43 protein-coding genes (2 of these 43 only partly in view) are annotated in these 57,671 nt (G+C 44.5%); 25 read left to right on the top strand and 18 right to left on the bottom strand.

What is annotated here, in order from left to right; all coding sequences use genetic code 11:
• Positions 1-294, bottom strand: partial view of a TfoX/Sxy family DNA transformation protein gene (locus QMA41_RS11200; RefSeq protein WP_281629667.1) — the 5' portion only. It extends 282 nt beyond the left edge of the window; only the first 294 of its 576 coding nucleotides appear in the window; the start codon lies at positions 292-294; its stop codon lies beyond the left edge, outside the window.
• 365 nt (positions 295-659) lie between these two features.
• On the opposite strand from QMA41_RS11200, the gene QMA41_RS11205 reads away from it, so the two are divergent.
• The 5 genes from QMA41_RS11205 to QMA41_RS11225 all read left to right on the top strand — a co-directional run bounded on the left by QMA41_RS11205 (position 660) and on the right by QMA41_RS11225 (position 21,448).
• Complete coding sequence (locus tag QMA41_RS11205; RefSeq protein ID WP_281629668.1) at positions 660-2,396, top strand: EAL domain-containing protein; 1,737 nt, start codon at positions 660-662, stop codon at positions 2,394-2,396.
• A gap of 236 nt (positions 2,397-2,632) precedes the next feature.
• Positions 2,633-14,548, top strand: coding sequence for an Ig-like domain-containing protein (locus QMA41_RS11210; protein ID WP_281629669.1), 11,916 nt, complete (start codon positions 2,633-2,635; stop codon positions 14,546-14,548).
• Positions 14,549-14,631: 83 nt separating this feature from the next.
• Complete coding sequence (locus QMA41_RS11215) at positions 14,632-15,216, top strand: outer membrane beta-barrel protein (RefSeq protein ID WP_281629670.1); 585 nt, start codon at positions 14,632-14,634, stop codon at positions 15,214-15,216.
• Positions 15,217-15,447: 231 nt separating this feature from the next.
• The gene (locus QMA41_RS11220; RefSeq protein ID WP_281629671.1) at positions 15,448-20,229 is read left to right on the top strand and encodes a DUF1592 domain-containing protein; all 4,782 of its coding nucleotides are present in this window, start codon (positions 15,448-15,450) and stop codon (positions 20,227-20,229) included.
• Positions 20,230-20,233: 4 nt separating this feature from the next.
• A complete protein-coding gene (locus QMA41_RS11225; RefSeq protein ID WP_281629672.1) occupies positions 20,234-21,448 on the top strand; it encodes a DUF1552 domain-containing protein in 1,215 nt (404 codons plus the stop codon).
• A 58-nt stretch (positions 21,449-21,506) separates the two neighbouring features.
• On the opposite strand, the gene QMA41_RS11230 is transcribed toward QMA41_RS11225, so the two are convergent.
• Positions 21,507-22,661 carry a hypothetical protein gene (locus QMA41_RS11230; protein ID WP_281629673.1) on the bottom strand — a complete coding sequence of 385 codons (1,155 nt, stop codon included), beginning with the start codon at positions 22,659-22,661 and terminating at the stop codon, positions 21,507-21,509.
• A gap of 385 nt (positions 22,662-23,046) precedes the next feature.
• Here QMA41_RS11230 and QMA41_RS11235 point away from each other — a divergent pair, with 385 nt between their 5' ends.
• Both QMA41_RS11235 and QMA41_RS11240 read left to right on the top strand, forming a co-directional pair.
• A complete protein-coding gene (locus QMA41_RS11235; protein ID WP_281629674.1) occupies positions 23,047-23,979 on the top strand; it encodes an AraC family transcriptional regulator in 933 nt (310 codons plus the stop codon).
• 140 nt (positions 23,980-24,119) lie between these two features.
• Positions 24,120-26,234 carry a TonB-dependent siderophore receptor gene (locus tag QMA41_RS11240; protein WP_281629675.1) on the top strand — a complete coding sequence of 705 codons (2,115 nt, stop codon included), beginning with the start codon at positions 24,120-24,122 and terminating at the stop codon, positions 26,232-26,234.
• Positions 26,235-26,294: 60 nt separating this feature from the next.
• Here the strand turns inward: QMA41_RS11240 and QMA41_RS11245 are convergent, their stop codons facing one another.
• Positions 26,295-27,965, bottom strand: coding sequence for a S8 family serine peptidase (locus QMA41_RS11245; RefSeq protein WP_281629676.1), 1,671 nt, complete (start codon positions 27,963-27,965; stop codon positions 26,295-26,297).
• 836 nt (positions 27,966-28,801) lie between these two features.
• Between QMA41_RS11245 and QMA41_RS11250 the strand changes: the two genes are divergently transcribed.
• Positions 28,802-30,232, top strand: a complete 1,431-nt coding sequence (locus QMA41_RS11250; protein ID WP_281629677.1) for an EAL domain-containing protein — start codon at positions 28,802-28,804, stop codon at positions 30,230-30,232.
• Between the two features lie 68 nt (positions 30,233-30,300).
• Positions 30,301-32,250 (top strand): methyl-accepting chemotaxis protein, encoded by a 1,950-nt coding sequence (locus tag QMA41_RS11255; protein WP_281629678.1) that lies wholly within the window; start codon positions 30,301-30,303, stop codon positions 32,248-32,250.
• Between the two features lie 81 nt (positions 32,251-32,331).
• On the opposite strand, the gene QMA41_RS11260 is transcribed toward QMA41_RS11255, so the two are convergent.
• From QMA41_RS11260 to QMA41_RS11270, 3 genes are all read right to left on the bottom strand, one after another.
• On the bottom strand, positions 32,332-32,547 hold the full coding sequence (locus QMA41_RS11260; protein WP_281629679.1) for a hypothetical protein: 216 nt from the start codon (positions 32,545-32,547) through the stop codon (positions 32,332-32,334).
• 40 nt (positions 32,548-32,587) lie between these two features.
• A complete protein-coding gene (locus QMA41_RS11265) occupies positions 32,588-33,916 on the bottom strand; it encodes a hypothetical protein (protein WP_281629680.1) in 1,329 nt (442 codons plus the stop codon).
• A 170-nt stretch (positions 33,917-34,086) separates the two neighbouring features.
• On the bottom strand, positions 34,087-35,391 hold the full coding sequence (locus tag QMA41_RS11270) for a dicarboxylate/amino acid:cation symporter (RefSeq protein ID WP_281629681.1): 1,305 nt from the start codon (positions 35,389-35,391) through the stop codon (positions 34,087-34,089).
• 580 nt (positions 35,392-35,971) lie between these two features.
• On the opposite strand from QMA41_RS11270, the gene QMA41_RS11275 reads away from it, so the two are divergent.
• The 13 genes from QMA41_RS11275 to QMA41_RS11335 all read left to right on the top strand — a co-directional run bounded on the left by QMA41_RS11275 (position 35,972) and on the right by QMA41_RS11335 (position 44,939).
• Positions 35,972-37,183, top strand: coding sequence for an AraC family transcriptional regulator (locus QMA41_RS11275; RefSeq protein WP_281629682.1), 1,212 nt, complete (start codon positions 35,972-35,974; stop codon positions 37,181-37,183).
• Positions 37,184-37,284: 101 nt separating this feature from the next.
• On the top strand, positions 37,285-37,485 hold the full coding sequence (locus QMA41_RS11280) for a RebB family R body protein (RefSeq protein ID WP_006960107.1): 201 nt from the start codon (positions 37,285-37,287) through the stop codon (positions 37,483-37,485).
• Positions 37,486-37,537: 52 nt separating this feature from the next.
• Entirely contained in the window at positions 37,538-37,804 is a 267-nt protein-coding gene (locus tag QMA41_RS11285; RefSeq protein ID WP_006960108.1) for a RebB family R body protein, read from the top strand.
• 23 nt (positions 37,805-37,827) lie between these two features.
• A complete protein-coding gene (locus QMA41_RS11290; RefSeq protein WP_006960109.1) occupies positions 37,828-38,088 on the top strand; it encodes a RebB family R body protein in 261 nt (86 codons plus the stop codon).
• Positions 38,089-38,141: 53 nt separating this feature from the next.
• A complete protein-coding gene (locus QMA41_RS11295; RefSeq protein WP_006960110.1) occupies positions 38,142-38,405 on the top strand; it encodes a RebB family R body protein in 264 nt (87 codons plus the stop codon).
• Positions 38,406-38,464: 59 nt separating this feature from the next.
• On the top strand, positions 38,465-38,758 hold the full coding sequence (locus QMA41_RS11300) for a RebB family R body protein (RefSeq protein WP_006960111.1): 294 nt from the start codon (positions 38,465-38,467) through the stop codon (positions 38,756-38,758).
• A gap of 86 nt (positions 38,759-38,844) precedes the next feature.
• Positions 38,845-39,270 (top strand): RebB family R body protein, encoded by a 426-nt coding sequence (locus QMA41_RS11305; protein WP_281629683.1) that lies wholly within the window; start codon positions 38,845-38,847, stop codon positions 39,268-39,270.
• Positions 39,260-39,523, top strand: a complete 264-nt coding sequence (locus tag QMA41_RS11310) for a hypothetical protein (RefSeq protein ID WP_040122256.1) — start codon at positions 39,260-39,262, stop codon at positions 39,521-39,523. The genes QMA41_RS11305 and QMA41_RS11310 overlap by 11 nt, the downstream gene beginning before the upstream one ends.
• 11 nt (positions 39,524-39,534) lie before the next feature.
• On the top strand, positions 39,535-39,807 hold the full coding sequence (locus QMA41_RS11315) for a RebB family R body protein (RefSeq protein ID WP_019277222.1): 273 nt from the start codon (positions 39,535-39,537) through the stop codon (positions 39,805-39,807).
• A gap of 94 nt (positions 39,808-39,901) precedes the next feature.
• Complete coding sequence (locus tag QMA41_RS11320) at positions 39,902-40,093, top strand: RebB family R body protein (protein ID WP_045974328.1); 192 nt, start codon at positions 39,902-39,904, stop codon at positions 40,091-40,093.
• 13 nt (positions 40,094-40,106) lie between these two features.
• The gene (locus QMA41_RS11325) at positions 40,107-40,373 is read left to right on the top strand and encodes a hypothetical protein (protein WP_006960116.1); all 267 of its coding nucleotides are present in this window, start codon (positions 40,107-40,109) and stop codon (positions 40,371-40,373) included.
• A 161-nt stretch (positions 40,374-40,534) separates the two neighbouring features.
• Positions 40,535-44,056, top strand: coding sequence for a toxin VasX (locus tag QMA41_RS11330; protein ID WP_281629684.1), 3,522 nt, complete (start codon positions 40,535-40,537; stop codon positions 44,054-44,056).
• Positions 44,057-44,060: 4 nt separating this feature from the next.
• The gene (locus QMA41_RS11335) at positions 44,061-44,939 is read left to right on the top strand and encodes a hypothetical protein (protein WP_281629685.1); all 879 of its coding nucleotides are present in this window, start codon (positions 44,061-44,063) and stop codon (positions 44,937-44,939) included.
• 277 nt (positions 44,940-45,216) lie between these two features.
• Here QMA41_RS11335 and QMA41_RS11340 read toward each other — a convergent pair whose 3' ends face one another.
• The 3 genes from QMA41_RS11340 to QMA41_RS11350 all read right to left on the bottom strand — a co-directional run bounded on the left by QMA41_RS11340 (position 45,217) and on the right by QMA41_RS11350 (position 47,667).
• Positions 45,217-45,771, bottom strand: coding sequence for a hypothetical protein (locus tag QMA41_RS11340; RefSeq protein WP_281629686.1), 555 nt, complete (start codon positions 45,769-45,771; stop codon positions 45,217-45,219).
• A 197-nt stretch (positions 45,772-45,968) separates the two neighbouring features.
• Positions 45,969-47,501 (bottom strand): hypothetical protein, encoded by a 1,533-nt coding sequence (locus QMA41_RS11345; protein ID WP_229629425.1) that lies wholly within the window; start codon positions 47,499-47,501, stop codon positions 45,969-45,971.
• A 10-nt stretch (positions 47,502-47,511) separates the two neighbouring features.
• A complete protein-coding gene (locus tag QMA41_RS11350; protein ID WP_172853652.1) occupies positions 47,512-47,667 on the bottom strand; it encodes a hypothetical protein in 156 nt (51 codons plus the stop codon).
• A gap of 393 nt (positions 47,668-48,060) precedes the next feature.
• Here QMA41_RS11350 and QMA41_RS11355 point away from each other — a divergent pair, with 393 nt between their 5' ends.
• Together QMA41_RS11355 and QMA41_RS11360 are read left to right on the top strand one after the other, a co-directional pair.
• Positions 48,061-50,043: a hypothetical protein gene (locus QMA41_RS11355; RefSeq protein WP_281629687.1), complete on the top strand. Its 1,983-nt coding sequence runs from the start codon at positions 48,061-48,063 to the stop codon at positions 50,041-50,043.
• A 186-nt stretch (positions 50,044-50,229) separates the two neighbouring features.
• Positions 50,230-51,144 (top strand): SDR family NAD(P)-dependent oxidoreductase, encoded by a 915-nt coding sequence (locus QMA41_RS11360; protein ID WP_281629688.1) that lies wholly within the window; start codon positions 50,230-50,232, stop codon positions 51,142-51,144.
• 36 nt (positions 51,145-51,180) lie between these two features.
• On the opposite strand, the gene QMA41_RS11365 is transcribed toward QMA41_RS11360, so the two are convergent.
• The 6 genes from QMA41_RS11365 to QMA41_RS11390 all read right to left on the bottom strand — a co-directional run bounded on the left by QMA41_RS11365 (position 51,181) and on the right by QMA41_RS11390 (position 55,118).
• On the bottom strand, positions 51,181-51,774 hold the full coding sequence (locus QMA41_RS11365) for a hypothetical protein (protein ID WP_038157170.1): 594 nt from the start codon (positions 51,772-51,774) through the stop codon (positions 51,181-51,183).
• 102 nt (positions 51,775-51,876) lie between these two features.
• Entirely contained in the window at positions 51,877-52,728 is an 852-nt protein-coding gene (locus QMA41_RS11370; protein ID WP_038157172.1) for a hypothetical protein, read from the bottom strand.
• 21 nt (positions 52,729-52,749) lie between these two features.
• Entirely contained in the window at positions 52,750-53,457 is a 708-nt protein-coding gene (locus QMA41_RS11375) for a hypothetical protein (RefSeq protein ID WP_045987409.1), read from the bottom strand.
• Positions 53,458-53,541: 84 nt separating this feature from the next.
• A complete protein-coding gene (locus QMA41_RS11380) occupies positions 53,542-54,327 on the bottom strand; it encodes a hypothetical protein (RefSeq protein WP_281629689.1) in 786 nt (261 codons plus the stop codon).
• A 48-nt stretch (positions 54,328-54,375) separates the two neighbouring features.
• Positions 54,376-54,675: a hypothetical protein gene (locus tag QMA41_RS11385; protein WP_064486938.1), complete on the bottom strand. Its 300-nt coding sequence runs from the start codon at positions 54,673-54,675 to the stop codon at positions 54,376-54,378.
• A 20-nt stretch (positions 54,676-54,695) separates the two neighbouring features.
• On the bottom strand, positions 54,696-55,118 hold the full coding sequence (locus QMA41_RS11390; protein WP_281629690.1) for a hypothetical protein: 423 nt from the start codon (positions 55,116-55,118) through the stop codon (positions 54,696-54,698).
• 152 nt (positions 55,119-55,270) lie between these two features.
• Between QMA41_RS11390 and QMA41_RS11395 the strand changes: the two genes are divergently transcribed.
• On the top strand, positions 55,271-55,582 hold the full coding sequence (locus tag QMA41_RS11395) for a hypothetical protein (RefSeq protein WP_281629691.1): 312 nt from the start codon (positions 55,271-55,273) through the stop codon (positions 55,580-55,582).
• On the opposite strand, the gene QMA41_RS11400 is transcribed toward QMA41_RS11395, so the two are convergent.
• The 3 genes from QMA41_RS11400 to QMA41_RS11410 form a co-directional block, all read right to left on the bottom strand.
• A complete protein-coding gene (locus QMA41_RS11400; protein ID WP_019277209.1) occupies positions 55,494-56,456 on the bottom strand; it encodes a hypothetical protein in 963 nt (320 codons plus the stop codon). The two genes, QMA41_RS11395 and QMA41_RS11400, sit on opposite strands and share 89 nt — an antisense overlap.
• A 16-nt stretch (positions 56,457-56,472) precedes the next feature.
• Positions 56,473-57,249: a lamin tail domain-containing protein gene (locus QMA41_RS11405; RefSeq protein ID WP_019277208.1), complete on the bottom strand. Its 777-nt coding sequence runs from the start codon at positions 57,247-57,249 to the stop codon at positions 56,473-56,475.
• Between the two features lie 104 nt (positions 57,250-57,353).
• Positions 57,354-57,671: the end of a hypothetical protein gene (locus QMA41_RS11410; RefSeq protein ID WP_281629692.1), read on the bottom strand. 1,761 nt of this gene lie beyond the right edge of the window; 318 of the gene's 2,079 nt are visible here — the last part of the coding sequence; the start codon falls outside the window, past its right edge; the stop codon is at positions 57,354-57,356.

Below are 57,671 nucleotides of genomic sequence, written 5' to 3' on the forward strand. Positions count from 1 at the left end.
GCGTTTTGCCGCATTAATGGAACGTTCCGCATGTTCAAGTAGTCGTTTCTCTTCTCGCTCATATTCAGAGATGAAGTAGTTTGTTTTTACAAGGTGCCCTCGTTTTCGATAGCAGTAACGATTTTTACTGATTGGCTTAGCACCAAAGTCGGGTGAAGAACGAAAGTAAATTCGATTCTTATAATGTAAGGCGAATATAACACCATCACAGAATATGCCAAACGTACCAAACATTGATTTAATCGTAATGGTTCCCAAACTGCTAAAAAATAGTTGTGTATCTTTAATATTCATATCAAGTTAGTGTTTTTGTTTATCACACCATAAGCCTAGACATCTTGATAACTATAAATGAGATAATCCTTTATATTTTTGGATATAAGGTTTATTTAGTTGCATACAGATATGGTTGAATTGCGATGTCTATATTTGAATTATCAATAACCTAACTAAGCATGTCTTTCTTATCCCTCTGATTAAGTTTACTAATGATTTTTCAATGTAATTATTATCCGATTTAAGTTATTGAAAATTAAAGGTAATCCTATATTAATATGAATTATCCTTAAATATGTTCAACTCAATGTACTTGATATGTTAAGTATTTCTTAGTGTTTGCTGTATCAAAAAATATAAATAATAATTAAAGGAAAGTAGCCATGGATACTAGGCTAAAACTAAGACATGACACTAGAGTCACGTTAATAATAGGAAATGGAATTCTTAAAGTTTCACTAAATGAGGAAGTGATAAAGTCGACAAACCTATCCAACATTGAAGATAGGATCTTGCATATTCTTATTCAGAGAAGTAATGGGTCTAATCCGGTATCGAATCGAGAGCTTGATAAAATATGTAGAGAAGATTATAAGCTAAATATACAATTCAACACCATAAAAAATAATCTGGCTTCTTTAAGAAAAAAAATAAGAGAACTCTTATCAACCCCCCAGAATATTGAATTATCTACATGCACTTTAGTTGATAATAGACATGGTAAAGGCTACTTAATATCAGACTACTGGATACTTGAACGAGATGAAGAGATCATAAACTTTTGTGATGAAAAAGATATTGAAGGAATTTCAGATCTTTATCTAAGCCTTATAAAAACGTCAATATATAAAAGTAAAAAATTGGTATTTATTTTAAGTGGATTATCGATATCGTTGGTAATGTCTCTAGCTTTTATACAAATATCTTATGTAATAGGTAATTATGAATTTTATAGCTCTAATACAACAACGATCACGCGCGATATATTAAGAACTAATAACGTATGTTTTAAAGATAATGAAGTAAGAAAAATATTATCGACGTCTATTAGCGTTGATCATATGATTTTAAATGATAAAATTGATGGTATAATCTGTCGATTGTCAAAGCTAGGTACAGAAAGGCTTGCACTAAGCAATCGTGACTTAGGTATCGAAGGTATTCAGTCAGATTATATTGTAGCCCAGAGGGATGTTGCTGATTATCAAATTACCTATTTTTATGAAAGAGATAGGATCAGTAATAGATATCAAAGGTTTAACTTAATCCCGTCAATTGTGGGTTTCAATTTTCACTATGACGAAACGCCTATCGTTTCATCTGGAAGTTCAGGGATAAATATATTTGACTGGAGGAATGGGCACTTAACAATGCAATTTTCTCTTAATGTATATAATGTTTTACTAACTTCATTTCTAATCTCTATTTTTTACATTTTTACCTTTAAGTATAAGAATATTAGAGGTTTTTTTATTGTTATCTATGCCCTTACTGGCTTAAAGTTGAAATTTGAATCGGTCTATAATAAGTCAACAAATACTCATGTTGAGTACACTGAGATTCTGTCTAATTTTAATAAATTTGACGCAAATATCGTAATTAAAAACATGAAAAAGATAGGTTTTCTTCCTCGTTACACCAAATATTTGATGCAATGTGTTCCTGTCAATGGCTGTTACTCAATCAATATTTGTCCGAGTATGCTTATGGGGAAAGAGGGAGAGTCTTTTATTCATTATATGTCTGGTTTACTCAATAAAAATCAAATAATTATTGAGATTACAGAAAATTCAAAGATCTCATTTTGTGATGGATTGAAGCATCGTATTGAACAACTCCGTGAATTGGGTTTCAAGATAGCAATCGATGACTTTGGAGTGGGGAACAACAACCTTGAGCTGCTCAAAGACCTAACAATTGATTATGTGAAAATAGATAAGAAGTTTATTCTTAATATACTTGAATCCAAAAATGACAAGCAATACTTCTACCATATAGTACGGCTACTCTCTTCGGCGACAGATGCTAAGATCATTGCAGAAGGTGTTGAAACACAAGCCCATAGTAACCTTTTGACTGACAATGATGTCTACCTGCAGCAAGGGTACTACTTTACTTAGATTAGATAATTTAAGAGCTAGTGGTGGCCTCTCAACTTGAGAGGCCTTTTCGTTATCTATCATTACTTATTTTTAAATTAAATTTCTCTTGGTTTTTTATTTTTAACATTTATGGATTTGGCTCATTTGAAGGCGATAATCCTAAAAAAACGTGAGCTATCTGTAATTGATATATGATTAATGACCTTGGGGCATAAAAATATCTGGTACTAAATAAAATAAATACAGGTATGTCTATGCTCCCAGATGTTTCTTTATTCCAGAAGCTCAAGGTTCTTTGGGTTTCACTACTTGGAGTTATTTTGGCTGGTTGTTGGTCAGATAGCTCTCCACTTAACAACAGTGGAGGGGGCTCCGATGATGCTCAAACCACCGATAACTATGTTTCCGCAATTCAAATCTATCATGAGAACCGCCCAATTCCTGAAGGTGTGGTAAAGAACTATCAAGCGAAAGCATTCAATTCCCAAGCTCAATTACTAGATATTACGGAAGATGTTCAATGGACATCTTCTGACACTAGTGTTCTCAGAAGTCTGGGAGGCGGTGCGTTTATCGCCGTGTCAGAAGGTGAAGCTACAGTTTCAGTCTCCTACACCAATGGAGAGCCTGCACTGCGAAGCATGAGCAAACCGATGGTTAATGTCGATGAATCAGAGCAACGAGATTTATCAACTGACAATGTGACTAGCACCACCGCGCCTATTATTGTTTCGAAGGCTAAGATTGTTGATTTGAGTATTGAGCAACTTGAATATTCTTTGGGATTGGGTGTGACGCAACAGGTCAATGTATTTGCATTGTTTGATGATGGTTCAACCCACAATATTACTTCTCAAGCCGATATCAGGGCAGATAACCCTGACCTAGTGCAGCTAGCTGGAAGTAAAGTGACAGCAGTTCAAAGTGGTGATACACCACTGCACGCTTCTTTCATGGGTAAGTCGGATGTCGCTAATGTCAATGTTAAGTCTTCTTCTCTAGTGAACATTCAAGTGACGCCAGCGATTACAAACGTCATTGCGGGTGACGCTGTCCAATTTTCTGTAAAGAGTATGTATTCCGATAACTCAACCAATGACATCTATGAAGGTATTCAATGGTTCGTTAACGGAGTCCAGCAACATGGCATCAGCCAAGGTGTGATTAACTTCGATACGGAAGGTTCATACAAAGTCTCTGCCAAGTATCAGGGTAAGGAGACCAATGAATCTGTTGTTGAAGTACTTAAACACAGTAATCAATTTGAATTGGTCGGTGATGAGGAAGAGTTTGTTGTCGGCGTCAGCGTTCCATTTCGCTTCTTTGTTGATGGCGAGGATGGTACAAAAGTGAATGTCACTGCAGATACCGAATGGGTGACATCTGATTCAAAAATGGCTGTTGTTAGCAGCGATGGTGAATTTGTGCCTATCCAAGCCGGAGAGGTCATTCTTTATGGTTTTTGGAACAATGTGATTGAACGCCAGGTGATAGAAATACTGCCGCTGTCGCTAGAAAATATTGTTAGCTTGGAAATCGGTGTTGATAGCGCTGAATTGATGGTATCAGAGGAGAAAAACCTAACGGTCTTAGCGTTGACACAGCATGGTGTTAAAGTCGATGTCACGGACGATGTGAAGTGGTTTGTCGACAGTACTGATATTGCGACGATCGTTGATGGCTCTATGCTCCGTGGTAAGCAGGTTGGCCACACTACTGTGAATGCAATGTTAGGCAGTATTGAATCTAACTCTGTATCCGTGACGGTTTCTCAATCTACTGCTGTAACACGTGTTGATGTTATTCCCGAGCAGGTCGATCTTAATGTTGGTCAGCCGTATTCTTACGTGGCGAAAGCGCGTTACTCCGATGGCACGTCAAAAGACGTAACCGATCTGGCAGACTGGTCTACCTCCAACCCTTCTATTGTTTCCATTAGCGACAATGCAACAGCTTATGCACTTAAATCGGGTCAAACTTCGGTGGTCGCTCGATACCAAAACCTAACAAGTAATGCGAGTCAAGTTGATGTTTCTCATCGAGAGGTTAAATCTGTTTTCCTAACCTTGGATTTGCGCAAGGTAAATGTTGGTAGTGATATCTCCCCTTATGTCGAAGTGCTATATCAAGATGGTTATCGTCGTAATGTGTCCAACGAGACAGTGATCACCAGCAGTGATCCATCCGTTCTTAAAGTGTTAAGCACAGGGCAATTGGAAGCACTATCTTCCGGTGAGGCTGTTATTACCGCTCAATACCAAGGACAAAAAAGTGAGCCGATTACGGTACAAGTACTTAATGGTACCTTAAGCCTGATTCAGGTGAGTTCTTCCACCGCGTCTATTCCAGAGGGCATGAAAGGTCAGTTACATGCCAACGCGATTTTCAGTAATGGCTTGGTGAATAACGTAACAGCAAAAGTGCAGTGGGTGAGTGAAGACTCTTCAATCTTGTTTGTGGACCAAAATGGTGGATTCACGGCTAAAAGCAAGGGAGAGGCACATGTCTATGCCCGCTTTGAAGGAATGGCAAGCGAGAAAGTAAAAATCTCAGTTAACGATGGCACCCTTCAAGCTATCCAGATTACAGATTATCCGTCGGATATCATGGTTTCTGATATCGGCCAGTTCCGGGCTCAAGGATTATTCAGTAATGGTGAGTCGTTAGATATTACTGATCAGGTAGTGTGGGCTGCTGCCGATTCAATATTGGCATTTGGTGATGACGGTGTTGCTTATGCCGCTCAATCGGGTCAAACCAATGTAAAAGCAATGCTAAGCAGCGTAGAAAGTGCAGCGGTATATGTAAAAACAGTACCGTATAAAGTCAACAGCGTATCTTTGGACGTATCTAGCTCTGACGTTTATCTAGGCGTTAGTGAAATGGCACGTGTGATCATGGATACACCAATTGGTCAGTTGGATGCTGACGTTTCGGATATTACTTGGGAAGTGGGTAATGAAAGCATTTTATATGTCACAGCCAAAGGCGACTTAGTCGGTGTCAAAGAAGGTACAACGACAGTTAAAGCTTCAGTTGATGGGGTTCAAAGTACTGAATACAGTATTAATGTGAAGCCTGCGCAGGTTGAGTCTATTGAAGTAAGTCCTGAATTGGCCCACATAGCGAAAGGAACTCAGCAAAGCTATACCGTCATCGCGAGCTATTTTGATGGCAGACGCGAAGCAGTCACAGACGGAGTTAGCTGGATTGTTCACGATTCGTCTGTGGCACAAGCATCAGGTTTAACTGCCATTGCTGTGAACTCTGGCCAAACGACGCTACAGCTAAACTTTGCAGGGAAAAGTGCTACGACGGCTCTTGTTGTGACAGATGCAGAGCTGATTGATGTTTCTGTTGCGACGACAGCCAGCCAGCTTCCTTTAGGTGGGACAGGAGAGTTAACGGCATTAGGTTTGTTCAGTGATGGCAGTCGTCAAGACATGACAAACTATGTTAACTGGAACAGCACCACCAGCGATGTTCTCGCGATTGAAGTTGGAGGGCTATTTACCGCTCAGCAAGCAGGATCAACAGTGGTTTCTGCTCAGTATGACGGTGTTACTTCAACCAATGAAATCTCGTTCTTAGTCTCTGATAAACAAGTTAAATCGCTCACTTTGTCTGTGGGTGAAGACTCTTTACCGTTGGGATTAGCAACGCTTTCAAAGGTGATAGCAAGGTATACCGATGACTCTGAGTTTGATGTGACGGATTTAGTGACTTGGGAAACCGTTTCTGGGGCTGAAGGCGTGGTTCGCACTTCAAGTAATGGAGAAATCCTTGCGCAAGCAGTCGGTGAGGTTGAGGTTCGTGCTAAGTATGCGGGGTCAGTCTCGAATACCGTTGATATCGCGGTTAATGACGCGCAACTGGTTTCCATTGTTTCTGACCAGAGTGTGCTGACTTTGGCTCGTGGAACGACCAGTGCGGTGACGCTTTATGGTCACTATACCGATGGCGTGCGAGAGATTCCGGCGACATTCCCTGTTTGGCGAACAGATTCAGAAGCGATTGCCGCTGTAAATCTCGGCATGGTTGAAGGTCGAACAATTGGTAACACCAACCTTATTGCAAGCTTCCAAGGAAAAAACTTAACGCTCCCTGTTGTGGTGACGTCAGCGGACTTGATTGAATTGAGAGCTGTGGTTAATGGTGTTGAACAACAGTCATTAACGTTAGCTAAAGGGTTCTCGCAAGCTATTGAAGCCGTGGGCTATTTCAGCGATGGCAGCCAGCAAAATCTTTCGTCTGTCGTATATTGGGTCAGTGACGAGACAAACGTTGCTGAAGTGACAGGACTAGGTCTGGTGCAGGCCAAAAATGGTGGCGAAGCTGAGCTGCATGCTGTTTACAATCAAATTACGTCGAACCCTCTGACTATTGAAGTACTGCCTGCTGATATTGTGGGATTAGAGATAACGCCTAGTTCGCAACAGCTTGCAAAGGGGACGGAGGGACATGTAACCGCTTGGGCAACCCTTTCCGATGGAAAGGTCATTGATGCAACGTCTCAGGTTCACTGGCGAGCAGAGGATCCGCAAATGGTGACCTTCCATCAAGGACGTATTGAAGCGCACTTAGAAGGGAATACCGACCTGATTGCGACATTGTCAGGAGAGGAAGCACGCTCCGATCTGTATGTGACCAATCCTAACTTGGACGCATTGACATTCAATGCGACTGAATCAAATCTTGCTGTAGGGCAACAGTCAGAGTTGTCAGTGTATGCTAGTTACAGTGATGGCACTTACCAAGACGTAACGCGCTCAGTAAACTGGACGTTGTCTGGTGATGTCTCTGCAATAGCTATTAATGGTGATGGTGTGCTGAGTGCGGTTTCTCAGGGGATTGCACAAGTTGAAGCAGAGTTGGATGGAGTGACAGCGAATGAAAAAGACTTCACCATTACTGATAAGCAAGTAGAAAGTGTTTATCTAAATCAAGCCGATCAAGTGCTGCCAGCGGGACTGACTACAGAGTTAAAAGCGGTGGTTCGATACACTGATGGCAGCGAACGCGCATTGGCCGATGGAGAAGCGTTGTGGGTAGTTGGTAGTACAAATGTTGTCTCTGTTTCGGGCAATGTGTTACGTGCTAATACGGTAGGTACTAGCAGTCTGTCTTTCAATTACCAGAGTAAATCCAGTAATGAAATCAACGTTGAGGTGGTTCAAGAGGATCTGCAGCGCTTAACCTTCCATACCTCTCAGATCATGTTAGCAAAAGGGACAACAGAAGCCGTTGAGGTGACAGGGCATTATACCAATGGTAGCCGTAATGTAACCGATGATGTGCAGTGGCAATCCAATGACCCATCTGTATTCACTGTATCTGTGACCGGTGAGGTTACTGCACAAGCTCAAGGGCAAGGCCAACTGATTGCTAGCTTGAATGGCCAGAGTGCAAATCTTCCTGTTGCGGTTTCCGATGCTGATTTACAAACATTGAAGATCAAAGTGAATCACCAAGACGCCACTGCTATCGAGAGACCTGTTGGCTTAGAGCAAACATTAAGTGTGATTGGTTATTTCTCTGATGGTTCTGAGCAAAACCTGACATCACTGGTTATGTGGAACTCAAGTAATGCTGCAGTAGTACAAGTCAGTGATCAAGGGGTAGTGACAGGCCTGCAAGCTGGAGAAGAGCAAGTGAGTGCGCACTGGGGAGGAATAAGCAGCTCTGACCTAAACTATAAAGTCGCCGATGCCATACTCCAGAGCTTAACTGTCACGCCAGTGAACAGTTTACTTGCCAAAGGAACGAGCCAATTGCTAGAGGCCTGGGGGCTATACTCAGATGGTAAATCTTACCTGATGAGCACTGGTATTGACTGGTCTGTTACTCAGCCTGATGTGGTGGCTGTTGATATTAGCGGTCTCGTTCAAGCGAAAGAAGAAGGCACCAGCCAAGTAGTGGCTCGCCAAAATTCAGTTGAAGGTCAAGCTGCTGTCTCAGTTTCAAACGCAGCGTTAGAGCGCTTAACGCTAACCGTATCTGAGAGTGGCCTTGCATTGGGTCAAGAGAGCCAGCTAACCACTATTGCTACATTCACTGATGGCAGAAATGTTGATGTGACCAAGCAAGTTCAGTGGAACACATCTGGTGATGTACAAGCGATATCTATTGATCAGCTAGGTTCAGTATCGAGCTTAGCGGAGGGCCAGGTGTCAATCAGTGCGGTGTACCTTGGACAGGTATCCAACGTCGCTGGCATTCAAGTTTCAGCTAAGGTCGTTCAGTCGCTCTACCTTAGTCATGGTGATCATATATTGCCAGTTGGCGCTCAGCTCAGCTTGGATCCAACCGTTAGGTACAGCGATGATAGCGAGCGTGTGCTAGGTGCTCAGGAAGTTACCTGGGTATACGATAGTCAGTTTGTTGATATCGGTGCAAATACACTAACAGCAACAGCTACCGGAGCGACGACGGTTTCATTTGAGTTCGATGCTCAAACAAGTAACAGTCTGCAAATTGGTGTCGACCCTGCTCAATTGTTGTCGCTCAGTTTTGATAGTGCTCAGGTTGTGCTACCTAAAGGAACTGCTCAACAGTTGGAGGTTACCGGACACTTTACTAATGGCAGCCGAGAGGTGACAGGTTCTGTTGCATGGTCAGGAACTAATCCATCAGCGTTTACGATAAGCAATACAGGTTTACTGTCGGCACAAGCTGAAGGTACCGGTAACATAACCGTCTCTATGAACGGTAAACAAGCACTATTGCCGGTAGCGGTGACGGATGCCGATCTATTGCGTATTTCAATGCACCAAGGTAACACTGAAGTTCAAGATGTTTCCTTAGTTAAAGGGTTAACAACTTCCCTTCAGGCAATGGGGCACTATAGCGATGGCACTCAGCTAGATTTATCAAGCTTGGTAGTTTGGCAAACCGATAATGTGAATGTTGCGGATGTTGACCAGAGTGGAGGGACGCAAGCGTTAGCTCAAGGCACAGCCACGATTTCTGCGTATTTCGATTCTCAGGTCTCCAATGTGAGCGTTAATGTAATAGCGGAGGAACTCAGTCGCATTTCTGTTACGCCTGCCATTGGTCAGTTCGCGAAGGGCACATCGCAGCAGTATCAAGCTTGGGCGACGATGACGGATGGAAGTTCACAGCTTCTTACTACAGGTGTGAATTGGTCTCTTACAGAGCCTCTACTTGCGGATGTGGACAGTGATGGTTTAGTTACTGGGCTTTCTCAAGGTGCAGGTTTTGTTGTAGCGACAGTCGATACACCTATGGGTGCACTGACGGGTTCAGCGGCGATTTCCGTTACGGATGCAACGCTTGATAGCCTTGACCTTGCTATTAACTCTCGTTTGATAGCGTTAGGCGAGAAGGCTCAACTTGATGTCATTGCTAATTTCAGTGACGGTACAACCCAGAATGTGACAAATAGTGTTCAATGGAACCTTAGTGGCGACACTCAGGCTGTTCATGTGAATGGCCTAGGTAAAGTGTCAAGCCTTAGCGAAGGTGATGTGGTTATCAGTGCGTCACTAAATACTATCGGCTCAAACCAAGAAGCATTACGTGTGGATGTGAAAACAGTGGATTTAGTGTACCTGAAACAGGGTGACACCAGTCTTCCGCTTGGAACATCTCAATTGCTTGAGCCTGTAGTGCGTTATACGGATGGCAGTGAAAGATCATTATCTGCCAACGAGTTAGTATGGGTTAATGAGGATGATCAGGTTATTCGCTTTACCGATAACCAGTATTCAGCATTGTCAGTGGGCGATAGCCGAGTGTCCTTTACCTACCAAGGTAAGAGTAGTTCGACCATTCTAGTGACGGTCGAGGACGAAGAGTTGCAAGGGCTGTCATTCTCTCATAATCAAGTGGTGTTGGCGAAAGGGACCTCATTACCGGTTGTCGTCACGGGTCACTTCACTACAGGAAGCCGAGAAGTAACGGATCAGGTCACTTGGTCAAGTGATGAACCCGGAATATTTAATGTAGCGACGCCAGGCTTGGTTGAAGGGTTTACTAAAGGTAATGGCACGCTTTCTGTCACTCTGCTGGCTCAAACGGAAACTCTACCTGTTGCGGTGACGGATGCAGAGCTGGACCGACTCGAAGTGCGAACTGAAGACGGTTTGCAGTCAAGCTCGACGATTCCTATCGGCGCGGAGCAACCTTTAATCACCACAGGGTATTTCAGTGATCAATCACAGCAAAATATGACGTCACTGGTCACTTGGCATTCTACCGAAACGGCGATTGTCGATGCTGGACAAAATGGTGTGATCCGAGGTATCGGTGCTGGTGATGGAAGTGTGTTCGCTCGTTTTGGTGCAACAGATAGCCCAATGTTCTCTGTCAAGGTAGACCCTGCTGTGCTGGAGAGTATTTCGGTGACACCTGCAATGTCAGTGGTTGCTAATGGCACTCAACAAGTTTTCCAGGCTTGGGGAACCTACAGTGATGGCCAAGTCGATGAATTGACCTCGGGTGTTCAATGGTCCGTTGTTGAACCACTCATTGCAGATGTTGATAACTCGACGGGTTTGGTGACTGCGAAATCTGAAGGCAGTACGTATGTGCGTGCAAGCGTTGGCCAACTGCTTGGCAGTGCTGCTGTGGTTGTCTCTGAAGCGACTTTGACTGATGTCATCGTCTATCTCAATGACGCTTCTCTAGCGGTTGGTCAACAGAGTCAGGTAACCGCGGAAGCTGTGTTCAGTGACAATTCCCGTCAAGATGTGACTCGTCAGGTCAGCTGGATCATTGTTGGTGATCAGCAAGCACTGAATATCAATGGGTTGGGAGAACTGAATACATTAGCGCAAGCCGACGTGTCCATTTCTGCTCAATTCCAGTCGATGACATCGAATGAAGTGGACCTCAGTATTGTTGAAAAACAAGCGCAACAGCTTTACATCAAGCAAAGTGATGTCACGTTACCCGAGGGAATGTCAACAGAGCTTACGCCAATGTTGCGTTATACGGATGGCAGTGAACGTGAACTCTTGAACTCAGAGATAACCTGGGTGTTCAGTCCGGCGAACATAGCCAGCATGGCAGGTAATACTCTGGTGGCTGATAACCAGGGCTCGACGACGTTGTCATTCACTCATAACTCTGTATCAAGTAACTCCATCAGTGTGACGGTGACTAACGAAACGCTGGAGCGCTTGGTGTTTACACAGAACCAAGTGGTACTAGCTGAAGGGACGTCTGAACAGATTCAGGTCACTGGCCAGTACACAAATGGCAGTCGAGATGTTACAGACTCAGTAACATGGGATAGTGATAAGCCCGCGGTCTTTACTGTGATTGACGGTTTGATTACCGCACAGTCAGAAGGGACAGCAGAGCTGACTGTGAGCCTATCTGGTAAGACAGCAGTACTACCTGTTGCAGTTACTGATGAGGACTTAGTGTCTTTAGAGATACGGATTAATAGCCAAGTAGAAGCTTCTTGGGAGTTGGCGAAAGGTATGCAGCAGCAACTGGAGGCTTACGGTTCATTCAGTGATGGGAGTACGAAAAATGTCACATCTATGGTGGATTGGTCGAGTACTGATCGAGCGCTGGTTAATGTTACCAATAGCGGTGTCGTCAGTGGCCTAAGCCTAGGCACTGAGAGCGTTAGTGTACACATGCAGGGCATTGATAGCTTGGGGCTACCAATCACTGTCAAAGATGCTGAACTTACCAGTATTGCAGTTACTCCACATGGGCAGCAGATCGCGAATGGAACCAGCCTACAATTGGTGGCGACTGGCACATTTACGGATCAGTCAACGTCGGTGCTGACAACGGGAGTTACGTGGTCAGTCAATACTCAACATCTTGCCATTGCCGATGTGGATGGCAGCGGTTTAGTCACCGGTAAAGCTGGTGGTGTGGCTAACGTGGTTGCCGATTACATTGATGTACAAGGTAATGTTGTGCAAGGTAATGTTGATGTTTCAGTGAATGATGGGTTAACCATCAATGGTTTGATCGCTTCGGCTTCGAGTTCCAATGTGGCTGTCGGGTCTAAAGTTCTCCTATCGGCTGAAGCAGACTATGGCAGTAGTACACAAGATGTCACCATGCAGGCGCAATGGGTGGTGACAGTAGGCAACGCGTCTTCAGTTTCTATCGATGACCGTGGTCAACTGACGGCGCTAGCTCAAGGTACTGTGTCTCTTGAAGCGAGGTTTGATGGAGAGGTATCCAATACACTAACGGTTCAAATTGACGCTGCAGAAGTTACTCACATTGCTGTGACGGAAGGTTCATGGAGTGATGAGCTACCGATTGGTTCTTCAACAAAACCTGAAGTTACGGCTTTCTACACGGACGGTACCAAGTCAGTTCTTCAAGTCTCAGAGTTCTCTTGGCAAATTGATAACACAACCGCGTTAAGCGCGGGTAGCAACGGAGAGCTGGTTGCGAATGCACTGGGTGTTGCTACCGTGTCGGCTAACTCGAATGGTGTGGTATCTGATGAGCTGAGTATTGAAGTTATCGATGCAGCATTGACTGAGATTCGTGTTGAAGCGGATGAACAACTGCTGGCGGTAACCGGGTCCGGCTACTCGGTGAGAGCTTACGGCATCTACTCGGATGACGCGTTAACTGAAGTGGATATTACCCATTCAGTCAACTGGCTGACCGACGGAAATAGTGTTATCGATATTACTCAAGGTACGGGAGACATCGTTATCCTAGGTAAAGGGGTTGAGACGCTTAAGGCAGCACAAGACAGCATTGAAAGTGAAGCCATTGCTATCTCAGTGGTAGATCCTTGGGTAACGGCCATCCGAATCTTTTACAACAATGTTGAGCAATCAACGTCACTCAGCGAAAGCATTCCTGTTGGTGGGAGCTTAGCACTCTCTGCAATGGGTCTGCTAAGTGATGGTAACTGGCGGGACATTACGCAAGATGTAGCTTGGCATAGTAGTGAAGAACCTATCGTTACGGTTTCAAATGGACTGGCTAATGGTGTAACAGATGGCACTGCTGATATCAGCATCCAACTAGAATCTATGTCTTCGACTATTAGTGTGTCCGTGTCAGGTAATGTATTGGAAGAGTTGAGATTTATAGGTGATCAAGTTGTTAGTGTAGCGAAAGGTGAGATGGCTTCGTTTTCATTGCAAGCTGTATACAGTGATGGAACGACTGTTGATGGGTATACAAGCGGCATTCAGTGGGAGGTTCTTGACGAACAAATTGCCGTGCCTGTTGGTACTATCTCGGGAGTGACATCGTTCTCAACTTTGCTGGATGGCTATACGTTAGCTACTGCAACTCATGCTTCTTCTGGAATAAGTGTTACAGGAACGATATTTGTACAACCGGCTCAAATTATTGATGTGGACATTTATTCTACAGGTATACCACTAGGTAAGAACATGTATGCAGACAGTGATTGGAGTGAGTTTGATACTTACACGTCAAATATGCCTGATGGTGTGGTACGCACTAGAGGAGGATATTATGCAACTACAACTGAAAACAAAGTGGATAGCAATGGTCACAATTACAATGTCGTAGGTTTTGGCCATCCAACTGCACCACATAGGGTAGTTATGAAGTTAAGGTCTATTGTTGACAACACTTCCTCTATCGCGATTGAAAAAGGAGTTGCCTATACTTTCTCTGTCACTAAAGAGGGAGGTTCTGCTTGGCGAAATCTTCATTTAGCAGTGCAACACAACACCTTACCTTTGATTCGATTAGCAGGAAATGTACCGTTGGAGCAAGATGTTTCGAAGAGCCGCGGATTTGTCTGGGCTACATTTATGGTGGATCCTGACGAGCCAGGGGATGAGTTCTATTTTAGTGCGCAAATTGGCTACAGTTGGCTCACAGATGTTTCTGGGAATGTTACTGCTGCATTCTCACGCCCACAATTTGAAGTTGGGTCTCTAACAGATTGGGAGCCAAGCGAACCTTATTCAGGTAGCTACGATTCATCAGGGATAAACATGAATGTTGGTTCAACTAACTCTGATGATCGGTATGTTCATTTAACCAATTCTGATGGTAGCCGCGAGCTAGCAACGGTTAATCAAATCGTTTGGCGAAGTGACAACGAAGCTGTAGCAACGGTGAATTCTAATGGAGATATCACAGCAGTTAGCTCGGGTAGTGCCAACATCTATGCAGTCGTTGATGGCGTAACCAGTAATATGATTGCTGTTACTGTCTCGGCCCCATAACGATTAATCAATAAATTCTAAGCCAGTAGTGTTAACTACTGGCTTAGGTTTCTTTTACTTAAATTTTCTCTGGATATATGCAAATGAGCTGGAATAAAAATATCGTGTCGCTTGTATTAGGTATGAGTATTTCATTTTCTACTTATGCAAGTGACTTTTATATTGGTGCAGGTTTTGGTGGAATAAATGTCGATCAAGCTACAGGGAGTGACATTGTCAGTCAGGAGCTAGGAACAACAAAAAAGTATTATGTTGGCTACCGAGCTAATGACTATGTGGATATTGAACTTCAGTACTCAAATTATGGTAATGCTGATATTAAAACCGTGACAAGCGTTGAAAGTACATGGAACCCAGAATCTTATGCTTTGGGATTGAACTTAGGTTATCCATTTAGCACTGGTATCAAAGCGTTCGGTAGTATTGGTGTTAGCACGACTAACTTAAATCAAGGTGGTACGCTAATTTGGAAGGATGAGTTTATCGAGGGAGGAAGGTTGGGGCTAGGGCTAAAATACAGCTTTCCTCAATGGAAGAACGTGACCGTTCAAATCGCGTATGAAACCGATCTGTTCATACTTGAAACGGCAAATACAGTATCTAATTCAGCTGGTGATATGAATATCAGGCTTTCTTCTCTATATTCATCTCTTCAGTATCGATTTTAGTTATTGGGCTTGGATATTTATAAACATAAATGAGATATTCTCCACTTAATGTTAATTATATTGGTTAATGCACTGATTTTGATTGGCTGTGAACCACCAGTGTAAGTTTAGTAATCCTTAAATATCCTTTTTAGTTTTCTTAAATCTGACTATTAATCTCTTCACTTGTACTTATCTGAAATACTTTATCTACCAAAAAAATTTGGTTACTAAAGTATCCAATAAGGAGAAATGCGAGTGAAGAGAATAACGTCATTATGTGCCATAGTCACAGGCATGTATTCCTCTTTCGCACTTGCTGCACCTCAATGGGAACCTAAGAGTTACTCAGGTGGTGTACAGGTGTGTCACAAACAAGTTTTGTTTGAATCTAAATGGTGGGCAGGTTCTTATGATGAACCGGATCCCAATGGTCCAACTGCATCGAATCAGCCGGGGTGGGGAACCGAACCTTGGTTGCCACTGCTAGAGTCGGACGAATGTTCATCAGGAGATACCAATAAACCGCCACAGGCGGACGCTGGTGTTGATTTTTCCGTTCAATCACCCGCTCAAAGCGTTGTGATAGACGGTTCCGGTTCGCATGATGCTGATGGCGATACGCTGAGCTTTCAATGGCACCAAATCTCTGGCCCAACAGTGGTGCTAACTAACGCCAATCAATCAGTAAGCAGCTTTAACCTGCCAAGCTTAGATGAAGAAGCACGTTACACGTTTGAACTGACGGTTAATGATGGCAAAGCGATATCCAACGATCAGATTACTGTGACGGGATTGGCCGCGATAATTGAGAATCAGCCCCCAGTAGCTAATGCCGGACCAAATCTAGAAATTAAGTCACCGAACGATCGCGTTGTGCTAGACGGTTCAAGTTCAAGTGATCAGGACGGTGATGAGCTAACGTTCGAATGGCAACAAGTTTCTGGTCCCGCTGTGAGCTTGGAAAACACCCAATCTTCAGTCGCTCATTTTGCCTTACCTGAGCTTGAGAGCGACACCGAATTTGTATTTCAACTGACAGTCAATGATGGCCTTGAAAGTGCTTCAGATACTATGTCGCTGATCGGCTTAGCGTCAGAAGAACCAGTACTTCCTGGCTCAATTGTGATCGATCTGAATCGCGGTGACAGCGGGCTACCTACTTCCGCTCAATATCAGCTTATATTGAGATCTCAGCAATCTGGCGAACGTATTGCGTATCAACTAACCGCGGAAGATAACGTGGTTATTGATGATTTAAATCCAGATGACTACCAACTTTGGATTGAGTTTGCCGATGCGTATCAACCGATTGATCTTCCTCGAGTGATTACGGTAACAGATAGCCAGCCATTTGAGCTCTCCTTCGCTGTGAAGCCAAGTGTTGAGCTAGATACCCTATCCGTGATTGACGGTGTGCAAATTTCTAAGGTAATTGATGGTGTATTCCAGGCTCGTCAAATGGCATGGGGGGATGGTTATCTGTTTGTTGGCTCTTCAGCTATTTCTGAGGAGCAAGGAGCTCGTGGTAACAAGATATACGCAATCCCTTATGATTATCAGTCAGGCACAGTCGGTGAACCTGTGGTAGTCGCAAATAATTTAGTAGAGCCTCATGGTGTGGCGTATCGTAATGGCACGCTGTATTTCGCGACCTCTATGTCTCTATTCCGTATTGAAGATGTCGTTTCTAAACTGGGTAAATCTCTTGAAGCGGAAAAAGTACTCACTTTACCTGCGGGTGATGAGAACTTCCCTCTCTACCCAGATCCTGTAGGCCTTTACTGGCACCAGAAACATACACTGAAGTTCAATTCATTTGATCCAAGTGATGAGAACTTGTACATCTCTATTGGTTCGCCTTGTAACATCTGTGTGATCCAAGAAGAGCCCAAATATGGCTCAATTCTAAAGGTAGATACGAGTAACTTTAGTTCTATTCAAATCGCAGAGGGGATTCGTAACACTGTTGGTTTCGACTGGGATCCGCAACGAGGTGATCTGTGGTTTACGGATAACAACCCACAAAATACCGATGGTCACACCACGTATTTCCCTGGTGAGATCAATAAAATCTCTGCGCAGCAATTGGCTAGTGGCACCATGCCGCATTTTGGTTTTCCTTATGTCTCAGGTATCGACACCATTTCCATTACGCCTGAACAACAAGATGGCACAGCCGAGAGTACAGGAGGATACGACTACATCCCACCTGGTGCTATTTACTCTGATATTTTGATTGAAGATATCAATCCCGCAGACTACCAGCCGCCAGAGTTTGAATTGGAAGCGGGCTCTGCACCACTAGGAATGGTGTTCTGGCAACCTGACGGTGTTCAGTCAGATAACGGGGAGCGCTCATTTGTCTACGCTACCCATGGGCCTGGTGATGGTGAGCGTGCAGGTTATGAAGTACGTATGCTAACGCTTGATACTGATGGCAATCCTTTGTTTGACCGAGCGCTAATTACTGGTTGGAAACAACCGACAGGTATTTCTGGTAAGCCCGTTGAATTACTGGTTATGCCAGACAATAGCTTACTTGTCTCGGATGATGCTGGTAACACGATTTACCGTTTGGATTATTTGCCAGAGGTGTCAGGTCAAATTAGCTTGTCACCGTCTCAGGGTGAGATTGAAGACCCTCGTGCTATGGTGCAAGCGACGCTCACCGATAGCGATGGCAATTCAAGACGACTGTATATGTCGTTAACCGAAACAGGCTACGAAATTACGGGGCTTGACTATGGGAGCTATACCTTAGCTATCCCTTCACATGGCGACGTTGAACCAACAGACATTCTGATTGAATTCACGCTTTCCGCATCAAATCCGCTGAAAGAATTACACTGGTCTTACGGCGAAGGTGATGGTGGAGAACCGTCAACAGGCATACTTACAGTGGATGCACCTGCAGAACCAAGCAACGCGCCGAACTCCATTTTACTTGAGCTAGAGGCAAAAGATGGTTCAGATTCAGTGTATGTCGATGCGAATTGGGGACAAATGCATACTCAGGTTATGAATGTTGGGAGCTACCGAGTTGATTTGCCCTATACGGAATCAGCGATTCCAGACCCGCAGCGTCAAGATGTTATTTTGTCTGAGAGTGGTTACGGCTTAAGTTGGAGTTATACGGAGTACGAAACCGACGAAGAGTACTTTGAGGCCATGGTTAAGAGTACATGTAGTACATGTCATGGAGGCCAGTTCGCACCAGATTTTTCTGAAGGTCCTAGCTCAGATATGATTGAGGATTACATAGAAAACCCTGATGCGATTGCTGACAAAATTGGCGAAATGGTGGAAATCTATGACATACCATGTGATTCCGCTTGCCAGTCTACGTTAGCTCGATACCTCGAAGAGGATTTATGGGCAGATGAACTGCCGGATGCAGACGTCACAGAGTTTTTTGGTAGCCGTCACCTGCGCTTGCTGACCAAAGTCGAGTACGTGAATACAGTCCGTGACCTATTTGGTGTACAGGTTGACCCCAAATTACTGCCCAATGATGATAGAAGCTCTGAAGAGTCGCTATATGGCAATCCAGGTAAATTGGGTTATTTGACCAGCGATAAAATGAGTGCATACCTAGATGCTGCAGTTTATGTGCAAGACCATCTTGATGTTTACGCACTTAGTCAATGCGAACAAGGAGGTGGTGTTTACCCGGAATGGGATGCATCAGCTACTTATGTAGGTGGCGATAAGGTTGTAGAAGTCAACGAAGTATACGAAGCTCAATGGTGGACTGAGAATCAGAGGCCTTCAGAAAATAATGGGGAGTACGGGCAGCCATGGAAATACATAGAGGATTATGTAGAAGGTGATCCCGACTGTTTAGAAAATTGGTACACCGCAACAATGGAAAGAATGCTTCGTCGTCCAGTCACTGAGGATGATCTGGCTCTGTACCCAGCCACCCATGTTGAAAAGCAATTGGCGACGCTATTGGTTTCCCCTCACTTCTTGTACCGACGTGAAGCGGGCTTAGCTAATACGGATGGTCGTTATCACTTAACAGCACACGAACTTGCCACGTTAGTGTCTTACACATTAGTTGGCTCCATTCCGGATGCCGAACTTTGGAGTAAAGCGAATGATGGTAGCTTGCAACAAGCAAGTGTGTTGCAGCAGCAAATCGATCGTCTCCTTAACCAACCTCAGGCTTATGAGCAGTTTGCACAGTTTATGATGCAGACTATGGAATTCGATGAAGATCGGGTTGCAATCGAGCGTGATGGACTATCCGTAGAAGTCGGAGAGGCCATGTTGGAAGAGTTTAAAACCTACATCCGAGAAACGGTATTTGGTGAAGATCTTGGCCGATTCTCTGATCTGATGGCCCACGATAAGACCTACGTCAATCAACAGTTGGCGAATCACTATGGGTTTAGTGGCGCATTTAATACGTCATTCAGTGAAACTGTGATACCTCAGGAGCGTGGAAAGGGGTTACTTAGCTTAGGTGCAATAGCCGTTGCGTATAGTACGGAGGCAAAAACCAGGTTGATTCCGCGTGGACGGATGGTACAGCATTCGCTTCTGGGTTGGGATCAGGCTCTCGCGTCGGGAGTAGCACCTGACTATATCGAAGATGATACGTCAACCAAGGATTACTGGACGAAAGCCACAGGTCCAGATACCGAATGTTGGGTATGTCACCAAAAGATGAATGATATTGGCTTTGCCTACGATGTTCTAGACAAGACTGGCCGATACCGTGCGTATGAAAACTATGTATCGCTCAATGGTGAAGAGTTTAACGATGTGTTGTTAGAAACTCATGGTGAGCTGGTTGATGTGGATAGTATGAATACGTCGTTCGATGATCTGAAAGATATTGCTCTTTATTTGTCAGACAGTGAGGAGTCCCGTCAAGCGTTCGTCAGAAATTACTTGTTCTATACCTTAGGTGAAGCCTCTAACAGGTTCTCTCCACTTTACCCTGAATACGCCTCGTTCGAGCAGTTTAAAGTGCTCATGCGGGATTTGTTGATGTCCACAACTGTATCTGAGCGAGAGGAGTAACAGAATGAAAACAGTGACTAATGTATCTCGAAGAGCATTTTTAAAAACATCTGTGGCAACAGGGGTAGGTGCTGGTTTGAGTACTTTACCTATGGTTTCTCTTGCGGCAAGTGGTACGGATCAAACTAAGTTCATTTTTATAAACTTTTCAGATGGCTATCCGCGGGGGACCTGGCACCCCAGTGGGGAATCCGGCAGCTTAGAGATGAATGACTGTACCAAGGACTTAGCGCCTTACAAAGATGACATTGTCTTCTTTACAGGGTGCGAAAGCAAAGGTGGAACTGGTCACACAGGTTACAGAGGTGTATGGCAAGAGAAAGAGGGGCAGGGATCAATTGATGTGCATTTTGAACCTGTATTCTCGCAAGGTATGCCTAAAAGAGCGGTTCGAATTGGTGTAGATACTGATTATTGGGGGCACGGTGAATTTGTGCCCAGTCGATCTGTTGCGGGCGCTGGCTTATCACACAATGATGACCCTGATGCTGTCTTCTCCCAATTATTTGGTTCTCAAGAAGGTGGAGGTAACCCAATGGAGCAGCGTAAGTTGGACCTATTAGCCACCTATCTTGACGATGTCGGCATTTTGAGTCGTAACCTACAAGGCCTAGAGGAGAGCAAACTCGACACTTACGTTACGGCAACGACAGACACCAAAACTGAGCTGGAGAATGCGCTTAACAGTTCAGGCCAATGCTCTACAGCACTTTATGAGAGTGAAAGTTATGGCCGGGATAAAAGAGCAGACTTGCAAGTTGCTAACGCAGCACTAGCGCTATCTTGCGAAAAAACTCGCATTGTATCGTTGCAATTTGGTACATCGAACGACTCTAAAGTGGTTGAAACAGTCAGTACCACTGTCCCTCATGATGCGTCTCATTATGGCTCAGACTTAATGAAGCAAACCTATATCGCTCATCGTCAATGGTATGTAAGTAAAATCATTCTATTGATAGAGTACTTAAAGCAACTCAACCTGTATGACGATTGTATGATCTACGTGACGTCAGAAATGGATGATGGTCAGGCTCACAGCTCCAATGATGTCCCATGTATGTTGATTGGCGGTAAAAACACTAAGCTGGCAACTCAGACTGGAGGGAAAATCATTCGTAACGTTGGTCCGATAGGAAGGGTACTGAGCTCCTTCGCTGACGCATATGGAGTACCGGTTCCTTACACTAGTGGATTAATATCAGGCGTGTTCAGAACATAAACGGCTCTTTCGTAATGCCTACTCCCCTCAACCAAATTTAGGTTGAGGGGAGTTTGTTTTATTTTTGTACGACCACTAACTGGTAAACAGCTGCCCCTTCATAATATCCTCCGCTTTTTGGGCGTAACGATGTTGCCATTAACAAACTTGTATTAATTCCAAACCAGCCTGCTAAGTAGTTTTCTGGATCATTGAACTCATCGTTAAGATCATAGATGTTGCCTTTGCTATCCCAAAGTACAGGTCTTAGGAATAGGTCTCCACTATCGAAAGATGATGAGGTTGCTCCTGCAATGTAGTCATTCTCTAGAACATGAGTGGTTCTTGTTCCACCGTAAGGAGATTCTTCCATAGGCAGTCTTTGCTTCGAGTTGATGTTATACCTCCAAGGGTTTGCATAACTCATGCGGTCGACACCGGTCATTAGACCTGAATTGTTCGCGGCCGTGGCGAGTGTTCCCCAAGGGTAGTCGGTTTGATCGAGGATTACTTGTGTCCTTTTACCCTTCTTATCCCAGTAAGTTGCTGTTTCATTATTGATCTCATTGCCATGGCTACTCCCGACCACAAGGCTCTTGTTGTTAAGATCGGTCGCTTCCGACATAGAATTATCAGAAGTGCTCTCTAGGATCTCTAAGCCTGACTTTTCATCCCAACGCCAAGCAAGTGTAGAGCGAGCCCCTACCATATTTGGAAAGACTGAGGTCCCAGCAATTTTTCCACTTTCGTTGATACTAATGGATTCCTGAATCATCTGATCTGCCATTCCAAGCTCATTTTCTTCAATGAACTTCTGAATAGGGGTGTCTACTTCGTCTTGTAAACTCTGGACTTCTCCTTTCTTAGTCCATATCGCGGAATAGCAAGTGTTTGAGTCGCAGACTTTAGCGGTAGCATCACCACTATTGTTAATATCTAATGGTTCAGACCTGATAATATCGTCGGTGATAAGCCACTCTACACCGTTGCTTTCACTCCATCGAAACATCGCACGTACGTAAAAGTCAGGAGTATCTGGCCATGTGCTATTGCTATCCACAAATCCAATAACATGGTTACTATCGCTTACGACTCTTGGGTAGTCTGGTATATCAGCGACCTTTTTAAATTCAAAAGTAATGTTGTTGGGTTCTACAGTTTGTTCTTGATAGTTAGCTATTGCCATTGGAGAGATAAAGGGTGCGAGAGCGATAGCTACACCGATCATTTTCATGTTGTTCTTCCTTGTGTATTAAGTGTATTTGATTGGTTAGTTAGCCCCCATATCGTTGATTACAGCCAATTGTTTCTCAAATGTTAAATTGTGATTAATTTTTAATTACTGGATTGTGGTGCTATGAATTCTTTGGTTTTTCTACGCTGTCGTTGGTATTGATATTGTTTTATATGAAGTATATAAAAGCAGCAAATGTATTTGATTTTATCTTTTTCAACCTTTTTTTATTTTTGTGCACCAAAATGAATACTTAGTCGGTATTTGTGAGTGGAATTTCACCGTGCCTCTTTATGTAAGATGGGTGTTTTATCAATTGGTATTAATTCTCATTTGTGAATTTGCTAGGATAGACAGATTCCCTCTTATTTGATTGAGATGCAGCATGACGACAGGCAAGTCAACAGAACGACCTTCTAACGTGTTTAGTCGGATAAGCAAGGTACTGTCGTTTATTCATCAGCACATCAGTGAACCGCTATCGTTGGATGATATTGCACGCCAAAGCTGTTGGTCACGTTGGCAACTGCAGCGCGTATTCCAGACCGAAACAGGCATGGCGGTGGCCACTTATGTTCGAGAGCTCAAGCTCAGCCAGGCTGCAGAACGGTTGATCGACACTTCCGATAGGGTGATTGATATCGCTCTGGAGCTTGGTTTTAGCTCAGAAATCAGCTTCAGTCGCTCGTTCAAGCAAGTGTTTGGCCTCAGTCCCAGAGCTTATCGTAAACAAGGTCTCAGAACGGGGTTACGTAAACCTATTCAGGTCTCTCAACGCACGGCTGAAGAGGCCTGCCCTCTTTTCGTTGAAGTGAGAGTGGAATCCAAAAATGAGTTTTTCCTAAAAGGACTTCATGGTGAAATTAATGGCTTATTCGCACTCAATCCTGACTTTCAGCAAAAAGTCCCTGCATTGTGGCACCGATTAGAGCAAACCCTCCCAGACGAACCTGAGCGGCCAGTTGCTTTAACAGGCGTCATTGATATCACTCAAAGCCATTTTGACGGCAGTAATATGGAATATTGGGCAGGGGTGGAATTAACCGATGATCTGTTGTTGCCTCAACTACCTTCTGCCATCTCTTCTGAACTGAGTACTTTGGTGGTGCCTGCGCAAACGTACGCGGTTGTTAAACATTGTGGCCCGGTGGTGCATTTGCCAAAAACACTGGAGTGGTTTCTGCTTAATTGGTTACCTAATTCTGGCTATCGAGGTATTGATGGCTATGAACTCGAATGCTATCCCGCCAATTACAATCAACATGATACCGATGCAGTTATGGAATATTGGATTCCTGTTGAACGCTTGCCTCAATGATCAAATGAACGACCTACTGATAGTTAACTAAATTATTTCGCGTAAGATGCACCAAATTGTTAACTTTCCTGTTTCTCAGGTTTGTAGAATGCAAATGAGATTTATTCTTAATAAGAAAAGCATTGGTACTTGAGGGACACATGACAACTCCAACAAATTTTAAGCGCTCAACACTTACTTTAGCGCTGCTTACCGCCTTTTCAGCCCCTGTAATGGCTGCGGATGAAGTCAGTCAAGATACAACTGAACTAGAAACCATCACTGTGATGGGCAAAGCCTATCGGAATACGGCAACCAAAACATCGCTAGAACCTGAAGAAACACCACAAAGTATCTCGATTATTGAAGGAGAGCAGCTTGCACAGCGTGGTGTGAAGTCTTTAAATCAAGCGCTACGTTATGCGCCAGGTGTTGTGACAGAGCAGAAAGGTGCGGCTGTCACCATGTATGACACCTTTTCGATTCGTGGTTTTAAAGTTAACCAAAGCTACTATGATGGCCTAGTGCTCCAGTCTCTGGCTGGTTGGAATCTACAACCACAAATTGATCCGGTTGCGTTACAACAAATAGAAGTGTTTAAGGGTCCGACGTCCGTTCTATACGGTACCATGCCTCCAGGTGGTATGATTAACATGATCGCCAAAGCACCTCAGCAAGAAAAAGCGACCGAAGTCAGCTTTGCAACGGGATCGCGTAACCTTGTTGAAGCATCCATTGATACCACGGGTCAAATTGGAGATGGTCCACTTTCTTACCGCATTATCGCACTTGCACGCACTCAGGATGGTCAGGTCGACAACACCAAAGAAGAGCGCTATGTGTTTGCACCATCACTGGATTGGCAAGTGTTTGAGCGCACTCTGATTAACTTCAATATGTATTATCAAAATGATCCTGAAATGGGGATGAACTCTTCCCTGCCGTCGTCAGGTATGTTTGTTAGCAATCCAAATGGCTCAACATCACCTTCGACATTCATTGGTGACACAGACTGGAACACATTCGAACGTGAAGTGCTGATGCTGGGTTACAAGGTCAATCACGAGTTTGAGAGCGGCTGGACATTCTTGCAAAATGCTCGCTTTACGGATGCATCTCTCTATCAGGAAAATACCTATATGCCGAGTGGCGGGTTTGATCCATCGACAGGGAATATTGCACAGTTGGCTTATAGTACGGATGAGGAATCAACTGGTTTTACGATTGATAACCAACTTTCTGGCACCATAGATCTTGCTGGGGCAGAGCATAACATCTTGCTTGGCGTTGATTACCAGAATCTAGATGGAACCTCCGATCAAGTCTACTTCTCGACTCCATTTATGACGAACATCTTCAATCCAAACAGTAATTTGATTGATCGCGATAACATGGGAGCATCTTCTACTGCGCGAGATGAAGTGGAAGTAAAACAACTGGGTTTCTATCTCCAGGATCAAGTGCGCTTGGATAAACTGGTTCTGATTGCTGGTGGACGTTATGACTTGTATGAAGGCGAATGGTATGGCTCAAAAGCGGATCAAAACCATTTCTCTTATCGAGTTGGGGCTTTATATGAACTGCCTTACGGTTTCTCGCCATACGTTAACTACGCGACCAGCTTTGAACCTGTTACAGGTGGGAATGATGGCAAACAGTTTGTGCCAGAAGAGGGTAAGCAGATTGAAGGTGGTATCAAATACGAGTCAGAGGATTACTCGAAAGCGGCCACACTGGGTTTATTCCAGATTGTAAAAGAAAACATGCTTGTCGCTGATCCATCGGATCCGACATATCAACGTAAGATTCAGGTTGGCGAAGTGACGTCCAAGGGTGTTGAACTTGAAGGTCGTTGGGTTGTTAATGAAGCATTGGATGTGAATGCATCTTACACCTACACCGATATGACGATCAGTAAGGATGTTCAATTTGAGGGTAAAACCCCAATTTATGTACCAGATCATACGGCAAACCTTTGGGCGAACTACTACTTCTATAAGGGTGCATTAAACGGCCTTAGAGTCAGTGGTGGAGGACGTTATGTGGGTGAGATGGAAATTGATGCTCAGAACACTGGTAAGGTGCCATCCTACACTATTGCAGATCTGTCTCTTGGTTATGACTTAGGTACAGTCAGCGAGTCGTTAACGGGCGCGAATGCTAACCTTATTGTCAACAACTTGTTTAATGAAGAGTACTATACCTGCTATGACAGCAATAACTGTTGGTATGGTGCTGAACAGTCTGTTGAAGTGAACGTCAAATACGAGTTCTAATTTCCCGATAGGCAGGGCCAAAAAGCAGCCAAATTGGCTGCTTTTTCTTTGTTTCTAATACTATTTACAGGCTGAGGCTTGTACCTCTCGCCATACGCCCCATTCCCCTCCAGTACCAGGTGTATCTCCTTTAGTCCACCAGTGGTTCTCCCAGAACTTACCGTTCCAAGTAACAACATTCCCTGGTAAGTCATAGATTTTTGATTTGTCCCAGACTTCGCAGGAAACGTCTTCTACGACATAGTGAACTGATACTTGAGAGCTATCACTGAGTTGATTATCAGATACCGTTAACTGAAAAACGTAGTGTGTGTCTTGCTGAGTATCAGGTATATAGGCTTGTGTTGTTACTGCGTTGTCACTGACGATATTGACTTGATGTGATTGAGGTGAAACCACTTTCCATTGATAGGAAAGGGTATCGTTGTCAGGATCATAAGATGCTGACGCATCCAGCTCAATATAACCAGATTGGTTGACTTCAGTATGGCTTATTGTCGCTTTCGCGATAGGTGCAGTATTGATGTTATTGCTTTCTATCTGAGTATATAGCAAGCGGTTTGGTGAACCTGAGCCCACATCAAACAAGGCGTTTTCGGTTGTCTGGTTGATAAGCGTTTGTTTGAGCTCCTCTGTTGTGGCTTCCGGGTTCATTTGTAGTAAACGAGCTATGTGACCAGTAACATGTGGGGCTGCCATTGAGGTGCCATTCATTATTTTGGAACCACCTCCATCTGCCGCTGAAGTGATGTGATCACCGGGTGCGAAAAGTGAAACACAGTTTCCCCAGTTAGAGCTGTGGGCGCGGTAATCGTCATTAGTGGAGGAGCCGACAGTGATAGAGTAGTCTGAATGAGGGCTTTTTGTACATGCGTCGGTATCATTGTTGCCCGCAGAATGTACAAACGAAATGTTATGTGTCTGCACAATGGTGTCTACAGCTTCATCCATTGCATGCCATCGTTCGTCTCTCGAAATACTGTAATTGATAACAGCAGGTTTACCTTGTTGTTTGGCATGATCGACAACCCAGTCAAATGCGTTAAGAATCTTTTCGCCGTTGCCTTTGCCCTCGCAATTGAGCACCCGCACTGAATAGATGTCAGCTTCTGGGGCAATTCCAAAGCGATTCCCGGCTGCTGTTCCAGCAACGTGAGTACCATGTCCACGACAGTCAGATGCATCACCGTCGTTATCTACAAAGTCCCAACCAGACACTGCCCGACCGCCAAAGTCTGAATGGGAGAGATCGATTCCTGAGTCGACAATATATATTGAAACACCTTTCCCCGTATATTGTCCTACATCATAAGTTCCATCGAGTGGAAGGTTCCTTTGATCTGAACGATCCAACCCCCACGATGGGGCTGAGCTGCCCTGAATTTGAGTAGCGTTATCCGACGTAAATGTCACGTTTTTATACACCCCTTTTACTTTGGGGTGCTTCTTGAGTTGCTCTGCCTGCTTTTCGGATAACGTGGCTGAAAAACTCCTTAAGTTTTCGAAAGAACGGGAAATTTGCCCCTTGGACTTAGCTGAGTTCCGTGCTTCTCTAGTAGGGCTTTCGTCGATAATCTCTTGCGCGATATCCTTCACCTTGGTGTGAGGTGAATTGTTTTGGGCTGCAATATCTTTTAAAACCACAATATACGTATCATTCGCATCAGCATGGGCTGGGAAGTATAAGGCTGTTGATAAAATAGAAAGTGCTATCCTGGATTTAATCCTCATTTTTCATTTCCTTATGTACGGTGTATTAGAGCGAAATTGTTCTAGAGTCTTGAAATTGAAACTTCCGCTGTTGAAGCTTTTTAATTTGTAGCTAAGTTATTAATGATTGTTTAGTCAGAAATTGGTTTTTTATTATTAATAATAATGATGATTTATATTTTAATAATTTACTTTCAGTAGTGGATATGGTGCTAAGGAGGTGTAATAAGAACTGAATGATTTTATTTACTTGTTCGTTAATAATAGAAAGATAACTAGTGGCGATTGAGGTATCACAGTGATAATCGATCTTATTTTTGCTTTTATCCTACTTTTTTCTTGTTTTTATGACTTTGTCTAAGGTTAGATAGTTAATCGCCATACTTTAGAAAATATAAATAACCAGTTACAAAATATGCATCATTAATCTTATGAATTCGCGTAGATACTTTTGTGACATCAATGGTTAAATAGCTTTAATTAACTCTGTTGGTTATATCCGTAAGCTCATTTTAACTCGAATAAAAAGTCTAATAAAAACATTAACGGGGTAAGGGATGTTCTATTCATTTAACTTAAGTAATGATAGATCGCTAAGTTTAATTCTTAATGGGAGCTTGTTATACAGCGTTGAGGATAAAGCAAAGAAATTGGAATTTGATTTAAACGATAAGGAACGTTTTGTTTTAGAGTTTTTAGTCGAGAATTCATCAAGGGAATTTCCGTCAAGCCCGAGGGATATCGAAGCCGCATATAAAGATTATTATCAGGGTGAATTTGGTCTATATGCACTTAAAAACACAATTGCATCATTGCGAAAAAAGTATAAACACCTTGTTGCTGAATACAGTGGTTCTATGGAAGACAAAGAACTGATTGTTAATGTGTTTAAAAAGGGCTACTACGTTGACCTAGATCTTATTGTAAACAATCAAATTAAAGAAAGCATCGTTGCTAACTTCAATAGTTATAAGCCTTCCAATCTGGAGATGCTTTGGCTCTTTCTGAAAATCTACCATTTGACGGTGTTAAACAGAGCGACGAAGGCTCTTTCACTCGCAGGCTTTGTTATTGCACTTCTCTATGTTTTCCAAATTTGGCACTTGAGCTCCATTGTTGGGAAGTACAGTTATAATACGGATCAAGTGGCGCAAGCACTTATGACTCTTGGTTGTCATGATCGTGAAACCGTGACGGCGTTTAACCGATCGTTGAATCTGGATTCAGCGCTGTTGCTTGCAGAATCTCAGTCCTGCCTTGTCGATCGAGATGCCGTCAAAACGCTTAGCAGAGAGCAGGTAGAAAAGTTTCTGGGGTTACCTCAATTTGTTTACACGATTAGAGAGAACTTACCAAGCGGTTCGGTGGTGATCGGCCGAATTTCTGCCAGTGCAATTGAGAACCGTTATCGAAATAACCTATGGCCTGTGCTCATCGATGCCGTGACTATAAACAATAGAGTCTCTAACGTCTTTACGACGGGAAATCAGTCGGGCATTAGGGTATTTAGTGCGACCTTTGACAACGGTACTAGTGTTGCCTTCTATAGTCACAATTTGTTGAGCGAATGGCTAAGTCTATTTGTTGTGTTTTTGGTTGGATTTTATGGCAATCGATTGCTGCGATTTGGAAAGTTTTGTCACGACTGGGCAACACTGCGCTACAAGCTCGAAAAGATTATTGATACCACCTGCAAAACCGTCCTTTATCATGAAGTGTTAACTAGAGTGAAGCACCGCACGGCACTGCAATATATCGCAAACCTAACGCAAAACCAGCTCGTCACTTTTCATACTGTTCTGATAGCCAAAACGATAGCTAACGCCCGAGCTCACGGAGTCGTTGGGGTATATGGTATGAACTTATGCCCAAGCTCACTGTTAAACAAGAACTTCTACGTTTTGGAAAAGTACCTCCAGATTTTGGAACCCAATGAGGTGGTTTTAGAACTGACCGAGAACTCGAACCAGCCATATAGCAAAGAAATCTACGCCAATATCACTCACCTTAAGTCGCTGGGCTTTCATATAGCATTAGATGACTTTGGTACCGGAAACAATAACGTTCAGATTGTTCAGCGAGTGTCTCCAGATTATCTCAAAGTAGACAAAGAATTTATTCGAGGTATTGAGTCGAATGAAGTCAAAAAAAAGCTGCTCATGACATTATCGGATATCGGCACCATGTCGGATTGTAAGATCATACAAGAAGGTGTTGAAACCATCGAGCAGCAGGAAATCTTGTGCAAACTTGGCTATCGATTTCAGCAAGGCTATCTCTATAGCTAGGACATGAGCCATGAATTCTTTTACTTACTCTCCAGAGTATTCAGATAAACCGCTAAATGGAACTAAACATGAAGTATAAATTCCGAGATATTCCGATTTTATATCAAATTTTAACCCCTGTTATTCTCTCCATTTTCTTGTTCATTGGTGCTGTCCTGTTAGCTAGTGATAAGCTCAATAACACCTATACAAACTCTCAGCTTTCGGCTGATACAGTTTCTTACTCGACTTCTCTTCAGGAGGCTGAACGAGTGATCTGGCGCCTACGAAGAGAAGCGACTCAAGCCATAGTGGGAGAGCTAGATTGGCCCGAATTCTACAAACTCTCGGATGAACTTGAAATTCAGTTTAGGGAACACTTACGGGCAGCAAAAACCTCTGCAGCATATGATGAAGCATTGGAGTCTGATTTTCTAAAGTTAGAGTCCGGTTTGAACGTATTTCAGGCATCGATGGAAGAAGCAGGCAAGCTTTCGGCGTTAGTGCTTGAAGAGTATCAACACTTACCGTGGTTGTATGAGGAAATCAATGATACCGACACGAAGGTCTTATCAGACAACGAATTAGATCTGACAGCAAAAAACAACTGGCAAAAAGCTCGTGCAGAGTTGTTTATTGAATCGACTCAGATTCAAACATACTTTGCTGAGTTGATGAAGGATTACAATCCAGAAAGTCGCGAGAAATTGCAACAAGGCTTAGATGCGATGCTGGAGACGATTCAACGTTTAAACAATCAAATTGTAAATGACAACATAGGTATCTCTCTGACCGAATATCGAGTTTCGGTGTCAGATGTGAATGATTTGAATGCGAAGTTAGCCAATATCAGTGATGATGTTTCTGAAATGGGTCTAGATCTTCGAGTAAAAGTATCTGAGCTTGCTTCTCTCGCCAATCAACGAGCCGGTGAGGCCTCGGATACCAGCCTGGTGCTTATCAATGAAACTCAGACGACTTTGGTTGGCGCTTTGATAGTCTCTGCTTTGTTGGCAGCTTCTATTGGTTATTTTTGTGCTAGCGCGATAAAAACCAATCTTATGAAGCTTCAGTTTGTGATTCAGTCGGTATCACAGGGTGAATTGTTTAATAAAACCCATATGAGCTCGAAAAATGAGATCGGTATGCTTTGCAGCAATACTGACTCGACCGTTGACTCGTTAAGTCAAACGGTAGACAAGCTTCGCAATGTGGGGACGGAAGTGTCGTCATCTTCTACCGAGTTAGCTGCAGTTATGACACAGCTAGAAGCGAACTCTATGGAACAGAAGGCGCAAGTAGAGTTGATTGCATCTGCTATTACTGAACTTGCAACCAGCTCCACTCAAGTTGCGGCTTCAGCACAAGCTGCAGATCAAAATGCTAAATCGGTGATCGATATAACCAATATTGGTGTCGAATCTGCACAGCATGGGGTTGAACTATCAACTGAGCTGACTCGAGAGCTAAGCAAGACTTCTAATGTTGCTTCAAGCCTCCAGGAGCTTAGTGAAAATGTGTCTGGCTTCGTTAGCATGATTGAAAATGTCGCTGAGCAAACCAATTTGCTGGCGCTAAACGCTGCGATTGAAGCAGCACGAGCGGGTGAGAGTGGTCGAGGCTTTGCTGTCGTGGCTGATGAAGTCCGTGTTCTGGCCCAACGCACCGCAGAAAGTACAGGATCAATACAAGAACTGGTGGTCTCCCTACAAACTCGCGCGACAGAAATGACGGACTCTGTAGGAGGCTGTATTGAGAAAGTCGAGCAGGCATCAACCATTAACCAGCAGACTCGAGAACAACTAACGACTATAGCGGATGAAATTAGTCACATCTCTATGAACAATAACGAAATGGCCTCAGCTGCCGATGAACAAAGTCGGGCTATCGTATCGATTAATGAGAATATCGAAGGGATAAACGAAGCCTTGACTCAGAATGTTACTGGTATTTCTCAAAGTACTGAGGCTGCTTCATATCTTTCTGAGTTATCAGAAAACCAGTCATTGCAGTTACAGTTTTTCCGAACAGCCTCATAAAATCGCACTAGGCCCTAACCATGAGTTTGGTTGGGGCCTTTCATATTGAGCTATTCAAAATGGCATGAATGACAACGGACTTTACAAAGAGTCAAATCGAGAGGTTTTTTCAACTATTACTTTAATCCCATCTATAAAGAAGGGGAGCTTTCTGTTCGCAACTTCTGGGCAAGCGGAATAAACCACTAAACAAGGTGTTTTGTTGCTCTCGGTAATACCAACACCGATGACACCGTCTACCTTCATCCACTCATCTTGCCACTTAGCTTGTACTTCTTCTATTGTGAGTTTTTTCATCGTAAATGAGGCCCAGAGAGTTCTCTGGGCCTTTTAGATATCAAAAGTTAGTCGTCGTGGTATTTGAGCAGACATTCGTGTCTTTTTCACAAACCTTATGTTTGTAGCTCCCACCACCTTTATTGTTGATGTTATCTGTGTAAAACCCAGTGTTTCCTACAGTAGCAACAACGCTTCCATCCCTATATATATCAACGTCCGTTGCGGCACTGCCTGACCACTCAAGGTTTGCTTTTTGGAGCCCCTTAACTTTGTAGCCTGACGTTGTTAGCGAAATATCGCCACTTGGAGGTGGCGGTGGTGGTGCTTCAGAATCGATTGTCACGTTGAATCGAGCTAAAACTGGATCGATTGGTGAAGCTATAGTGCGAGTTGACGAACCAGCAAATAGCAAGCCGACAGGGTTATTTCCCTCACTTGTTACTATCAAAGAGCCAGAATCACCGCCAGAACTGAACGAACCATCTGAAATACTGATTTGTCCTACGAAACGAGCCAATTTGGTACATGTCGTACTGCCCTCGTAGCACACGTCAACTGTCACGTTGATTGCCGCAACGATACCTTGAGTGAAGCCAGTTGTTCTACCGTATTTTTTCACAGATTGATTGAGCGTTGCATTCACAGTTTGTGAATTTGGTATTCCGTACCCGCCTTCCGGAGTCGAGGTACCGAGCTCTCCAGCACTGGTGAGAGCGACAGCGGCATCCATAGTATTCTCAGCCCCTCCGAATAGAATAGGCTCATAGTCTGTGAGTGTGGCAAAGGTATCACCATTTTCAACACCACCATCATACGGTCCAGGCTGTAGCATGTTTTCTGGAATACTGGTGTCATTTGAGTTGGCAAAAACGTGATTGTTACTTAGTGCAAACACATTTGTACCATCTGTTACACGAGCGCCAATTGTGCCTGCCGTAATCGCTGGGTGGCCAGTAGATACTCCAATGGGCACTGGTCTATCAAAACGTGTCGTAGGGTCAACAGGATCTGGGTCTGGCTCGGGGTCGGAAAAACACTCAGGAGGGCGTTGAGATGGTGGACCTCCACAGGTTGGAGGAGCAAAGGAATAAAAGCGGCCAGTATAGACTTCCTTCACAGCAACGCCATCTAACCATTTTGGTATACCTTTTGGCGTCGGTGTATCAGTAAAGACCACTATTACACCTGTACCATTTTCATCTACAGATAAGCCATGGCCGACTACACCAGACGTTTGCATGAGAGACTCATTGTGTTTTTCCTGAGCAGCAGCGGCGACAGCAAGTCCGGGGGGAATTTCAAATGGAGGAGCAGCGAGGGCTATCAAAGACCATAGTGTACTGATTGATATTGCAATCAGTTTTATAAACCAATGTTTGAACTGCATAACTCAATACTCCTCTGAAAGTTTATTGATATTAGTGTCAATTATGGTTGGTTAATCGATAGTTTGCGTAGGTATTTGGAGGGGTTTAAGGAATAAAAAATAGAACTGTTTGACCCATAAAGAGAAAACCCGGGAAATAATCCCGGGTTTATTTTGCTTCGGCAGAGCAACTAGGCTTCAGAGCGCTTCAGATGAACTTCTTCTTCTTTCGCGCCTGCCATTGGGTCGTTGAAGCGTGACTCATCCAGAGCCCCTTCTGACTTAGCAACGATAACCGTTACCGCGCTGTCACCTGTGATGTTTACAGCAGTACGGATCATGTCTAGTAGACGGTCTACACCCATAATTAGTGCGATACCTTCTAGTGGTAGACCTACTTGGTTAAGTACCATTGCTAGCATGACCAGACCTACGCCCGGAACACCAGCCGTACCGATAGACGCAAGCGTTGCTGTCATGATCACCATCAGGTAATCACCCATAGTCAGGTCAATGTTGAATGCCTGAGCAATAAAGGCTGTCGCAACACCTTGCATGATGGCCGTACCATCCATGTTTACGGTTGCGCCTAGTGGAACCGTGAACGAAGAAATACGGTTATCAACGCCCATGCGGTTCTTTGCTGTTTCCATCGTGACAGGGATTGTCGCGTTGGAAGATGCAGTCGAAAACGCGAACATGATGGCGTCTTCCATCTTCTTCAGGAAAGTGATTGGGCTAAGACCAGTGAAGCCTTTCAGCATCACGCTGTAGGTGACTAGGCCGTGAATCACAAGTGTGCCCGCCAGAACGAGGAAGTATTCCGCTAAGTTTAGAATTGCACTCAGACCTAGACCTGTGAATAGCTTCGCCATTAGGAAGAACACACCGTAAGGGGCTAGGTTCATCAGTAGCGCAACCAGCTTCATGATGACCTCATTCAGGTCAGCAAATACAGCGGCAATACGCTCACCTGGTTTACCCGCGGCACTGATCGCGATACCAAACAGTACAGCAAATACGATGATCTGAAGGGTTTTACCTTCAGCCATGGCGCTGATCGGGTTGGTTGGGAACATGTCTATAATGACCTGGCCCAGAGACGGTGCTTCTGCGGATTTGAATGAGCTCGCTGCGGTCAGATCAGCACCTGCACCTGGCTGGAATAGGTTACCCATAGTCAGCGCAAGCGTAATCGCAACAGCGGTTGTAGTAATATAGAAAGCGAGTGTTTTACCACCCATTCGGCCTAAAGTAGATAGGTCTTTCAGTGAGCTTGTACCACAAACCAGTGAAACAAAAACCAGCGGGACAACAAGCATTTTTAAGCTGGCAACGAAAATCTGGCCACCAACTTCAAACAGTCCATTGACGATGTATGTGTCGACAAATCCGTTGTCGGCAAAAAGGCTGCGAATCGCAAAACCTGTCAAGATACCCGCAACCATGCCCAGAATTACTCGGCTGGTTAGCGACATTGGTTTCTTGGTATTCATAGTGAACACTCCTTATAGTTATGCACCTTGAGTTCACTTCAAGGCGTGCAGGAGGTTATCAGTCGAACCGGAAAATACGAAAGTAAAATGCATTATCAGATTTATAGATGTGATCTTTATCACTGGAGATTATTGGGTTTTAACTCCGTGATAACAATGTTAGTTAAATGTTTTATCTAAGTATTTTCAAATTTCACATCTTGTTTGGGAGGTGTTAAAAAACAAGTCATTCTCATTACCTGTGGAATTAGGTGCATATGGAGGTCGGATGACTTGATGCTTGCATAGATAATCAATAGTTATGCACTTTTTAGTGTGCCTGATAGGGAGATGTTAAGCCCTTTTCATCGAAATGACGCACGGTTTTCCTTTGCCATCACTTGTTTCTCGTGCGTTGGGCGTGGATAACAACAGTTATCGTGTTAATTATTCCTTTGTAAATGCTAGTCACTTCATATTCAACGGGTTTCTCACTGCTTTAACCGTGAATTTAGCCAATAACACCAATTTACCTAGGGATGTTCACCTTAGCATAGAAGCTCGACGTCAGAGACTACATTAAAATAAAGGAATAATTACAATGTCAGAGCTAAGCTACGCCAATACAGGAGCGGCCGGAAATGGCCTTCCTATGGTACTTAATAATTACAATTCGTTCCCACATAACCCTGTTAATAGAAGTGGAGCAGAGTACCCTCTGCTAGGCTTATCCCCTTCAATACAGAGAATCCAAAGTCAGATTGAATTTGCTGCCAGAACCAACTATCCGGTATTTATCAGCGGAGAGACAGGGACGGAAAAACGCTCCATCGCCTCTCTTATTCATCTAAACCGACTGGAAGGTAAAGGCCGCTTTATTCTTATCCCGCCAACCATCCATAATCAGTCACAATTTAAAGCGTACCTAGAGAGTAGCCTCAATCGAGCGAAGCAAGGCACTTTGTATCTCTCTGAAGTTGATGTGTTGCCACAGGAAAAGAAAGACTATCTGACCACCTTATTCAGTCAGGAAGAGTTTCAAAGTTGTTTGACTGAAAAAAAGGTCCAGCTGATAGTCTCCTGTACCGAGTCAATCAACAGTGCGGAAGGAAATCGGCAATTTTTGGCTAAGTTACTGGGGACAGAGGTTCCGCACCTAGAGCTTCATATCCCGCCAGTCAGGGAGCGTAAACAAGACCTCTCCAACCACATCGACCATATACTCAATAAACTCCAATCCTTTACCACTACACGATTTACCCCCGAAGCGATTCAGCTTCTTCATAAATACCACTGGCCGGGTAATGTTGAGCAGTTGCAGCGCGTCATTGTGACTCTAGCGTCCTGTTGCAATAACAACATTGATGTTGAAGACATTCAGAATCTCGATCTTTTCCCCGAAAGTGAAACCTTCGACATTGTTGAAGCTGTATTAAGTCAAGAGTTCAGTGGATTCCGTCATCTTCACCCAGGATTGTTAAAAGCGCTCAACTATATGAGCGAGAACTTCACCGAAGAACTGACGTTAGCCGATCTCTCTAACGCGGCGTTTACTAGCCAGTCCCACCTTTCTTATCTATTCCGCCAGCACATTGGCTACTCATTTAAGTCACTACTGGTTCAGGTGCGTATCTGTTATGCCAAGCAGCTAATTGATGAATCACCGATGATGAAAGTGACGGAAGTATGCCTGCAATCCGGGTTCGGTGACCTGAGTCATTTCGAAAAAATGTTCAAGAGAAATGTTGGCTGCACACCACGTCAGTACCGACAGAAAGAACGAGAAAAAGCGCGCCTCTTCACGACGAATTAAGTTGGTGAAAAGGCCGTAATTCTTGATGGATTTGACCAAGTTATCAAGCGGACTTCTTCTTAATATGGAAAGCATAGAGACGAACATCAAGAGCCTCTGAAATGGAAATCAACATCGAAAAAATGCTGAGTCAATTTACGCCGACAACATCGCGCAATATGTACCTCAATATGGTGGCCGATTCGTTAGGGAAAGCATCACAAAATGCGACTCATGCTCAGCAGCAAATTCAGACCATAGTGGTCACCAATACGGCGTTAGGTTCCGGGTTGATTTATTCCATTGCAGCAAAAGGGTCTTAGTCAGTTTTGAGGTGCAATGCGGCACTTCTTAACCAGCAAAGGAGCATTTGATATGCCAGTAAATGATGCGGTCACCGATTCTGTGACGCAAGTAAACACCGAGGTAGTGGGTGATACCCCCGCTGTTGCGAGTGGAAACCTGTTGCTTTCTACCAGTCAGGCAATGGGCATCTCCGCACTCAACAGTACAGGGGCGAACCAACAAGCGACTTTGGTCCATCAGTCTTCGACAGTGCAGGGAGTGAACTCGTTGCTCGCTACAGGTACCGCGGTTATAGGCCGTAGTGTCGAACTCATCCTAGAACCTAGCGCAAGCTAATTAACTGAAATTAGGAGCAAATTATGCCAGTTAATGAACAAGTAACAGACTCAGTAACACAGGTGAACACGAAAGTTGTTGGTGAAACTCCAGCAATGGCAATGGGTAACCTGTTGATGTCTACCAGCCACGCTTTGAGTAATGCTGCTCACAACGCGACGGCTGCACAGCAGCAAGCACAAATCACTATGCAGGCTGCAACAGTACAGGGTGTGAACTCTTTGATGGCAATCGGTTCTTCGGTCATTGGCCGTGGTGCTGAAGGCATCATCGAAAAAGGCTAATTACAGCCAGGTTGGAAAAAACTAATTGTTAACAACAAATAAGGAACGAAACAATGCCAGTTAATGAACAAGTAACAGACTCAGTAACACAGGTGAACACAAAAGTGGTTGGTGAAACTCCGGCAATGGCAATGGGTAACTTGCTAATGTCTACCAGCCAAGCGTTAGGCACTGCAGCTCACAACGCGACAAGCGGCCAGCAGCAAGCACAAATTACTATGCAGGCAGCAACGGTTCAAGGCGTTAACTCGCTTATGTCTATCGGTTCTTCGGTTGTTGGCCGAAGTGCAGAAGGCATCATCGAAAAAGACTCGTAATGCCATACGCACCTTTGTCAGTCTGATGACTGGCAAAGGTGTATTTGAAGGAGATGTGAATGAAAACGGTAAACACACCCCCTGATCAGGCAGAGTCAGCATTCCACGCGGCGAATCAATCTGTGGCTCAGTCCACCGCCATGGCACTTGCGGATGCAACAGACAATCTGCGCAACCTGAACACATTGAGTACCACTGCGATTGGCACGGCGTTAAGCCAACTTCTGGAAACGGGTGATCCTAAGTACATGGACATTATCGACCAGGCGCAAAAAGTGGTGACGAACGGCGCCGAAAACTTCGGTGTGGTCGGCGATAAAGTAGCGACTGTGCTACACGATCGCTCTCAGTAACTATTGCTGTTCTTCTCATTTCCATTTCAGGTTTGTGAGTTCAGCATTCGTTTCAGCGCCTGTTGAAGGCATCGCAAGGAGTGAACATGAAAGAGCAGGATACAAGATTCGAAAACGAGTTCGAACAGGAACTCTCGCAAAACGCTATCGACCAGTTTAATACGTTGCAGGCGTTCTCGTCGCAACCAACCAGCTTGCTGGAAACCACATTGGCTGACACGTTGGGTTTGTCCATGCACAACGCAGTTAGTACTCAACAACAGTCTCAAATGACCACCGCGGCTTCGGTGACGAACGCCTGCGCCCGCTTACTTCAGACTCAAACTCGACCGACGGTTGAAGCGAAAGTTGAGCCTAAAACTGAGCCCGCCATCTTTGTCGATGCCAGTCATCGGTTAGGAAGAGAGGACGGCGGCAGTGAAGACATTCAGGAAGAGGCTGAAGAGAAAAAACGCTCATTCAGCTTGTTACGTTTTCTGAAGAGAAACAAAGGGGCGAACGATGACCAGTAATGACACGATGAAGTTTGATGTCAATGAACAGCTCAAGCAGATTGAGTCGTTCACCGAGCGGCAACAACAGGACGTGCAAAAGTTGATTGCAGAGTCACAGAAGCGTTTTGGTTCAGGCCAGGTGACTGAGTCCATCGATGAAGTGGAAAACGCGGTCACGGGTATGTTGGATAACATCGAAGGCCAGCTTGAGCAGGAAATCAGCAAAATCAATCAGCAGCTGCAGGAGCTGCTGCCAAATGAAATTCAATAAGTGAGGTTATCATGCCGAAAAAAGTCAACGAGCAGATCACGGACTCTGTAACTCAAACCAATACTCAAGTGCTGGCGGGATCACCTGCTAATGCGATGGGTAACCTGTTTACCTCTATGGGCTTGGCGATGTCGAACCTGAACAATAACGCGACATCAGCGCAGCAACAGGCAAACATTGGTATGCAGGCGGCCACAGTTCAAGGTGTCAACGCACTAACGGCTATAGGCACTGCAGTTTTGGGTCGAGCAACAGAAGCGATCGTCGAAAAAGACGAAGAATAAACGCCAGCACACTTTGAGTTTCTTGCCAAAAGTACCATTTGACCCAACGGCCAATTCAGTTAATGACATTGGCCTTTTGTTTTAGGAGTGAACCATGAGTGATAAAAACAGTGCGGAAGACCTCAAACAAGTGTCAGAGATGATCGATCAGCTGACAGAGTCAGCCATGTCAGACACCATGGGTCTGCACATGCAAAACGCCGTGACCATACAGCAAGGTATGCAGGCGATTAGCAATGCTTCAACCTCGACAGCTTGTGCCTTGATCCTCAAAAAAGGCGGCTAACGGGTAGCCGCTAATGTCGAATGAGAGCACGACTGACAAGGCCAAACAATCGGTCGCTCAATCTACCGCCATCGCAGTGCAAGACGCTGCCGACAACTTGCGCAACCTCAACACGATCAGTACCACCGCTATCGGTGTTGCTCTGTCTGAACTTCTTGCCACAGGTGACCCAAAATACGTTCAGGTTATCGAGCAAGCTCAGAAAATCATGGAAAAAGGCACCGCTAACTTTGCCGAATTGGGTGAAAAAGCGGCTGATGTGGCAAAGAAGTTTGGTTAGTCAGGTGCTCAAGAATTTGTTTAAAAACACAACTTCTTGTTCAAATTAGCAAAATGTTGTGTAAACAAGAAAAGACACATTTTAATCATTTGAATTAGTTAACTTTTTATTAGGTACGCTATTTGCTTAATCCAGATAATTTTTGTCCGTCTGGTGTAACTATGAGCAACCACAACCCCCTTCCTCCTAAGAAATCCATGTTTTGGAACGATCAGAGCTTCAGCCATGATGATGCGCTCACAGCGTATGAACAAGATGGCACCCTGATTTCCTTCAATCAGATGTCTGACTTGGAATCTGATGATATTGCAGGATCGCCACCTGAACACAGCATGTTTTGGGAAGGGGGGACGGAAAAGATTGAACCGCCAGAACAAGGCGTACCCGAAGAAAAGCTCAACCTAAAGAAAAAAGAGGTAGAAGGGGAAACAATCAATATTGTTCCTGTGCGTTACGCGATAGATGAAATCGAAGACCCGGAAGCTGAACCTGCTACAAAGCCATTTGGATTGCCTGAAGAGTGGAAGGGGAAAGGCTCAACAAAATACAGTGCAGATTCAGGCTTAAGTTATACGCTAAGACAACTGCGTGATGGTTGGCTATACGTTTATGATCACTTGACAAAAGAGCTCGATGAATACGAAGTGAAGGGCGTGAACTTTACTCAGTATCTGATGAGCGAAAGTGAAGATCCTGAACTAGGTAAAGACAGTCGCGGTCAGGCACAAGAAGCAAAGCCTTATATCACTTATTCTACAAAAACCGCCATTTCATGTGTGTTCTCAAAACATCGTTGGAGCTGGGAAAGCTACGAAAGAGTCCGTGCTGGCGAAGCGAAAAACGGCCAGTTTATGTCTACTCGGGCATTAAAGCTGCCAGATGCTTCTGATGTTGGCGATATTGAGCTGCTATCACAAGTGGCGGATATAGAGGAGAGTGCGGTAGAGGACCAGCGTTTTTCTAACAGTAGTGTTCTAACCTCGGTGGATAGTGAGTACCCAGATCTAGAAGTGAAACCTGTGGCATCCTCAGCCGAGATTAAAAGTGCTTTACCACCTGAAGAAGCCGCTTGCATCATGGCAATTGATGACTACTTGGCAGAAGGGAGGGATGTTTCTGCGTATTTTGTAGGTGTTGCGTCCCCTTATCGGTTGTTCGAAGAACAATACACCAACCAATGGGCCCTGATGCAAACCGCCATGCAGCTTTGCATGTTTGGCTCAAAAGATGATCTCAAGATGCCATCTATCGTCAAGCGAAGAGGCCAAGAGCTTGAGTTCTATAAAGACCTTTCTAGCTACTATTCGAGCCGAAATATTATTGATATTGCGAAGAAAAATGAGGCATACCCAGGGCAGTTCAATGAAATAAACAGTGAACTTAATAAACTCTATGGCTCGAATATGTCTTCGGCTATGGAGTCAAAAGAGGCGTATTTCGAAGAGAAATACAGTGTCTCGCCTACCAAACTAAAAAGCTACGATACATGGGCAGCAACAGATAAATGGAGAAAAATGCTGGACTGGCAGCGAATGTTCTCTGAAATGGAGGAGCTGACCAAGAAGCGCGAGGAACTCTTCGAACCGGTGGCAAAGGTGAGAGAAGATTTTCACAAGAACTTAGAGAAACTTTCCCCTCACCGTGTTGAGTGGCTAATGGACTTATGGGATAGGGAAACTCAGGATGAGCTACTCCACTATCACATGCAAATAGTCGAGGCAGTTACTTTTATCCAAAGTGAACAAGATCAAGAGTTTGTTGCCGCACAATTTGACAACCCGACGACGATTATCCCACTAAACACCAGTGGTTTTAGCCGTGAGCTATTCAGTATTCTAGGTTCCGCTATTCCACTAAGTATCGATGATGCATCAGCGATTTCGGCGGATCAGCAAACAGAACCTTCAATGCAGGACAAGTTTGCTTCGGCAGCTTCAAACTGGGGAAGCGCTACAGGTATTTACAGCAAGCTGGTGGATTTTCTCACCAACGAAGATGTTTATAGCAGTGAACTGCTTAAACCTCTGAGTGACGGAGCCAAGAATATTCACCTGCTTATCCACGAATTTGTTGAAGCGCTGTCACTTGCTGCGCCAAAAACGGGTGCCAGCTTCATCGCTCAGTCATCCGTACTGTTTCTATCTGCAGTTGCCCCGACTGCCACTGCGAATACAACTTACATGAGAATGGCCATGGCTGAACGCCTTGCTCTCAAGATGGGGCTGGAAGTGCCAGATGACTACTCAACGAAATTTGTCGAGTGGCGAGATAAGATCAAACGTAATGAGGCAATTTTAAAAGAATCTAAAGCGATGGTGGATGCGTTTAATCGTAATGATAAATCAGTATCCAAGAGTGCTTTCAAAGCGGCTAGGGAAAAGTACACCAACGCTAAAAAAGTACTCAGAGCCAGCATGTTGGAGTACCCACAAAAGATTGTCTTACCGAGAGATTTCGCATCTGCGATGGCAAACGCACATATGGACATCCTTAAGGGTAAATTTGAGAGGCTCGGAGATTACTATAAGTCAGTAGGCGGGCTCGGCTTCATCGGTCTGTTATTCAACCTGATTTCATTTCATGACGCCTTGGAAGACGCATTTGAGGATGATTTTGTTCAGACAGATGAGTACCTGGCAATTATTCAAACAGGGATGTACTCGCTTTCTGCAGTTGTTGGTATTAGAACAAGCCAAGTTTGGTCGTCTCAACTGGGTAATGAGACCTTACGAAGATACTCTTTAAAGACTCTTACATCTAGGCAGATTGAGATGGGTGTAGATACTGCACAATTAAAGCAACTTAGTTTGTATAACAAATGGCTGGCAGGAACTGCCTTGCTAGGTTTATTAGCCACCTCAATCGAAGGTTATAGAGTTTACAATCGCTACACTAGTGCAAAATCCAGTGTTGAAAAGAACTTACTGCTTATACAAGGTACTTCTCTAGTATCCTCAAGTGTAGTTCTAGGCCTTCAGACAGTTGGCTATTCAGGAATGTTATCCCTGTCTCTTACAGCAGGACTATTTGCAACTGCTATTCTGGCAGTGGCAGCTATTGTTTATGTTGCTACGACAATTCTACTAGAGCGTGAAAAGAAAGATGACTATCAAAGATGGTTGTCTAACCTTCCTTGGGGGTATTCTTCAACGAGGGGCAGATGGAGTACCTCTCAAGAACTTGAAGCATCTGTAGAGGAAAATTCGAAACTAGTGAATGAAGCTCTTGCAGAGCTAGACAAATTAATAAGACAGCCAGTTATTAAGCAAGAGCCAATTCTATCTGTCGAAAGTGGAAATTCAAGCTATCCTGCAGTGATTTCGCATCAGGTAGCACTTAAAATAACATTACGTATACCTAACACAATTAATATTGATGCCCTTAGAATTTCTGCTTCTCATGAAACAAAAGAGTGGCTGAAGGTCGACAAGAATCAGGAGCATATTGAATATAGTTCAATAATGACAACTTCTTCAGAGCCTACTAGCAAGTATGTGACATTAAAAGTAGAATATTTAGGTCTAAACATGGTATCTGGAGAGCTAGTGTCAAATACTGAGTATGTTTACCAAAATGCTCTTAATGAAAAGAGCACATATACAGCAGAGTTTGATGCTAGTTTGTCAAAACAATATCAGTCACTTTTGAATGATGATAGTAGAATAATACAAATCCGAGGGTGAGAAGTTGGCACATTTACCTTTTTATATAACGTTAGAAGAATTCTCAGAGTTACAAAAAAAACAGATAGAAGATATAGAGAATAGTACTCAGGCTTTTTCTTGGACCAGTTTTAACTTAGATGAAAAAGATAGATGGCTTAGAAAAAAGTGGTGGTTTTTTCCTATTCTATTAATTTCTGCACTTCTGATCGGTATTGGTTTAGTTGCGGATATAGAAATGTGGAAAAACATGGAAGGGCTTGCTATTTCTACTTTAGTCGGACTCTCTATAGGCTGGTTTGCTACATATATAAGCTTTGCATCGGATGATCGGTTTGATTACATTTTATCCAAAAAAGGTATTGTTGTGCACCAGAGCTTAGGAGAGCCACTTTGGGTTCCTAACGTAGTTAAAATTATTGGGGCTTTGGGAAGCGCAGTTTGTTTAATCCTTGTTGCTTTTGTTGGCCCTGCAGTGTTAGTGGGTGCCGGAAGCTTTATGCTGGTATCGTTTTTCTTGATAAATAGAAAGCAAGATGAACCTTATCGTCGAGTAGTTCCATATGACCAATTCATGGCTATAAGGGCTAATAGAGAAAGAAATATTATATGTATATTTACAAGTATTGATTCATGTATTCCATCAATGAAGAATGAAGGGTATATATATCGAGCGTTAGCGAAAGCGAGTATACCTATTTTCCCTGAAAACGAAGCGCAATATTCAAATATTATTTCACTTTTAGAAAATGATATTGGGCTAGTTGTTGAAAATGTTGAAGATCTCGACTTGATTTATGACACTGAACAAGGTCCAGAATCATTCAAAACCTTCCATCAAAAAGGCGAGCACTATTCTATGGAAGAAGCTGTGACAAAAAGGGGAAATCCAGCCCACACCTAAAAAACCAAGATAAAGCATGACTTAATGCCTAAGCCAAAAAGATGCCTCGGTTAAACTGAGAATGACTTGTGAATACCGTGTAGAGTTTGGATTGAAATTCGAAAGGTAGGAAAGTGAATGCGGATTTTAGACTTAGTTTTCATTGTTTGGTTGAGCTTTTTAACGCTTTATCAGTTCAATACATTGTTCCAGCTGCTTGTTGATGGTTGGTTATAGAGAAAGCCCATAGAGATCAGTCCCTATGGGCTTTTACTTTATAAGTGGCTTATCAAGTCTTCTACAACACTCTCAAACATTGCTCTGGCGGAAGACTGAGCAGCGTATTCGCAAAGTGAATCTTTTCATTGCGCCACTGAAGCCCAGCTTCTGGGCTTTCCTTGGACTTTCTGTCTGCCTCAAAATAGCTGTGTCTTGGTAAACCATCGGCAGGTGTCATGACCATGGACTGCTCATTGACGCGCATCGTAAACAAGAATTGGCCTCGTTGACCCGATTGAGCGCCTGGATGATGCAAGGTGGTGTCGCAGCAATAGCGTTTATCGCGCAGTGCTCGGCAAGTGTATTCAAAAGCATCCTGTGTGCCACGACCGGGGAAGGCCGTGTAGATACTGATACCATCTCGCTGCAATACTTCACTCCCTGCGCCGAGCTGAACCGCGTATTGAACCAACCTGAAACCTAATACCAATCCACCGATACTGTTGATACCGCTGTATTGAATAGCTCCCGCTAAATCTAGGCATAGACGATCATCGTTTTCATAAAGGTAAAGTTCCGGTGAAGCCCACTCGCTTTGAGGAATTAGCAGTTCAGTGATGTCTGGTTGATTCATGTTGGCCTCCGCCGTTAGCTTGATATCATCAGAGCAATAATTTATACGAATGAAAATCATTATCAATAAGTAAATAGCAAAAAGTTTGGCTTTGATTAAATTTAAGTCCAGCGCAGGAAAGGTAAGAAAAGTCGTCTTGTAGGAAGAAGGAAAGCCCATAATGGTTTATGGGCTTGGAGCGAACCATAAAGAAAGAACTAAACTCTCAGTTTACCTGCGAGAGTACTGATAGCAGCGTCTTTTCTACACGTCATGATTTCGACAAACTTGTGCGGTTTTTGCTCCACCAAGTGGAAGATGGTAATCAGTGCTAGGCGCACCTGAGCATCATTGTGGTGATCTTTATTGTGAATCAAATCGGCTACTTCTAATAGTTTCTGTGCCTGAGATTTGTCACCATCGCTCACACCTGTTTTTCTCGCTACCCATTTAAATCCACTGTAAGCAGAAATAAGCAGACCGAATGGCGTGACTTTGAATGAGTAGCGCACGGCCGCCCAATCAATATTGTCGATTGCCAAGATGATGGATGCCATAACAGGATCGTCGTCTTTGAGCTTGAGCGTCTCTTTGCCATGTTGCTTGAGATCGTATAGAAGCAGCTGTTTGGCCATGTACACATTGAAATCGACCGTTGCGGTTAACGGAGTCAGCAAGTTTCCGCCGAAATGGAGGCCCAACGCTGTTCCGCCTTTACTGGCAATCTGGCCTAGTGCAAACCACAAAATACTGCGGGCATTATCTTTTAGTGTTGATGGAATACTGGTGATTTTATTAGTGAACCATTCCAGCCAGGTTTCTTCGCTGGTCTGACGTTGAGTTGCCTTAATTAAATCAAGCATTGGGTTTACTTGAGTAATGAGTGTATCTATCGAATGGAAGCCTGCGAGTGGCATTTTCTCAAATGGAATTGAGACAAAATGGATTGATTCAGGCGCCTTGATTTCAGGTGTCGGAAAATCAAGCTTTTTCGTGATGACTTCCAGTTGTTTCTCAAAGAATTTGACGAAATCATCCTTGCTCGCGGGGGTGTCGCTACCAAATAATCCGCTACATACTACATAAGGTGCTTCCGCAGTGCTGGTGACATCATGTGTGTCATATTTGATTTTCTGCCACAAAAAGTTCATCGCTGTGATGGTTTGCGGAGAGTATTCGTTGCAGAACAGGTTAAAGGAATCTGAGCTGATTAGCTGCATTAACCAATCGGCATAGTTTGTGGAAGCGGGGTTAGTATCAAGGATATCTTTCGGGAGCTTTTTAGGATATTCCGATATCTCGGTTTTAATGCCATTGAAGCTGGTCTTGAGATCGGCATACAAAGCTTGAGCCATCGCGGTAGCATTGGATTTCTCTAAAACAAGAGGGGAAACAAGGCTGGGGCATAGTTTACTTGCTTTGGCTAGGTGGACTTGAGCGCCACTCAAGCTCTTAACGGATTCTTTCGAGCTTGAGTTGATAAGCGAATCCAAGAAGGAGGAGTGTGTACTCACATTTTTGTCGGCGAGTAAATCTGACAGCACAGTCTGCATATGAGCTAAAACAGTCGGAAAGTCCTGATATAGGAAGTACACGAAGTCGCCGCTACTGAGCAGTGAATGCGTCCAATCTCGGTACTGAACTTTCTCAGGTATCGTGTCTACGTCCATTTTTCTCATTCCATTTTCCCAATCCCCTCGGCTTTTGAGGATTGAAGCCAAATGCTTACATGCTCTATTTCTAATGGTCATCACGGGCTCCTTACTGTTCTTCAGAGTTAATGTTTTCTAACTCTGTGAGTTGCTGCCACAGATACTCATCCATAGCTTGTTGTTGGCTGGTTGTGAGAGGGGCACTCTCGTTGTCAGTTGAGCTGCCTGAAGCCCCCTGTCTTAACGGGTTAGTGTTGGTTGGCATTGTTGTCACTCCAATTAGGTTGAATGGCTGGACGAAGCGTCCAAGGCGTGGAATTTCAAAAAACGTCAAATGTTGTGCTGACGAATCACACATGAAGTGGTTCAACTATATGAATCTACCGGTGGATTCACTCAGGCTTAGCTGTGATCTTCTCGGGGGATGTAATGCTGAGTTGAGAAATGGAAGCGATTCGCTGACTTATGAAACCAACAAAACTCGTCATTGGTTCGCCTAGATTTCACATCGGTTCGCCAAAGTATTGGAGCCATCGCATCGCTAGAGTGGAGGAAGCCGTGCGTCTTCATAACCGCTCAACATTTGAGACGTGATTAGTCAATAAACTTCACGTAGAGGCGCGCTTCCAACCTTTAGTTCAGTAAACAGGAATCTAAGATGCCAATTAATGCCATTCAGCAAAAAGCGCGTGAAATCAAGCGTCGTGTCGATAGTGAAATTACCGAGAAGTTTCTTGAAGTTGTTGCAGCACCTACGGAAGCTGCCGCGTTAAGGGCCGATGCAGCGCTGCGTACGAAAGCAGGTCTCAACACCAATAACATTTATTACCATTACCTGAAGGGTGGGGCTGCGTTAACCAAGTTAGATACTGGTGGACACCCAACGAGTGACTGGGATTTTCAGGTGATGCCGGATTTGGCCACTTACACCAAGTGGGCGACGGGTGCCAATCCAAACGCAGAGCTTGATACTGTCCATGATGCAATGATTGAAGTGCTAGAGGATGCCGCGCAAGCTCTGATAGCGGGTGTAGGTCCAAATGATGTCACCGTGGGCATGAACACAACAATGAATAACTGGCTAACTGGAGAGTTGTTGGGAATTATTGAAAATGTGGTCAGAGAAGAGACTGGGCTCGTCGGGCCAATAACTGTGGCGTATCGGGATAACCAAAGTCGATGCTACCAAGTCGGTCGCGATATGCGTTATCTGCCTGAATGGGATATGCGCAACCATCGTTTGTTCAATAACAACACTCAGAGAATTGAATTTGGCCTTGGTGATACGGTTTCACACGCGATGACCAATAATATCAGTGGTTTAGTTTATCAGGCCCAGTGTACTCCAACCATCTATGTTAACCATACGATTCCCGGCTTCTTGCTTTACCGTTTAGCCATTGTTTATGACTTCAGGATCACGCATGGCGGTAATACTGAGGATATTCGATTTAAATCTGAAGTTGTCGATTTATCGACACCGCGTATGGGTAACCCTGAATCCTATATTTCAGCTAAGGATGAAGTGACGGTGTTGCACGATGACCAGAACGGCGATTTTAAGATCCCGGGTTGGCGCTATATGCTGTTTGAAAACCTACTGCTTATTGGTGAGATTGAATTAGGGGTGAGTGGTAGCCCACATAAAGAAGCAAAGAGAAAGAAACGGGCAGCTGCTGCCATGTATGCCATTGCTGGTTTGAACAACAACCGAGCGAATCTTAAAGCACTTGGAAACGCGGCAACCATTCAAGAAATTCCCAACCAGCAAAACGGTACACATCGAAGAGGTATCATTCCGCAGGTAAAATATGACCTGCTTGGTAAAGTGAATCACTTTGCGGCTTCAGTCAATGAGCAAGGGCCGAGCGGTGATGTGATTGGTCACATCAATAAAGCAGTAGAAGGGAATTATGACTTAGCGATTACAGGGTCTGGTTTGCAGCTCACCGCGGCTTGTGATCAAAGTAACGTGAATAAGCTAATGAAGAACCTGCCTAATCTCAAAGCCTGCATTCTTAACCCTTTAACTTTCTCTCAAGTCAACACCGCACTATCTATACTACTCAAGCCAAAATCGAAAAAGGTCAATCCAAACGATAAATTTAAAGTGGTTAACGATGCTTTGTTAAGTGCTTGGTTGCAACTTGGCAGTAAGGACTTCTTTAAGAATGTGGATTTCCCTCTGGGGCTAGTCAATCTTACCGTTAATACTAATGCGTATAACGATATTAAAGGTCGAGCTGTCGATCTGAAGAGCAAAAAGTTTGGTACTACCAATATCCATAATGTTCGATTGATTGAAACAGATGACTCGAAAGAGATTCTGGTCAGTTTTAATAGCCAGATACAACAAGGTATGAACCAACGAGTATTGAACCAGAATAACCGGGCTCATACGACTTACATCTGCTTTACTCTTGATGATGAGTTGGATGGGAACAACCCTTCTAACAGGTATTACGAAGCGGTAGGTGATCAGAACAACGGGCCGTGGGCAGCGTTGGATTCATGTGTGCCGTATAAGCTCAAATCTTCCAATTGTGAGGACTTGCTGGGTATCTATTTGCAAACGATCATGCTGGTTCAAGTGCGCTATCCACTGATGGAGCTGTATCGTCAATTGAAAGCAAGAACCTAGTCGATGTAAGGAAACAAAAATCCGCCATTAACGGCGGATTTTTTGTTTGTGCAGGAGAGGGGAGTTAAATTGAAATCACCTCAAAGAGCGCAAGAAATATCAAAAACGGCTTCATCTGAGTTGATAAAGTTTCACCATCAAAACGGCGCATTAGCCGCAACAATAGTCGAAATTTAGAGGTGAAACATGGTGAAGAGTGTATTAATTACCGGCGCGAATGCAGGTTTAGGTAAAGAAACAGCGAGACAGCTAGCGGCCAATCAAAACATAGAGAAGATCTATCTAGGATGCCGCAATTACACTAAAGCTCTGATTGCCAAGCGAGAGCTGGAGGAGCAAACCGGAAGAGCTATATTTGATATTGTGGATATCGACGTTTCTGATCTTGCATCAGTTAACGCTGCGGTTGAAGCCCTATCGGAAGCGGTTGACGCACTGGTGATGAATGCGGGTGGCACAGGTGGCGCACGTTTCTATGAGCGAAACAGCGCTGGCGTAACCCAAATCGTTGCGGTGAATTTACTCGGTCATGTGGCGCTGACGAACGGTCTGCTAAAAGCCAATAAACTCAACAAGGTCGCATTGTATGCCGGCTCTGAAGCGGCACGTGGTGTGAAGTCCATGGGAATGAAACGCCCCGAACTAAAAAATTCATCAGTTCAGGAATTCGCTGACATTTGTGAAGGGCGATTATACAACCATCAAAAAGACGCGACGGTCCCTTACGGGCCTGTGAAGTACATGGCGGCGCTTTGGATGTCGTCCATCGCTCGTGAGTATCCTCAAATCCGCTTTGTGACCATGAGCCCAGGCGCGACAACAGGTACGGAAGGCTTTGATACTCTTAGCCCAATGCGTCAGTACATGATGAAGGGAATGATGCAGGTCATGTTGATGTTGGGAAAAGTGCATAAATTGGAAGTGGGTGCACAGCGCTTTGTGGATGGGCTGCTGGATGACAAATTCAAGAGTGGCGCTTTCTATGCCAGTGAGTCTGGGTTAACGGGTCCACTGGGCGAGCAGAGTAAGTTGTTCAAGGATCTTGCAAACGTTCATATTCAAAATAATGCGCGTGCCGCGATTGAAAGCTACATAGCGTGATAACCATGATGTTGGGAGCGGGACTAATGTCCCGCCTCAAAATGCAGCCAGCAGAAAACGTGGCTCCCCTTCTTTTTTCATATGACTGAGCCGCGCAATCTGAGTGCTGCCCGTTAAGCTGGTATCAAGCACATACGCACACTGAGTGTTGTTATCCAATGGCTCGAAATGCTTGATGTCTTCGCCACTGAAGCTTCCCCATAATCCGACCAGCAGCATCACTTCATCTTCGGGTAAAGACTTACGTAAGGATGCGACACGTTTGGTATCGTCATAGAGTTTGTTGCGATCTTTTTTTGACGCTAATTCGTCCTGATGCAGAACGTGAAATTCAAACCAAAGGTTTTTACCCGGCGTTGAAATACGCAGATCCGCTTTTGACGCGTAGCGTTTGTCGCAAGGTTCGACGGAAGCCGATTTGCTAACAAATTTGAGGTACTCGTCATTATGACTGTAGGGGGAGGCGAAATGGATATCCTCGATATCTGAAGATTGAGCCAGCGACAGGCTGAGATCGAGCGTGAGCCAGGAATGTACAAAAGGCTTTGCCTGAGGCATGGCGATGACCTGATTCGCTTTGCTGAAATCGTGCTGACCGGCGAGATGGCTGAGTAGTGATTGCTGAATCATAAGGTTTCTCCGAAAGAGCGATGCGTTCAGAGTATCAATCGAAGTGGGCAGAAACTCGGGCTAAGCCAGCATAGAATAGGGGATGCTGGCGTTAGGTTGGGGTTATGCGTTCTCTAGCCATAGCTGTGCATCATCCAATTCATGTAGATACACTCTGCTCTGGCTGGCATGGTTAGCAAGGTTGTAATCGTTCAATAGTTCTGGACGAAAAGCTGTGCCCAAAGACAGACATTGAACTTGCTGAGTGGGGGAAAAATAACTGAGCTGCTCAGACAAAATATCGGAAAGCTCAGGCTCTTCAATTCCCCCTTCAAAGCATGACCACAATGCTTTGATGACCGGATACATAGGTTTGCTTTGCTGCCTTGAATCGGTACTTTTGGCATAACCCGATTGCCATTGAAAAGTCGTACCAAACAAAAAGCAGCGGATGGTATGCATGAGTAGCCAGTAATCGTGCTGAACATCCGCTCCATTCGGTTTGGCGACTCTCATGTACTGGTACAGTGCAGCAACAAATTTGCTGGTGGCGAGGCTATCTGCATTGGTCATTGCCAATAAGATGGCACGATTGATCTTGCCAGCGTATTTCTCCTCAGGTGTTGGCTGCTTGGGTGGTCGATTGACCTCTCTTGGCTCATGAGAGTAATGGTAGTGACCGGAAATACCGTGTTGTCCGAGTCTGGAACCTCGTTCATTCAGTGCACCACCATTGAGCCAGTCTACATGGCTGAGAGGGTTAATCGGGCGTATCGACATGGGTTTACCAGCTTGTGAGTGTTGTGACCATTCAGGTAAATCTGATGAGCTTTCACAAGCGGGCGGTTCCTCTTGCACTGGGGAGGAAAGAGCCAGATAAGCCAGTTGGTACGCCAGCCGTTGGGCGAGGCCGGGCTCTGCTCCGGCCATTAATGCGGCGCTGAAGGCCGCATAATACATTTGGTCTGATCGCATTAAGAGTCCTCCCGGTCGGGATTATTCAGTGGGTGCGCTAAGGGCTTTCACGTTGCTGTTAAACTGCGGCAGCGTTTCGACAAAGCGATTGATGACCTGTTCTGCGACGGACTCTTTGACGGAAGGTTCACTGATGTAGGTATCCACTTCTGAGCGAATATGCCCACCGTTTAACGCATCACGATCTCTTTGGTTGACGATGGCATTCACGGCCTGAGCAAAAGCAAACCCATCCGTTTTACTGTAAATACGGTGCTGGCTTCCTGTGTTGCCCGACTCTGGGTAGCGAGGGGCTGCATAAGACACCATGTAAGGCTGGGTATTTGGATCGTTACCGATCAGCTCTTCACACGAGAAGAGAACGAAGTCTGTAGAGCGGTAGTTATCCATGACCTGATTGCAAATAGGCAGGTCAGCTTCGATGGCTAAGTTGTAATCGCAGAAGAAGACATCGACACCTGGGATCAGGCTGGAGATCATAGTATCAAACGCGTTTTGGACGCCTTCAGGCAGTTCATCTTGCTCTGGAACCTGACTGTAGTTCTGTGATTTCACCGAGTATGAGTTTCGCCAGCGGGCTAGGAGTTGTTTCCCTTTGTGCCCGTCTCGATACTTATAAGCGACTTTGTAGCCGCTATCAAAATAATCTTCAACGTCAGGCTGGTCAGTCAGGAATGCGAAGGTACGTCCGTCAGAAGCTTCGCAAAGGCGAAATAGTAGTTGTCTCATTGGTTTCTCCTGTTGAGTAGTTACCTCCGCAGAATAGGTTTTTCAGGCACTACATACTTGGTGCAATAGTTCACTCTTTTGGGGTTATTGACGATCCGTTGCACGCATGCAGGAACGCACGCCTGTGAGCCAGCGAAGATTCGGTTGTCGAGACGCGCTTTGAGGCTTTGAGTGAGCTGAGCTCTCCACGGTTTGTCTTTTATTTTCAGCATGTTGAAAGCCATGCTTATCTTCTTCTGGTATTGCAGGTTCCAGTTTATGATCTGATGCGCCATTAGCCACAAACTTAAATTGATACGGGTAATTTGAATGGCCCTGATAGCTTGAAGGCTGAGACCAGCTGATTTTGGTTGTTTGAGTCTTGGCTTTGGGCTTGGAATCGTCCTGCGAGACAGCGTGTGATTCGAGCCTGCGGCGTTCACTACCAGATTTTGGGCGCACGGGCTCGGATGGCTTTTTTAGATGGTCGACAGGTTCTTTTTCATGGTTGGCATCGCTAGGCACCTCTGGTTTCTCTTCCGAGCTGGCCGTAAACACACTTTTAGGCATGCTGGTCAGGCAGCGCGCCAGATCCTGCACATAGCTTTGATAAGGGTTAAAGCTGGCGTCAAATTCTGCCAGTTTGCTTTCGGTGTTGGTCGTGCTTGTTACTTCTGCCGTTTCTTGCATGAGTGGTTCTTTTGTTGAAGATGAATCTTGGTTAGCCTGGGAAACGGGTGGTGTATTTTCCGATTCTTCCGGTGACGAAAAAACGGACTCTTCCTGCACAGTCGCTTCTACCGGTTGAGTTTTGTTAGCTTTGCGATAGCGGGATTTGAGTCGGTAGCCACGAGGAACCCATACGACTCTGCGGCGTCGATATTTGCCCATGCTTCCCCCTTATGAGCAAGATTGGCGGGAAGCTCCCGCCCGGAACAGTTACACCAGCGTATCGACTAGTGTGCTAAAGGTTTTATTAACGATTTTCTGCACTTCAGATTTTGCGCTGATTTGCCACGTCAGCATTTCGGCTTCAGCGATTTGCTTTTCACGTAATATCTCAAGCTCAAAATCTTCATTGGTTAACTCGCCGTTGTTTCTAGCTTCTATCAGCTCTTGCAAGGTGGCCTTTTGCTTATCCAGTGTGACTGTCAGCGCACTGGTCAGCAGGTTCTTAATTGGTGAGTCTTCAATTTGGCTAGTAATTTGTTCGATGATGTTATCTATGCTTTCTGTCATCTTTCTGCTCCTTGAATGAATTATTGTTTGGCGAGTTCACCACGAATTAATGCATCAATAAGCCGCTTGTACTGATCTAAACGACGCTTGATGAGAAAATCTGACAGGGTTTGCTTTTGCTGATGAGTTTTCATGTCCTGCTGCCAGAATTGCTCCAGTGTTTGAGCCTGCTTTAAGGTCTCTTGGTTTTGCTCTCGCCTTGCCTGCCTGCGCTCCAATCCACGCACGCTCACATCGATTTTGAGGTACTGTTCAGTGAATCTCGCGTAGAGGCGTTCGCTTTCTGGTAGCGCCTGCATACTCAGGTAGAGGTATTCGATATCGCGTTCGATACTTTGTGCCTGCTGAACGGTTTGGGGATCGTAGGGAGCCACCAAGCGCAACGTACAGCCACTCAGTAATATCAAACAGGCGGCGAGCCAGCCGAGGTAACGAGTTTTCATTGTGTGTCCTTATTTTTCGGGTTTCACTCCATGATGACTTGAAAAGAGGGTGAGTAGCTCAGGCTAATTGGCTGAATAATTGGGTTATTTGGCCGTGATTATTTCTTGTTGAGTGATAAGTTAAAAGCAGGAGAAGTCAGCAAGGAAATGCTATGTCGGATTTAATCGATGCGCTTAAACTGGTCAAAAAAGCCTACAAGCCGAAATTGCAAAAACTGAAGATGACGCCAGATCAAGTGAAGCAGAAGGTCAAAGTACACCAGAAAGTCACCGGTGTACTTCAAGGAATGGATAAGCTGGAATCACTCCAGAAAGAGTCTCTCGAACTGGTCGCTAAGTTGGTCAAAACGTTTGTTGAGCAAGCTCCGACGATGGCTAATCAGGCGCTCGCCCCGTTGAAGAAGCCTCAGGAGCAGAGTCAGGCTGACGACGAATCCCATCAATCAGACGATCAAGCAAAGTAAATAACACCTCAATGCTATAGCCTGCGATAAAGGCCAGCGCCATTGGAGACAGTGCCATGTCGCCCATTTCCGGCTTGAGTAACCATCCGGTTATCATTCCCGCTAAACAGCCCAGTGTGAGGCGCAGTCGGTAGCCGACTTCTCTGCTGGCGGTATACGTAAGAGTACGCACCTGTTGCAGCAGGCTTCGCAGGACAAAGATAAACGCACCAAGCAGGCCATACATCAGCGGAAGAATGTAGTTTTGTAGCATTTGCAATACCGACTGAGCGGCGATCAGGTTAGCGGAATATTCAACGGGTGAGTCTTCATTGGCAGTCCTTTCGGCATCCAATGGTATGTTACGTCCACCTAGCCAGATGTGATTCCAGTTTCGCAGCAACTGGTAATTGGCCTCCATATCTGGGGGCATAGGAGAATTGAGGGCGTCCGTTGACCCCACAGAGGTGAGAAGGTTTTGCGTCAGTGCGTAGCCAAACAAGTAGTACATCTGCACAATGAGCAGGAAAATCAGGGTTAAAACGGTGTAGCGCCGATACCAGGTGATCACCCTTGAAGCGCCCGGTAATTCAAGCTTGCCATCTTTAGTGTCGGGCACAACGGCTTTGATGCTCTCGACTGTCACTGGGTACACCTGTTTGGCTAAACGGTCGTAACATTGCAGCAGCAAAGTTTCATCTTCTACGCTCCAGTGCCGAGTATCAATGCGATATTTGGCGCGATATATTCCCTGGGCAATCTCTGGGTCAATAGTGAGATCACCGTGGCGAGCAACGTATTGCAGCAACTGAATACCTTCACGGATCAGTTGTTGTAAATCAGACTCAGGGATCGATTCGTGAGTCCGCGATTTTACTAATGAGTCACTCGCCAACGGCTATCTCCTTTGATTAATAGTTGTAACTGGAGACTTCTCTGTCCTGATAATCAATCAGTTTGCAGCCGCCGCCGTCGTTGTTCCAAAGCGCTGTAGGGCTGTTAAAGCTGTACTCGTTATCTTCAAGTGACGCTTTATTGGTAAAAACGCGTAAGGAAGTGAGCGGCGCCAACTGAGTGTCTTCAGGAAACACAAAGCAATTGTCATTGAGCAGTGCTTCCAAACGCCACTGGCTAAGGTCGACCGTATACTCTGACGTGTTGTGAATCTCGACGTACTCATCGCCTTCGCTGCGGAACTCTTTACCGTCATAATTGACGTGGCTGATGATGGCATGAGGGTGAGCTTTATCGCCATAAATGAAGCTTGAAACCGTTTGGCCGTGGTGGTTGACCAAAGTGCCAAGGTCGCCTCGATTATTCCACACGGGTTGATTGGAACCAAAACTGTGCTCCGACTTACCTGATGTATCAATTTTGATGTACTCAAACGGCGACAGGAAGGTATGTTCTGGGAAGATATATTGCTGATCTGGCGAACCTGCCTGTATGTGCCAGCCACTAATGTCTGCAGTCATATCGCCACGATTTCTAATCGTGATCGACTCGTCCAGAGGTGAGGTGGTCCCTTTAAAGTCTAGAGATGAAATCTCTACCTGACTAAGCACTTGAAGCTGGTTAAGTTGTTGCCAACACTCGTCCATCTCCTCTTTAGATAGCTTTTCTGGAGACGCTATTTGGTTGAGGATCTTAAGCACTTCCTGTTGAATGTATTGGGTATTCACTGACACGTGTCACTCCTTGTTGATTGAGGCATTTAACGTGTCCAATGTAGCGAAATCCCCGAAAGATACTCGGGGATTTCTGACCAGAATTGCCGCTAATCGACGCTCGGTTATTTTTCGATAAACAGCAGGGTAATAATCAGCGAAAGCATAAGGAGTAGTGGCCAGTACCACTGTTTAACCCTCAGCCCTTGTTGATATTCCAATGCGTGAATTTTCATCTCCGTGGTGTACGCCAGAGCACCGATGGAGGTGAAAATAATCTGCAGGTAAGCGAGGAAATAGAAGTATTCGATAAAGATAACGCCCTGAGCATTCAGCTCTTCACGAAGTGCGACATGCGCAATGACCAAGATGAAAAATAACGAAGCACAATATTGGAGAACGGTGGCAGTGTTAAAGCCCCACAGCGCTTGCTGCTTTTCGTC

Source organism: Vibrio sp. St2 (genome assembly GCF_947311885.1).
Taxonomy (GTDB): Bacteria; Pseudomonadota; Gammaproteobacteria; order Enterobacterales; family Vibrionaceae; genus Vibrio; species Vibrio coralliilyticus.

Excerpts from the sequence above, each read along its gene's own strand:
- QMA41_RS11205 (WP_281629668.1), top strand. The coding sequence starts at position 660 with ATGGATACTAGGCTAAAACTAAGACATGACACTAGAGTCACGTTAATA.
- QMA41_RS11210 (WP_281629669.1), top strand. The coding sequence starts at position 2,633 with ATGCTCCCAGATGTTTCTTTATTCCAGAAGCTCAAGGTTCTTTGGGTT.
- QMA41_RS11215 (WP_281629670.1), top strand. The coding sequence starts at position 14,632 with ATGAGCTGGAATAAAAATATCGTGTCGCTTGTATTAGGTATGAGTATT.
- QMA41_RS11220 (WP_281629671.1), top strand. The coding sequence starts at position 15,448 with ATGCGAGTGAAGAGAATAACGTCATTATGTGCCATAGTCACAGGCATG.
- QMA41_RS11225 (WP_281629672.1), top strand. The coding sequence starts at position 20,234 with ATGAAAACAGTGACTAATGTATCTCGAAGAGCATTTTTAAAAACATCT.
- QMA41_RS11230 (WP_281629673.1), bottom strand. The coding sequence starts at position 22,661 with ATGAAAATGATCGGTGTAGCTATCGCTCTCGCACCCTTTATCTCTCCA.
- QMA41_RS11235 (WP_281629674.1), top strand. The coding sequence starts at position 23,047 with ATGACGACAGGCAAGTCAACAGAACGACCTTCTAACGTGTTTAGTCGG.
- QMA41_RS11240 (WP_281629675.1), top strand. The coding sequence starts at position 24,120 with ATGACAACTCCAACAAATTTTAAGCGCTCAACACTTACTTTAGCGCTG.
- QMA41_RS11245 (WP_281629676.1), bottom strand. The coding sequence starts at position 27,965 with ATGAGGATTAAATCCAGGATAGCACTTTCTATTTTATCAACAGCCTTA.
- QMA41_RS11250 (WP_281629677.1), top strand. The coding sequence starts at position 28,802 with ATGGAAGACAAAGAACTGATTGTTAATGTGTTTAAAAAGGGCTACTAC.
- QMA41_RS11255 (WP_281629678.1), top strand. The coding sequence starts at position 30,301 with ATGAAGTATAAATTCCGAGATATTCCGATTTTATATCAAATTTTAACC.
- QMA41_RS11260 (WP_281629679.1), bottom strand. The coding sequence starts at position 32,547 with ATGAAAAAACTCACAATAGAAGAAGTACAAGCTAAGTGGCAAGATGAG.
- QMA41_RS11265 (WP_281629680.1), bottom strand. The coding sequence starts at position 33,916 with ATGCAGTTCAAACATTGGTTTATAAAACTGATTGCAATATCAATCAGT.
- QMA41_RS11270 (WP_281629681.1), bottom strand. The coding sequence starts at position 35,391 with ATGAATACCAAGAAACCAATGTCGCTAACCAGCCGAGTAATTCTGGGC.
- QMA41_RS11275 (WP_281629682.1), top strand. The coding sequence starts at position 35,972 with ATGTCAGAGCTAAGCTACGCCAATACAGGAGCGGCCGGAAATGGCCTT.
- QMA41_RS11280 (WP_006960107.1), top strand. The coding sequence starts at position 37,285 with ATGGAAATCAACATCGAAAAAATGCTGAGTCAATTTACGCCGACAACA.
- QMA41_RS11285 (WP_006960108.1), top strand. The coding sequence starts at position 37,538 with ATGCCAGTAAATGATGCGGTCACCGATTCTGTGACGCAAGTAAACACC.
- QMA41_RS11290 (WP_006960109.1), top strand. The coding sequence starts at position 37,828 with ATGCCAGTTAATGAACAAGTAACAGACTCAGTAACACAGGTGAACACG.
- QMA41_RS11295 (WP_006960110.1), top strand. The coding sequence starts at position 38,142 with ATGCCAGTTAATGAACAAGTAACAGACTCAGTAACACAGGTGAACACA.
- QMA41_RS11300 (WP_006960111.1), top strand. The coding sequence starts at position 38,465 with ATGAAAACGGTAAACACACCCCCTGATCAGGCAGAGTCAGCATTCCAC.
- QMA41_RS11305 (WP_281629683.1), top strand. The coding sequence starts at position 38,845 with ATGAAAGAGCAGGATACAAGATTCGAAAACGAGTTCGAACAGGAACTC.
- QMA41_RS11310 (WP_040122256.1), top strand. The coding sequence starts at position 39,260 with ATGACCAGTAATGACACGATGAAGTTTGATGTCAATGAACAGCTCAAG.
- QMA41_RS11315 (WP_019277222.1), top strand. The coding sequence starts at position 39,535 with ATGCCGAAAAAAGTCAACGAGCAGATCACGGACTCTGTAACTCAAACC.
- QMA41_RS11320 (WP_045974328.1), top strand. The coding sequence starts at position 39,902 with ATGAGTGATAAAAACAGTGCGGAAGACCTCAAACAAGTGTCAGAGATG.
- QMA41_RS11325 (WP_006960116.1), top strand. The coding sequence starts at position 40,107 with ATGTCGAATGAGAGCACGACTGACAAGGCCAAACAATCGGTCGCTCAA.
- QMA41_RS11330 (WP_281629684.1), top strand. The coding sequence starts at position 40,535 with ATGAGCAACCACAACCCCCTTCCTCCTAAGAAATCCATGTTTTGGAAC.
- QMA41_RS11340 (WP_281629686.1), bottom strand. The coding sequence starts at position 45,771 with ATGAATCAACCAGACATCACTGAACTGCTAATTCCTCAAAGCGAGTGG.
- QMA41_RS11345 (WP_229629425.1), bottom strand. The coding sequence starts at position 47,501 with ATGACCATTAGAAATAGAGCATGTAAGCATTTGGCTTCAATCCTCAAA.
- QMA41_RS11350 (WP_172853652.1), bottom strand. The coding sequence starts at position 47,667 with ATGCCAACCAACACTAACCCGTTAAGACAGGGGGCTTCAGGCAGCTCA.
- QMA41_RS11355 (WP_281629687.1), top strand. The coding sequence starts at position 48,061 with ATGCCAATTAATGCCATTCAGCAAAAAGCGCGTGAAATCAAGCGTCGT.
- QMA41_RS11360 (WP_281629688.1), top strand. The coding sequence starts at position 50,230 with ATGGTGAAGAGTGTATTAATTACCGGCGCGAATGCAGGTTTAGGTAAA.
- QMA41_RS11365 (WP_038157170.1), bottom strand. The coding sequence starts at position 51,774 with ATGATTCAGCAATCACTACTCAGCCATCTCGCCGGTCAGCACGATTTC.
- QMA41_RS11370 (WP_038157172.1), bottom strand. The coding sequence starts at position 52,728 with ATGCGATCAGACCAAATGTATTATGCGGCCTTCAGCGCCGCATTAATG.
- QMA41_RS11375 (WP_045987409.1), bottom strand. The coding sequence starts at position 53,457 with ATGAGACAACTACTATTTCGCCTTTGCGAAGCTTCTGACGGACGTACC.
- QMA41_RS11380 (WP_281629689.1), bottom strand. The coding sequence starts at position 54,327 with ATGGGCAAATATCGACGCCGCAGAGTCGTATGGGTTCCTCGTGGCTAC.
- QMA41_RS11385 (WP_064486938.1), bottom strand. The coding sequence starts at position 54,675 with ATGACAGAAAGCATAGATAACATCATCGAACAAATTACTAGCCAAATT.
- QMA41_RS11390 (WP_281629690.1), bottom strand. The coding sequence starts at position 55,118 with ATGAAAACTCGTTACCTCGGCTGGCTCGCCGCCTGTTTGATATTACTG.
- QMA41_RS11395 (WP_281629691.1), top strand. The coding sequence starts at position 55,271 with ATGTCGGATTTAATCGATGCGCTTAAACTGGTCAAAAAAGCCTACAAG.